This window comes from Pseudarthrobacter polychromogenes, from assembly GCF_014644495.1.
In the GTDB taxonomy this organism is placed as follows: domain Bacteria; phylum Actinomycetota; class Actinomycetes; order Actinomycetales; family Micrococcaceae; genus Arthrobacter; species Arthrobacter polychromogenes.
On record NZ_BMKU01000008.1, the window covers coordinates 1 to 57,671 of the forward strand.

General features: G+C 66.6%; 44 protein-coding genes and 2 tRNA genes (1 of these 46 running past the window's edge). 31 read left to right on the forward strand and 15 right to left on the reverse strand.

The features are described 5' to 3' along the window. On the reverse strand, positions 1 to 147 hold a 147-nt coding region (locus IEX43_RS13160), incomplete at its 3' end, for an IS110 family transposase (protein WP_188811694.1). A 336-nt stretch (positions 148 to 483) separates the two neighbouring features. Continuing rightward, positions 484 to 1,800: a glutamyl-tRNA reductase gene (locus tag IEX43_RS13165; protein ID WP_188727658.1), complete on the reverse strand. Its 1,317-nt coding sequence runs from the start codon at positions 1,798 to 1,800 to the stop codon at positions 484 to 486. A 158-nt stretch (positions 1,801 to 1,958) separates the two neighbouring features. On the opposite strand from IEX43_RS13165, the gene hemE reads away from it, so the two are divergent. From hemE to hemL, 9 genes are all read left to right on the forward strand, one after another. After that, positions 1,959 to 3,053 carry a uroporphyrinogen decarboxylase gene (gene hemE / locus IEX43_RS13170; RefSeq protein WP_188727661.1) on the forward strand — a complete coding sequence of 365 codons (1,095 nt, stop codon included), beginning with the start codon at positions 1,959 to 1,961 and terminating at the stop codon, positions 3,051 to 3,053. Positions 3,054 to 3,057: 4 nt separating this feature from the next. Then, the gene (hemG, locus tag IEX43_RS13175; RefSeq protein ID WP_188811696.1) at positions 3,058 to 4,518 is read left to right on the forward strand and encodes a protoporphyrinogen oxidase; all 1,461 of its coding nucleotides are present in this window, start codon (positions 3,058 to 3,060) and stop codon (positions 4,516 to 4,518) included. A 141-nt stretch (positions 4,519 to 4,659) separates the two neighbouring features. After that, a complete protein-coding gene (gene hemQ / locus IEX43_RS13180; protein WP_188811698.1) occupies positions 4,660 to 5,361 on the forward strand; it encodes a hydrogen peroxide-dependent heme synthase in 702 nt (233 codons plus the stop codon). Further along, entirely contained in the window at positions 5,358 to 6,632 is a 1,275-nt protein-coding gene (locus IEX43_RS13185; protein ID WP_188811700.1) for a ferrochelatase, read from the forward strand. Before hemQ ends, IEX43_RS13185 begins: the two co-directional genes overlap by 4 nt. Then, on the forward strand, positions 6,629 to 7,627 hold the full coding sequence (gene hemC / locus IEX43_RS13190) for a hydroxymethylbilane synthase (protein ID WP_188811702.1): 999 nt from the start codon (positions 6,629 to 6,631) through the stop codon (positions 7,625 to 7,627). Before IEX43_RS13185 ends, hemC begins: the two co-directional genes overlap by 4 nt. A gap of 61 nt (positions 7,628 to 7,688) precedes the next feature. Beyond that, positions 7,689 to 8,576 (forward strand): uroporphyrinogen-III synthase, encoded by an 888-nt coding sequence (locus IEX43_RS13195; RefSeq protein WP_188811704.1) that lies wholly within the window; start codon positions 7,689 to 7,691, stop codon positions 8,574 to 8,576. A 62-nt stretch (positions 8,577 to 8,638) separates the two neighbouring features. After that, positions 8,639 to 9,619, forward strand: coding sequence for a porphobilinogen synthase (hemB, locus tag IEX43_RS13200; protein WP_188811706.1), 981 nt, complete (start codon positions 8,639 to 8,641; stop codon positions 9,617 to 9,619). Continuing rightward, entirely contained in the window at positions 9,619 to 10,728 is a 1,110-nt protein-coding gene (locus tag IEX43_RS13205) for an LLM class flavin-dependent oxidoreductase (protein WP_188811708.1), read from the forward strand. The genes hemB and IEX43_RS13205 overlap by 1 nt, the downstream gene beginning before the upstream one ends. 17 nt (positions 10,729 to 10,745) lie before the next feature. Then, complete coding sequence (hemL, locus tag IEX43_RS13210) at positions 10,746 to 12,077, forward strand: glutamate-1-semialdehyde 2,1-aminomutase (protein ID WP_188811710.1); 1,332 nt, start codon at positions 10,746 to 10,748, stop codon at positions 12,075 to 12,077. A 113-nt stretch (positions 12,078 to 12,190) separates the two neighbouring features. Here hemL and IEX43_RS13215 read toward each other — a convergent pair whose 3' ends face one another. The 4 genes from IEX43_RS13215 to IEX43_RS13230 all read right to left on the reverse strand — a co-directional run bounded on the left by IEX43_RS13215 (position 12,191) and on the right by IEX43_RS13230 (position 15,678). Beyond that, the gene (locus IEX43_RS13215; RefSeq protein WP_104185032.1) at positions 12,191 to 12,928 is read right to left on the reverse strand and encodes an amino acid ABC transporter ATP-binding protein; all 738 of its coding nucleotides are present in this window, start codon (positions 12,926 to 12,928) and stop codon (positions 12,191 to 12,193) included. Then, entirely contained in the window at positions 12,925 to 13,689 is a 765-nt protein-coding gene (locus IEX43_RS13220) for an amino acid ABC transporter permease (RefSeq protein WP_066277429.1), read from the reverse strand. Before IEX43_RS13220 ends, IEX43_RS13215 begins: the two co-directional genes overlap by 4 nt. A gap of 16 nt (positions 13,690 to 13,705) precedes the next feature. Continuing rightward, positions 13,706 to 14,641, reverse strand: a complete 936-nt coding sequence (locus tag IEX43_RS13225; RefSeq protein WP_104185175.1) for an ABC transporter substrate-binding protein — start codon at positions 14,639 to 14,641, stop codon at positions 13,706 to 13,708. A 326-nt stretch (positions 14,642 to 14,967) separates the two neighbouring features. Continuing rightward, a complete protein-coding gene (locus IEX43_RS13230) occupies positions 14,968 to 15,678 on the reverse strand; it encodes a 3'-5' exonuclease (RefSeq protein WP_104185031.1) in 711 nt (236 codons plus the stop codon). 63 nt (positions 15,679 to 15,741) lie between these two features. Between IEX43_RS13230 and IEX43_RS13235 the strand changes: the two genes are divergently transcribed. From IEX43_RS13235 to IEX43_RS13245, 3 genes are all read left to right on the forward strand, one after another. Then, the gene (locus IEX43_RS13235; RefSeq protein WP_188811712.1) at positions 15,742 to 16,158 is read left to right on the forward strand and encodes an MGMT family protein; all 417 of its coding nucleotides are present in this window, start codon (positions 15,742 to 15,744) and stop codon (positions 16,156 to 16,158) included. A gap of 140 nt (positions 16,159 to 16,298) precedes the next feature. After that, complete coding sequence (locus IEX43_RS13240; RefSeq protein WP_229666465.1) at positions 16,299 to 19,508, forward strand: ATP-dependent helicase; 3,210 nt, start codon at positions 16,299 to 16,301, stop codon at positions 19,506 to 19,508. Further along, positions 19,508 to 23,173 carry an ATP-dependent helicase gene (locus tag IEX43_RS13245; RefSeq protein ID WP_188811924.1) on the forward strand — a complete coding sequence of 1,222 codons (3,666 nt, stop codon included), beginning with the start codon at positions 19,508 to 19,510 and terminating at the stop codon, positions 23,171 to 23,173. Before IEX43_RS13240 ends, IEX43_RS13245 begins: the two co-directional genes overlap by 1 nt. 42 nt (positions 23,174 to 23,215) lie before the next feature. Here the strand turns inward: IEX43_RS13245 and IEX43_RS13250 are convergent, their stop codons facing one another. Then, positions 23,216 to 24,502, reverse strand: coding sequence for a macrolide 2'-phosphotransferase (locus IEX43_RS13250; RefSeq protein ID WP_188811716.1), 1,287 nt, complete (start codon positions 24,500 to 24,502; stop codon positions 23,216 to 23,218). 145 nt (positions 24,503 to 24,647) lie between these two features. Between IEX43_RS13250 and nudC the strand changes: the two genes are divergently transcribed. From nudC to IEX43_RS13265, 3 genes are read left to right on the forward strand one after another with little or no spacing between them, the layout of a single operon-like run. Continuing rightward, complete coding sequence (gene nudC / locus IEX43_RS13255; RefSeq protein ID WP_188811717.1) at positions 24,648 to 25,670, forward strand: NAD(+) diphosphatase; 1,023 nt, start codon at positions 24,648 to 24,650, stop codon at positions 25,668 to 25,670. Positions 25,671 to 25,727: 57 nt separating this feature from the next. Continuing rightward, a complete protein-coding gene (locus IEX43_RS13260) occupies positions 25,728 to 27,863 on the forward strand; it encodes an ATP-dependent DNA helicase UvrD2 (protein WP_188811719.1) in 2,136 nt (711 codons plus the stop codon). After that, positions 27,863 to 28,462: a M48 metallopeptidase family protein gene (locus IEX43_RS13265; protein ID WP_188811721.1), complete on the forward strand. Its 600-nt coding sequence runs from the start codon at positions 27,863 to 27,865 to the stop codon at positions 28,460 to 28,462. The genes IEX43_RS13260 and IEX43_RS13265 overlap by 1 nt, the downstream gene beginning before the upstream one ends. A gap of 36 nt (positions 28,463 to 28,498) precedes the next feature. Here the strand turns inward: IEX43_RS13265 and IEX43_RS13270 are convergent, their stop codons facing one another. Next, positions 28,499 to 29,980 carry a zinc-dependent metalloprotease gene (locus IEX43_RS13270; RefSeq protein ID WP_188811723.1) on the reverse strand — a complete coding sequence of 494 codons (1,482 nt, stop codon included), beginning with the start codon at positions 29,978 to 29,980 and terminating at the stop codon, positions 28,499 to 28,501. Between the two features lie 321 nt (positions 29,981 to 30,301). Here IEX43_RS13270 and IEX43_RS13275 point away from each other — a divergent pair, with 321 nt between their 5' ends. The 5 genes from IEX43_RS13275 to IEX43_RS13295 all read left to right on the forward strand — a co-directional run bounded on the left by IEX43_RS13275 (position 30,302) and on the right by IEX43_RS13295 (position 35,961). Beyond that, a complete protein-coding gene (locus tag IEX43_RS13275) occupies positions 30,302 to 31,330 on the forward strand; it encodes a YlbL family protein (protein WP_188811925.1) in 1,029 nt (342 codons plus the stop codon). Positions 31,331 to 31,497: 167 nt separating this feature from the next. Continuing rightward, the gene (locus IEX43_RS13280) at positions 31,498 to 34,482 is read left to right on the forward strand and encodes a UPF0182 family membrane protein (RefSeq protein ID WP_188811725.1); all 2,985 of its coding nucleotides are present in this window, start codon (positions 31,498 to 31,500) and stop codon (positions 34,480 to 34,482) included. A 123-nt stretch (positions 34,483 to 34,605) separates the two neighbouring features. Next, positions 34,606 to 34,679: transfer RNA gene (locus tag IEX43_RS13285), tRNA-Met, on the forward strand. 133 nt (positions 34,680 to 34,812) lie between these two features. Further along, positions 34,813 to 34,886 (forward strand) — tRNA-Met (locus IEX43_RS13290). Positions 34,887 to 35,028: 142 nt separating this feature from the next. Continuing rightward, on the forward strand, positions 35,029 to 35,961 hold the full coding sequence (locus IEX43_RS13295; RefSeq protein ID WP_188811727.1) for a cytochrome b/b6 domain-containing protein: 933 nt from the start codon (positions 35,029 to 35,031) through the stop codon (positions 35,959 to 35,961). Between the two features lie 36 nt (positions 35,962 to 35,997). Here the strand turns inward: IEX43_RS13295 and IEX43_RS13300 are convergent, their stop codons facing one another. The 3 genes from IEX43_RS13300 to IEX43_RS13310 all read right to left on the reverse strand — a co-directional run bounded on the left by IEX43_RS13300 (position 35,998) and on the right by IEX43_RS13310 (position 40,465). Continuing rightward, positions 35,998 to 37,431 (reverse strand): cryptochrome/photolyase family protein, encoded by a 1,434-nt coding sequence (locus tag IEX43_RS13300; protein ID WP_188811729.1) that lies wholly within the window; start codon positions 37,429 to 37,431, stop codon positions 35,998 to 36,000. A gap of 101 nt (positions 37,432 to 37,532) precedes the next feature. Next, entirely contained in the window at positions 37,533 to 38,324 is a 792-nt protein-coding gene (locus IEX43_RS13305; RefSeq protein WP_066277395.1) for a PspA/IM30 family protein, read from the reverse strand. Between the two features lie 107 nt (positions 38,325 to 38,431). Beyond that, positions 38,432 to 40,465, reverse strand: a complete 2,034-nt coding sequence (locus IEX43_RS13310) for a TPM domain-containing protein (protein WP_188811731.1) — start codon at positions 40,463 to 40,465, stop codon at positions 38,432 to 38,434. Positions 40,466 to 40,751: 286 nt separating this feature from the next. Here IEX43_RS13310 and IEX43_RS13315 point away from each other — a divergent pair, with 286 nt between their 5' ends. The 4 genes from IEX43_RS13315 to IEX43_RS13330 all read left to right on the forward strand — a co-directional run bounded on the left by IEX43_RS13315 (position 40,752) and on the right by IEX43_RS13330 (position 45,212). Beyond that, positions 40,752 to 42,410, forward strand: a complete 1,659-nt coding sequence (locus IEX43_RS13315; protein WP_188811733.1) for a trypsin-like peptidase domain-containing protein — start codon at positions 40,752 to 40,754, stop codon at positions 42,408 to 42,410. A 255-nt stretch (positions 42,411 to 42,665) separates the two neighbouring features. Next, positions 42,666 to 43,466 carry an electron transfer flavoprotein subunit beta/FixA family protein gene (locus IEX43_RS13320; RefSeq protein WP_188811926.1) on the forward strand — a complete coding sequence of 267 codons (801 nt, stop codon included), beginning with the start codon at positions 42,666 to 42,668 and terminating at the stop codon, positions 43,464 to 43,466. Positions 43,467 to 43,480: 14 nt separating this feature from the next. Continuing rightward, positions 43,481 to 44,428, forward strand: coding sequence for an electron transfer flavoprotein subunit alpha/FixB family protein (locus IEX43_RS13325; protein WP_188811735.1), 948 nt, complete (start codon positions 43,481 to 43,483; stop codon positions 44,426 to 44,428). Between the two features lie 4 nt (positions 44,429 to 44,432). Next, a complete protein-coding gene (locus tag IEX43_RS13330) occupies positions 44,433 to 45,212 on the forward strand; it encodes a PIG-L deacetylase family protein (protein WP_188811737.1) in 780 nt (259 codons plus the stop codon). 82 nt (positions 45,213 to 45,294) lie between these two features. Here IEX43_RS13330 and IEX43_RS13335 read toward each other — a convergent pair whose 3' ends face one another. The 4 genes from IEX43_RS13335 to IEX43_RS13350 all read right to left on the reverse strand — a co-directional run bounded on the left by IEX43_RS13335 (position 45,295) and on the right by IEX43_RS13350 (position 48,445). Further along, a complete protein-coding gene (locus IEX43_RS13335; protein ID WP_188811739.1) occupies positions 45,295 to 46,200 on the reverse strand; it encodes an anti-sigma factor in 906 nt (301 codons plus the stop codon). Beyond that, positions 46,201 to 46,809 (reverse strand): sigma-70 family RNA polymerase sigma factor, encoded by a 609-nt coding sequence (locus IEX43_RS13340; RefSeq protein ID WP_066277373.1) that lies wholly within the window; start codon positions 46,807 to 46,809, stop codon positions 46,201 to 46,203. Between the two features lie 195 nt (positions 46,810 to 47,004). Beyond that, positions 47,005 to 47,472, reverse strand: coding sequence for a tRNA (cytidine(34)-2'-O)-methyltransferase (locus IEX43_RS13345; protein WP_104185011.1), 468 nt, complete (start codon positions 47,470 to 47,472; stop codon positions 47,005 to 47,007). Positions 47,473 to 47,494: 22 nt separating this feature from the next. Next, positions 47,495 to 48,445: a J domain-containing protein gene (locus IEX43_RS13350; protein WP_188811741.1), complete on the reverse strand. Its 951-nt coding sequence runs from the start codon at positions 48,443 to 48,445 to the stop codon at positions 47,495 to 47,497. 207 nt (positions 48,446 to 48,652) lie between these two features. On the opposite strand from IEX43_RS13350, the gene IEX43_RS13355 reads away from it, so the two are divergent. The 7 genes from IEX43_RS13355 to IEX43_RS13385 all read left to right on the forward strand — a co-directional run. Next, positions 48,653 to 49,345 carry a hypothetical protein gene (locus IEX43_RS13355; RefSeq protein WP_188811742.1) on the forward strand — a complete coding sequence of 231 codons (693 nt, stop codon included), beginning with the start codon at positions 48,653 to 48,655 and terminating at the stop codon, positions 49,343 to 49,345. Between the two features lie 46 nt (positions 49,346 to 49,391). Next, positions 49,392 to 50,621, forward strand: a complete 1,230-nt coding sequence (locus tag IEX43_RS13360; protein WP_188811744.1) for a cysteine desulfurase family protein — start codon at positions 49,392 to 49,394, stop codon at positions 50,619 to 50,621. Between the two features lie 220 nt (positions 50,622 to 50,841). Beyond that, on the forward strand, positions 50,842 to 51,984 hold the full coding sequence (gene mnmA / locus IEX43_RS13365; protein WP_188811746.1) for a tRNA 2-thiouridine(34) synthase MnmA: 1,143 nt from the start codon (positions 50,842 to 50,844) through the stop codon (positions 51,982 to 51,984). A 227-nt stretch (positions 51,985 to 52,211) separates the two neighbouring features. Beyond that, positions 52,212 to 53,843, forward strand: a complete 1,632-nt coding sequence (locus IEX43_RS13370) for an ABC transporter substrate-binding protein (RefSeq protein WP_188811747.1) — start codon at positions 52,212 to 52,214, stop codon at positions 53,841 to 53,843. A gap of 142 nt (positions 53,844 to 53,985) precedes the next feature. Then, positions 53,986 to 55,077 (forward strand): ABC transporter permease, encoded by a 1,092-nt coding sequence (locus IEX43_RS13375; RefSeq protein WP_188811748.1) that lies wholly within the window; start codon positions 53,986 to 53,988, stop codon positions 55,075 to 55,077. 2 nt (positions 55,078 to 55,079) lie between these two features. After that, the gene (locus IEX43_RS13380) at positions 55,080 to 56,093 is read left to right on the forward strand and encodes an ABC transporter permease (RefSeq protein WP_188811749.1); all 1,014 of its coding nucleotides are present in this window, start codon (positions 55,080 to 55,082) and stop codon (positions 56,091 to 56,093) included. Further along, on the forward strand, positions 56,090 to 57,671 hold the 5' portion of the coding sequence (locus tag IEX43_RS13385) for an ABC transporter ATP-binding protein (RefSeq protein WP_229666455.1). 143 nt of this gene lie beyond the right edge of the window; 1,582 of the gene's 1,725 nt are visible here — the first part of the coding sequence; it begins with the start codon at positions 56,090 to 56,092; its stop codon lies off the right edge, out of view. The genes IEX43_RS13380 and IEX43_RS13385 overlap by 4 nt, the downstream gene beginning before the upstream one ends.

Consider the following 57,671-nt stretch of genomic DNA (forward strand, 5'->3'; position numbering starts at 1 on the left):
CAGGATTTCCCGGATCCTGGCCTCGTCGTTGGGCAGCGCCCGGTCCAGCAGCCTTTTCCCGGCCCGGTCCAAGGCAACGGCGTGATGCTCGCCCTTGCCAACATCCACACCAATGAACACTTCAACGTCGTCGTGGTTTCCGATCACCTGGCACCTCCAGTCGTAGTCCCTAACTCACGTACTGGCCCACCACGGTGTCAGGGCCCGGCACCCACGTTACGCACGACGTTCCAAAACCGTCCTGCCCCTATCAGCGGTTTCCCCGGCACCTACCAGCCCCAGGTGACAACACTCTCAGGATCATCGATCAACAGAGGGTCGCAATCATGCCCGGGACCGGCAGGCCAGCACACCCTCATCCTGCAACAGGAAACGGGCTACGAAAAAGGTAACGAGGGTGGGCGAGGAAAGCGCATCAAGGGAGAGAGCGTTGGCGAAAAGGGCGCAGGATGTGAGAGAGCGTCGCCCTGGGGGAGAGGCGCGTCAGGCGGTTTCGAGGCCCCGGTGGTCCACCGGGCATTCGGCCTGGGGGGCTGCGGCGGCCGGCTGCTCCACGGTGATGCCGTAAAGGGCTTCAAGGGCTGCAACGTAGTCGTCCTGCTGGCCGTTGGCGGCAAGCTCGCGGGCGCGCACCGTAGGTACATGCAGGAGCTGCTTGACCATGCGGCGGAGCGCGAATTCCACTTCCTCTGCGGCAGCCGTGCAGCCGTGCCGGGCCCTGACCTTTTCCATTTCCGCGTCCAGGACACTCATGGTGTGCCGGCGCAGGGCAACGATGGCGGAGTCCACGGACCGGACCTCGCGCTCGTGCTCGAAGGCCTTGGCGGCGCCGCTGACGATGCCGCTGGCCTGGGCCAGCGACTCGGCCTGCTCCTGGGGGGCCGCAAGGCGGACTGACTCCAGGGTGAGGAGCTCCACGCCGTCCAGTTCGCCAACCCCGGGGTCGAAGTCGTGGGTGAGTGCGAGGTCGATGGCAATCAGCGGCTGCGGGGAATCCGCCCGGACGTCAGCCAGTTCATCAGCTTCCACCCTGGTGTCGGAACCGCTGCAGCCGATCATCACGTCCGCCGCCGCCACGGCCGGCCGGAGTGATTCGGCGTCGAGGGCCGTGCCGCCCCGGGTTGCCACAAAACCTTCGGCGCGGCCGGAAGAGGAGAAAACGGAGATGTCGGTGCAGCCGCGTTCGCGCAAGAGGGCCATGGTAGCGCCGGCGTAGGCCCCCGTGCCGAAGACCACCACCTTCTTGCTGGACCAGTCCGGATTCTCGGACAGGTCCGTTGCCAGATCCAACGCGACGGAAACGATGGACAGGCCCCGGGAGCCGAGGGCGGTTTGCGCGCCGACATCCTTGGCCGTCTTGGAGGCCGCTTGGAACAGCCGGACGAGGCCGGAACTTGCCGTGCCTTCATGCTGGGCGGTAATAAGGGCCCGCCTGACCTGCCCGGCGATTTCGCGTTCTCCGACCACGGCGGAGTCCAGGCCTGCGCTGACGGCAAAGAGGTGCTGGCTGACTTCCGGACCGGTCCGGGTGCTGAAGGAGCGTGAGACGAGGGGTTCGCTCAGGCCGCTGACTTCGCTGATCTGGGCCACTAAAGCGGCGCGGGCAGCCTCCACATCGTCCGGATGGGGGGCCTCGCCATAGATTTCGTAGCGGTTGCAGGTGGCAAGGACAATGGCACCCGTCACTGCCGGCGATCCGGAGAGGGCGGATGTGGCGATCCCCGAAGAACCGCTGCTCAACTGAGCAACGGTCTCAAGATCGATGTCGGCGTGTGTAGCCACCAATGAAAAAAGAACCACAGCAGGACAATCATAGCTTTTTCGTTACTCGGTAGAACAACTCCAGGCGCGGACCGTCGCACGCGGAAGCTGTGATTCCTGCCACGGCGCGGCCGGAGCGCCTCGGGATGACACTTTGTCGTTATCTTTTGCAGCCGATTTTCGGCACAATCAGAGGCATGACTTCCAGCCCTGCCATGTCCCCTGCCGGCGCCCTCGCCGCAGACCACCCGCTGCTGGACGGCCGCACCGCAGATTCCCCGCTGATCACGGCCTACCGCGGAGGCAAACCGTCCCGACGCCCCGTCTGGTTCATGCGGCAGGCCGGACGCTCACTGCCCGAGTACCTCAAAGTCCGCGAAGGCGTCGCCATGCTGGACTCCTGCCTGCGCCCGGAGCTGGCTTCCGAGATCACGCTCCAGCCGGTCCGCCGCCACGACGTTGATGCGGGCATCTTCTTCTCCGACATCGTCATTCCCCTAAAGCTTGCCGGCGTAGGCGTGGACATCGTGCCTGGAGTGGGACCTGTCCTGGACACTCCGGTCCGCACTGCCGCAGATGTGGCAGCGTTGCCGCAGCTCACCTGGGAGTCACTGGAACCGATCCGCGAAGCGGTCCGCCTCACCGTGGCTGAACTCGGCAGCACCCCGCTGATCGGCTTCGCCGGCGCACCGTTCACGCTGGCTGCGTACATGGTGGAGGGCAGGCCGTCCCGTGACCATCTGGGCCCGCGCACCATGATGCACGCCGACCCCGAAACCTGGAACGCCTTGGCCAACTGGGCTGCAGACGCCTCCGGCATGTTCCTGCAGGCACAGCTTGAGGCCGGCGCCTCCGCAGCCCAGCTGTTCGACTCCTGGGCCGGTTCCCTGGGCCTGGCGGACTACACCAGGTATGTGGCGCCCGCCTCGGCACGAGCCCTGGACCATGTGCGGCACCTCGGCGCCCCGCTCATCCACTTCGGCACCGGCACGTCGGAGCTCCTGGTGGCTATGCGTGACGTGGGAGTGGACGTGGTGGGCGTTGACTACCGGCTGCCGCTCGATGAGGCCAACCGGCGGCTCGGCGGCACGGTACCGCTGCAGGGAAACATCGACCCCGCCCTGCTGCCGGCCCCGTGGGAAATCCTCGAGGCTCACGTCCGCGACGTCGTAGCCGCAGGCTCGGCGGCCCCCGGGCACGTGGTCAACCTGGGGCACGGCGTCCCGCCGGAGACTGATCCCGCCGTCCTCACGCGGGTGGTTGAACTCATCCACTCCATCTCCCCGGAGTAGTCCCATGGGCAGCATGCCGGCACAGACCCGGACCGCGCTGGTGCTGGGCGGCGGCATTTCGGGACTGCTGTCTGCCCGCGAGCTTACTTCCGCCGGTTATGAGGTCACAGTCCTGGAAGCCGGAACGGAATGGGGCGGTTGCGTGGGCAGCCACACCGTTGCCGGCCTGACCCTGGACAGCGGCGCGGAATCCTTCGCCACCCGTTCCGACGCCGTTGCACGGCTTGCCGGGGAGCTTGGCCTTGCCGGCAGCATTGTGCAGCCCCGGCCCGGGGGAGCCTGGGTCCAGCTTCCGGACGGCCCGCGCGAACTGCCCAAGACGGGCGTCCTGGGCATCCCGGCCAACCCCTGGGACCCGGAAGTCCGGAGGTCGTTGGGCCCCGTGGGAACCCTCCGGGCCACCCTGGACCGGTTCCTGCCGGCGTCGGTGGGGACGGCGGACGACGTCATCAGCGTCTCCGCCCTGGTGAAGGCACGCATGGGGAGCAGGGTCCTGGAGCGCCTGGTTGCCCCGGTTGTTGGCGGCGTGCACTCCGCGGATCCCGGACTGCTCGACGTCGACATGGTGGCTCCGGGGCTCCGCGCCGGAATCAGGCGGCACGGCTCCCTGGCCGCTGCGGTTTCCGCCCAGCGTCGCGCCGGCACAGGGTCACCTGCGAACGACGGCCGGAGCCAAGAGCCTGCGGCTCCGGCAAAGGCGGGCTCTGCCGTTGCCGGCCTTGAACGCGGCATGCACACCCTGGTCACCGCTTTGGTGGACGACCTCCGCGACCGGGGGGTGACGCTCCTGTCCGGCACGCCCGCCTCAGGTGTGGCCCGGACGCCTGAAGGGTGGCGGGTCAGCTCCCACGGAGCAACGTTCGACGCCGGCACGCTGGTTGTGGGGGTGGACGGTCCGGCCGCCGTCGACCTTTTGGAAGCCGCAGTCCCCGCCCTGGCGGGACGACGGCCGCCTGCAGGGCCGGACGTCAAGCTCGTCACACTCGTGGTCAACAAGCCCGAACTGGACCGCCGGCCGCGCGGCACAGGCATCCTGGTGGCGCCCCAGACCCCCGGCATTGAAGCGAAGGCCCTGACCCACGCCACCGGCAAATGGGATTGGCTGGCTGACGCGGCCGGCCCTGGCCGGCACGTGGTCAGGCTCTCGTATGGCCGAGTGGACGGGGCCGGCGGGCAGCCCGGCGGCCCGGACACCGACGAGGAACTCTTTGCCGCGTCCCTGCGGGATGCACAGGCCCTGCTGGGCGTGGCCATCGCCGCGGAGGACGTCGTGGACTGGGATGTGGTCCGGTGGCGGGGGTCCCTGCCCTTCGCCGCCGTGGGGCACCGCGCCCGCGTGGCGGAAATCCGGAAAGCCTGTGCCGCGGTGGGTAACCTGGCCGTCGTCGGCGGCTGGGTGGCCGGCAACGGGCTGGCCGCTGTGGTCTCCGACACGATTGAACAAATCCGGAACCTGGACCGCTAAATCCCCTGGCACTTCTTTCGACGGCCTTCGCCCGCTCCCTCAGCCACGGCATCGACCAGCAGATGTGACGTTGCGCACTTCTACGGCTTGTAGAAGTTGTTGGTTTCGACTTGGCGGGTACGAAGGGGCAAACTTGTAACCATGAGCCACACTTCTGCCGAATCTGTCACTAAAACCGAAGAATCAGCCGAGCAGTTTTTCACCCTCTGGACGGTATTCAAGCGCTCCGAAACCCTGATCCGCAGCGCCGACGCCGCCGCTGACTTCGAGGCCCTCCTGGAACGGCTGGCCCAGGCCGGCGTGACGCACCGCGGCAGCTACGATGTCTCCGCCATGCGGGCAGACGCTGACGTCATGGTGTGGCTCCACGGCCCCAAGCCGGAAGCGCTGCAGCAGGCCATCCGCGACATCCGCCGCAGCACCCTGTTTGCGGGCACCGAGATTGTCTGGTCCGCCATGGGCGTGCACCGTGAGGCAGAGTTCGCCAAGAACCACACGCCCGCATACTCCCGCGGGGTCGCACCGGCGGAATGGCTGTGCGTCTACCCGTTCGTCCGCTCCTACGAGTGGTACATCCTCCCTGAGGAAGAGCGGGGCGCAATGCTTCGGGAACACGGCCTCCTGGGCCGGGAGTTCCCGCAGGTCATCTCCAACACCGTTTCCTCGTTCGCCTTGGGCGACTGGGAATGGATCCTGGGCCTCGAGGCCCCCGAACTGGTGGACCTGGTGGACCTGATGCGCCACCTGCGCGCCACCGAGGCACGCAACCACGTCCGGGAGGAAGTCCCGTTCTACACCGGACGCCGGATTTCCCCGGCAGAAGTAGCGGAGGTGCTCGCATGAGCCAGCTTGACCCCACAAACGCCGGCGCCGTCGTCGCCAACCCTGTCACCGAGGCCGGGCGGATGGCACCCAAGAACTACGACGCCGTCCTCCTCGCCTCCTTCGGCGGGCCGGAAGGCCAGGAGGACGTCATCCCGTTCCTCCGCAACGTCACCCGCGGGCGCGGCATCCCGGATGAGCGGCTGGAGGAGGTCTCCCACCACTACCGCGCCAACGGCGGCATCAGCCCCATCAACCAGCAGAACCGGGAACTCAAGGCCGCCCTTGAGGCCGAACTTGCCGCCCGCGGCATCGAACTTCCGGTCCTCTGGGGCAACCGCAACTGGGCGCCGTACATTCCGCAGACCCTGCAGGACGCGTACGACGCCGGCCACCGCCGCCTCCTGATGATCACCACGAGTGCCTACTCCTGTTACTCCAGCTGCCGCCAGTACCGTGAGGACATCGGCATGGCGCTGACCGAAACCGGGCTGGACGGCCGGCTGGAAGTGGACAAGGTGCGCCAGTACTTCGACCACCCCGGGTTCGTGGAGCCCTTTGTTGAGGGCACCGCCGCCGGCCTCGCGGAAGTCCGGGAAAAGCTCGCAGCCGCAGGCACCCCCGATGCCCCGGTCCAGATCCTGTTCGCCACCCACTCCATCCCCACCCGGGATGCGGAGGCCGCAGGCCGCTCCGAAGGCGAACCCCGCGAATTCGCCGAAGGGTCCGCCTACGTGGCCCAGCACCTCGCCACGGCTGCCGCCGTCATCCAGCGCGTGGAAGAGGAATCAGGCCTGACGGCACCCTGGTCCCTGGTGTACCAGTCCCGGTCCGGGGCACCGCACGTGCCCTGGCTGGAGCCGGACATCAACGACGCCATCGAGGAACTGGCCGGCCAGGATGTCAAGGGAATCGTCATCGTCCCGCTCGGCTTCGTCAGTGACCACATGGAAGTTGTCTGGGACCTGGACACCGAAGCCCTGGAAACCTGCGCCAACCTGGGGCTGACCGCCACGCGCGTCCCCACACCCGGCACGCACCGCAAGTTCGTCAACGGCATGGTGGACCTGATTTCGGAGCGGACGGCGGCCAACAATATCGCTGACCGCCCGGCGCTGACGGACCTCGGCCCCTGGTACGACGTCTGCCGGCCGGGGTGCTGCCAGAACTTCCGGGGCGAAAAGCCCACCATTGCCGGTGCGGACACCACCGTGGGCACCGGGCATGACGCCTATCCCGGCGAAGCCGGCGCCAGCCAGCCAGCGGCGGCCGGGGGAGCGCCGCAGCAGTGACGGTCCGGATCGGCACCCGCGCCAGCAAACTGGCGCTTACCCAGACGCAGCAGACCGCGGACCAGCTGGCCGCCGTCGGAGGCTTTCCGGTGGAGCTCGTCCACATCCGGACCGACGGCGATGTCCTGACCGGCTCGCTCTCCCAGATGGGCGGCACCGGCGTTTTTGTCGCCGCCCTGCGGGATGCGCTGCTGCGCAACGAATGCGACGTGGCCATCCACTCGCTCAAGGACCTGCCCACCGGCGCGGCCGTCGGGCTCAGCCTCGCGGCCACGCCGCGGCGGGTGGATGTCCGCGACGTCCTGTGCGCCCGGGACGGACTGAAACTGGCTGACCTCCCCAACGGCGCACGGGTGGGTACCGGCTCGCCCCGGCGCGCCGCCCAGCTTCGCGCCGCACGGCCGGACCTGGAGATCATCGACATCCGCGGCAACGTGGACACCCGCCTGGGCCGCGTCCCCGGGCTGCCGGGCAACACCATCACCGACGTGGTACCCGGCAAGTCCTGCGACCTGGACGCCGTGGTGCTGGCCGCCGCAGGCCTGGAACGCATCAGCAGGCTGGACACCGTCAGCGAGTTCCTCGAAACCGACGTTATGCTTCCCGCCGCCGGGCAGGGGTCGCTGGCCATCGAATGCCGCACGGCTGACGCTCCGGCCCGCCCCGGCTCTGCCGAAGGCTCCAGGGACGTGCTGGCCCAGGCTCTCAGTGCACTCGACGATCCGGATACACGGCTCGCGGTCACGGCTGAACGCGCCCTGCTGGCACGGCTGGAGGCCGGCTGCGCAGCACCGGTTGGCGCCTACGCCTTCCGTAAGGGCAGCATGCTTTACCTGGAAGCCGTGGTGTGCGCCGTGGACGGCACGGCCTCGGTCCGGGACAAGCGCGCAACCGACGGCCTCACGGAGGTGGGTGCCACGCTGCTCGGCATTGAACTGGCCGAAGTCCTGCTGGCCGCCGGTGCCGCGGACATCGCGGACCTCCAGGCCTCCTGATTCCGGCCATGCGATTGCCTGTCCAATGCATCCGGCAGGGCCGGCCGGGACGCGGGTAAACATGCAGGAGAAGGATCTGCCGCGGGAGCGGCTACTGGCCGGGGCGCGGGTATTGATCACGCGCAGCCCGGAGCGGTCGCTGCCGCTCGTGGACGCGCTGCAGGATGCAGGTGCCAGCGCATTCCTCCTGCCGTTGATCGACTTCGAACGTGCACCGGACCAGCACTCCCTCGATGTGGCCTGCGATGCCCTCGGTGCCGCGGCATTCGACTGGCTGGTGGTCAGCAGCGCCACCACAGTCCATGTACTCACGGCCAAAGCCGCCGAACGTGGACTGGTGCCTGCCCAGTGGATCCCGGCCCGCACCCGCATAGCCGCGGTGGGGGCGGCAACGCGCAGGCTCCTGGAGGACCGGGGGCTTGCCGTGTCACTGACACCAGCGGATGACCAGTCCGCGGCAGGCCTGCTCGCTGTGTGGCCGGGTGGGGACGGCAAGGTTCTGCTGCCGCAGGCGGACATCGCGTCGCCGCGCCTGGCGGAAGGCTTGTCGGCAGCCGGAAGCACCGTGACGGCAGTGACCGCATACCGCACGGTCGACTACCCCGCCGCGGCGGAGCGCAGGCTGGCCATCCCGGCGGAAGGCGGGGGAGCGGACTTGCAGCCGCCGTCGTACGCCCTGCTGACACCTGAAGACGCCGCAGCTGAGCTGGCGGACGGCCGCCTCGACGCCGTCATTGCAGCTTCCCCCAGCGCCGCCCGGCGCATCCATGCGCTGTCCCCGCTGCTCGGGTGCCGGTTCGTGGCCATCGGGCGTTCGACGGCGGACCAGGCCGCCGCGCTTGGCATGCCGGTGGCTGCCATCGCGGCTGAGCCGTCGCCGGCAGGGCTTGTAGCTGCCGTCGCGGCAGCACTCCTCACGACGGAGGATGCCGGCGGAGAACCACCCTGACGCGCGGGACGCCCGCCAGCGGCCACCCACTCACCGCCCGAACCAACGCCAAGGACAGGACCATGACTTTTCCCAGCCACCGCCCCCGCCGCCTGCGCACCACGCCCGCCATGCGCCGGCTGACCGCCGAAACCCGCCTGGCGCCGGCGGAACTCATCCTTCCCGCCTTCATCCGTGAAGGCCTCACGGAACCCAACCCCATCACCTCCATGCCGGGCGTTGTCCAGCACACCACGGAAACCCTGAAGCGTGCTGCTGCTGAAGCGGTGGAACTCGGGCTGGGCGGCATCATGCTGTTCGGCATCCCGGAAAACCGGGACGCCCAGGGAACGGCGTCCCTTGACCCGGATGGCGTCCTGAACAAGGCCATCAGGGACGTGCGCGCCGAGGTGGGAGACGACCTGGTGGTCATGAGCGATGTGTGCCTGGATGAGTTCACGGACCACGGCCACTGCGGCGTGCTCGACGCCGACGGGTACGTGGACAACGACCGCACCGTGGAGATCTACGCACGCATGGCCGTGGCCCAGGCTGACGCCGGCGCCCACATGCTGGGCCCCTCCGGCATGATGGACGGCCAAATCGCCGCCATCCGTGCCGCCCTGGACGGTGCGGGCCACACCAGCACGTCCGTCATCGCGTACTCCGCCAAGTACGCCTCCGCCTTCTACGGCCCGTTCCGCGAAGCTGTCGACTCCCAGTTGAAGGGCGACCGGCGGACCTACCAGATGGACGCCGGCAACCGCACCGAAGCCCTTCGCGAGGTGGAGCTGGACCTCGCAGAAGGGGCCGACATCGTGATGGTCAAACCCGCCATGAGCTACCTGGACATCGTGGCCGACGTCGCCGCCATGAGCCCGGTCCCCGTGGCCGCCTACCAGATCTCCGGCGAGTACGCCATGATCGAGGCCGCTGCCGCCAACGGCTGGATCGACCGGCGCTCCGCCATCACCGAGTCCGTGCTGGGCATCCGGCGCGCCGGCGCCCACATGGTGCTGACCTACTGGGCCGCAGAACTGGCCGGCTGGCTGAAGGAGTCCTGATGGCCAACACACCGGCTGCCCGACCCGCAGCGGTTCCCGAGAGTCCCACCGCCCCGGTTGGACCTGGCCGGATCCTCCTGGGCCTGAACACGTTTGGCGATGTTGGTGAGAACCCGGACGGAAGCCCGCAGCCGCATGCCCGGGTGCTGCGCCAGCTGCTCGAAGAGGCCCAACTGGCGGACGCCGTCGGACTCCATGCCTTTGGCGTCGGCGAGCACCACCGCAAGGACTACGCGGTGTCCGCGCCGGAAGTCTTCCTCGCCGCCGCTGCGGCCCGCACCACCCGGATCCGGCTGGGCTCGGCTGTCACCGTCCTGAGCTCCGATGATCCCATCAGGGTGTTCCAGCGGTTCGCCACCGTGGACGCCATCTCCAGCGGCCGTGCCGAAGTCATGCTGGGCCGCGGCTCCTTCATCGAATCGTTTCCGCTGTTCGGTCTGGACCTGGCCGACTATGAGGTCCTGTTCGAGGAAAAACTCGAGCTGTTCGACAAGGTCCGGGCGCAGAAGCCGGTGCACTGGGAAGGCCGCACCAGGCCGGCCGTGTCCGGGCTGAGCGTGTACCCGCCGCTGGAGCGCCACCTGCTGCCCACCTGGATCGGAGTGGGCGGCACACCGGAATCCGTGCTGCGCTGCGCCCAGTACGGCTATCCCATCATCTTCGCCATCATCGGCGGGCAACCCCGCGCCTTCCGCCCGCTCGTTGACCTGTACCGGGAAGCCATGGCCAAGTACGGCCACCCCATGCAGCAGGTGGCCACCCATTCACCCGGACACGTGGCTGACACCGACGAGCAGGCCCGCGAGGAGCTCTTCCCCCACTGGCTGAAGCTGCGGAACAAGCTTGGCGCCGAGCGGGGCTGGGGACCGGCGGGGAGGGGCGAGTTCGACGCCCTGTGCGCACCCGAGGGCGCCCTCTACGTCGGCTCGCCCGAAACTGTGGCCCGGAAGATCGTCCTGCTCAAGCAAAACCTGGGCGTCGACCGGTTCGACCTGAAATACAGCAACGGGCCGCTGCCGCACTCCGCCATGATGCGCTCCATTGAGCTGATGGGCACGGCGGTGGCACCCCGCGTGGCAGAACTGCTGGCCGATTCACCGGCCCGCTAACTGAGAGAATAGGAACCATGACTTCCAGCAACCCTCGCAACGAGGAACTTTTCGACCGCGCCCGCCAGCTCATGCCGGGCGGGGTCAACTCCCCGGTCCGTGCCTTCGGGTCCGTGGGAGGTACTCCGCGCTTCATGGTCTCCGCCAAGGGGCCGTACCTGACCGACGCCGACGGCAAGGAATATGTGGACCTGGTGTGCTCATGGGGTCCGGCGCTGCTGGGCCACGCGCACCCCGCTGTGCTGGATGCGGTGCACGCAGCCGTGGACCGCGGCCTGTCCTTCGGCGCCTCCACCCCGGATGAGGCGAACCTGGCCGAGATCGTCAAGGAACGCGTTCCCGCCGTCGAACGCCTCCGGATGGTGTCCACCGGCACCGAGGCCACCATGACCGCCGTCCGCCTGGCGCGCGGCTTCACGGGACGCAACCTCATCATCAAGTTCGCCGGCTGTTACCACGGCCACCTGGACGGCCTCCTTGCCGCCGCAGGTTCCGGCGTCGCCACCCTCGCCCTGCCCGGCTCCGCAGGTGTCACGGAGGCCACCGCCGCCGAAACCCTGGTGCTGCCGTACAACGACCTCACTGCCGTCAAGGAAGCCTTCGCCGCGCACGGGCAGAACATCGCGGCCGTGATCACCGAAGCCGCCCCCGCCAACATGGGCGTGGTGACCCCGGGGGAGGGCTTCAACCTCGGCCTGTCCCGCATCACCCGTGAACACGGGGCACTGCTCATCGTGGATGAGGTGCTCACCGGTTTCCGTACCGGCTACTCAGGCTACTGGGGGCTTACCGGCGGAGCGCCGGACGCCGCCGAGCCGTGGACCCCGGACCTGCTCACCTTCGGCAAGGTCATCGGCGGAGGAATGCCGACGGCGGCCCTCGGCGGACGTGCCGACGTCATGGACTACCTGGCACCCACGGGTCCCGTCTACCAGGCCGGAACGCTCTCCGGAAACCCGGTGGCGATGGCGGCCGGTGTGGCCACCCTGACCCATGCCACCCGGGACGTTTACTCCTTTATCGATGTCCGCTCGCTGGAACTTTCCTCGGCACTGTCCAGCGCCCTGGACTCCGCCGGGGTGGACCACTCCATCCAGTTCGCCGGCAACCTCTTCTCGGTGGCCTTCGGCACCTCGGCCAACGGGGTCCACAACTACGCCGACGCCCAGGCGCAGGAAAGCTTCCGCTACGCGCCGTTCTTCCACTCGATGCTGGAGGCCGGGGTATACCTGCCGCCGTCGGTGTTCGAAGCCTGGTTCCTCTCCGCCGCACACGATGACACCGCGATGAACCGGATCTTCGACGCACTGCCGGCTGCAGCGAAGGCCGCCGCCGCGGCGCAAGTCTAGCTCCGGCGTCGTTTTTTCAACAAGGAAATCCCCGCCTTCCGGACAAATCCCCCTGGCGTGCAAGGGGGAAAAGTCCAGGAGGCGGGGATTTCTGGCTGTGCCTGCCTGTGAACCTAGAGGACGTCCGAGAGGAAGCCCTTCAGCCGGTCCGTCCGGGGCGCGGTGAAGATCTGCTCCGGCGGGCCGGATTCCACCACAACGCCGGCATCCATGAAGGTCACGGTGTCCGACACGTTGCGGGAGAATCCCATCTCGTGGGTTACGACCACCATGGTCATGCCGCCCTTCGCCAGGTCCGCCATCAGCGCCAGGACGCCTTTGACGAGCTCCGGGTCAAGGGCAGAGGTCGCCTCATCGAAGAACATGACCTCAGGCTTCATGGCCAGGGCCCGGGCAATGGCCACACGCTGCTGCTGGCCGCCGGAAAGGTTGGCCGGGCGGGAGTCGGCCTTGTGCTTCAGGCCCACCAGGTCCAGCTGTTCCAGGGCTTCGGCGCGGGCCTGCTCCTTGGACAGCTTCCGCAGCTTCCGCAGCGCCAAGGACACATTGTCCACCACCGTTTTGTGCGGGAACAGGTTGAACTGCTGGAACACCATGCCGATCCGCTGGCGGAGTTCGTCAGGGTTGTCCTTCAGTACCGAACGGCCGTCCAGGAGGATGTCGCCCTGGTCGGGTTCGATCAGCCGGTTCATCACGCGCAACAGCGTGGACTTGCCGGATCCTGACGGGCCGATCACAGAGGCCGTGGTGCCCTTCTCCACATGCAGGTCAATGCCGCGGAGAACATGGTTGTGGCCGAAGGAAAGGTGCAGGTTCTTGCCGGTCAGGGTTCCGGAAGCGAATTCCGTCATGCCTGTGCCCCCTTGCCGATAGGCGCTGCCAGCTCGTCCGGTTCCTTCTTTTCCGGCTTGCCGGTGCGCAGCCGGTTGTCGATGAAGTTCACGAAGTGCGTCAGCGGGACGGTCAGGATCAGGTACAGCACCCCGGCGGCCACCAGCGGAGACAGGTTTCCGGTATTGGCCATGGCGTCATTTCCGATCCGGAAAATTTCCCGGTCGGAAGCCGCGAGTCCGAGCATGAACACCAGCGACGAATCCTTCAGCAGCGAGATGAACTGGTTGACCAGTGCGGGCAGGACCCGCCGGATTCCCTGCGGCACCACCACCAGGCGCATGGAACTGCCGTAGCTGAATCCCAGCGCCCGGGATGCCTCAAGCTGGCCCTTCTCAACGCTCTGGATACCCGAACGGAAAATTTCACCGATGTAGGCAGCCGCGATCAGGGTCAGGGCGAGGATGCCCAGGGGGTACGGGTTCCGGGACCCGGTGATTTCCCTGGCGATGGGGCTGAGCCCGATGCCGATGACCAGGATCACCAGGATGGCGGGCAGGCCACGGAAGATGTCGGTATAGATACGTGCCACCCACCGGGCTCCCGCGTTGCGGGAAATGCCCATCATGGCCAGCGCGAGTCCCAGCAGGGAACCGAAGATGCCGGAAGCCACAGCCAGTATCAGCGTGTTGGGCAGGCCCACCATGAGCAGGGCGGGAATGACTTTGGCCATTTCCTCCCAGTTGAAGAAAGTGTCAGCCAGTTGGTCCAAGAGATCCATAAACGTCCCGGCTCAATCAGTTCTGCGGAACCGTGGCGGCCTTGCTGCCCGGCTTCCAGTCGGCCGGCATCTCGCGGTCCGGGTACCACTCCTTGGTCAGCTTGGACCAGGTTCCGTCGGCGATTACGGCGTCAAGGCCGGAGTTCAGCGCATCGATCAGCGGCTGGTTGTCCTTGGCCACGGCGTAGGCAGTGAAGTTCTGCGTGTTGACGACGGATTCGGCAATGACGGTGCCGTCGCCTTCCTTGACCTGGCCGGTCGCCTGCTGGGACGGCGCCACCCAGGCGTCCACCTGGCCGTTGCGCACGTTGGCGTACACGGTGGCGTAGTCCGGGAAGCGGATCGGCTCGAGCTTAAGGGTGTTGGTGACGTAATCGTCCTGGACGGTGCCCTGGACCACGCCGATGCGAAGGTCGCCGGTGAGGTCGTCGAAGCCCTTGACGTCGCTGTCGGTCTTGGCAACCACGGCCATGAAGCCAAAGTCGTAACCGTTGGTGAAGCCGACGTTCTGGCGGCGGGCGTCCGTGGTGGAGATGGAGGAGGATCCGACGTCGAACTGTTTGGTCTGCACCTGGGACAGGAGCGCCGAGAAATCTGTGGCCACGAATTCGACCTCAAGGCCGAGTTCGCCGGCGATCGCGCGCAGCAGTTCGTTGTCGTAGCCCGTGAACTTGCCCGAGGGGTCGATGAAGATGTTCGGCGGGGCGTCGGACAGGGTGCCCACCTCAAGCTTGCCTTCGGTGTTCAGGCCCAGCTTGGTCGTGTCGATCTGGTCGACCGGGGTGACGTCGGCGGTGGTGTACTTGTCCAGCGTCTGCTGGTCGCTGCCGGCGAGGGCGTCCGTGGGCGTCCCTGTAGGCTCGGCGGAGCCTGAGCCGCACGCGGCGAGGGAGGCAGCCAGGGCGAGCGCCACGGGAGCCGTGGTGAGCCACTTCATCGCTTTGATTTTCATCAAGTTTTCGCTTTCATCTGAGTCATTAGTCAACCGGGCCGCGAGGCTGCGCTGGTGGCGCCTGGCACCTGCCCGGCGCTGTTCAAGCACTGCAAGGCAGGGGTGACCGCAAAACTTTATTCTCTCACCTGCGGTTTTTCGGCTGTGATTCAAACAAAAGCAGCCCTGATCCGGTCAGGAGCAAATGTTATTCAATAGTTCGGCAATAATGCGCTCCGATAGAACGGTCTGGGCAAGGGTATGCCGAATGCGGGAGGCGGTTTTCTGCCCGGTTATATGAAGCCCTGTTACTGTGACATGCCTCGCACCGGCCCGGCAGCACTATGTCAGAAGCCGCCGAGGCTCGCGTCCTGAGGGGGGAGTACCGGCCAGTCGCCCTCGATGACGGCAGCCGGCTTGGTTTTCCGGAGGTAGCCCTGGAAGTCTGCCGCCTGGCTGGTGGCCCAGTCCACCTGCAGCTGGTGGAGCTGGGTCGCGGGCATCATCAGCTTTGGGAATTTCCCGGCCATGGCGTCCAGGACCCGCAGCGTTGCCAGGGCATCGGCCGCAGACGTGTGGGCGTTGTCCAGGACCACCCCATACTCTTCACACAGCGCCGTCAGGGTGCGCTTGCCCTTCCGGTAGCGGTCCACCTGCTTGTTCATGATGTAGGGGTCCAGGACCGGGAAGCGGCTCAGCTGGGGCACGCCGTAGCGCGCCGATTCCGCGGCCAGGACAGTGAAATCGTAGCTTGCGTTGAAAGCGATGACGGGGATGTTCGTGTCAAAAAGGTCCTGTAGGACGGCGGCAAGTTCCTGCGTTACTTCGTGTGCGGGCCTGCCCTCCCGCCGGGCCTTTTCGGTGGTGACACCGTGTACGTCGCTGGCTTCCGTGGGAATCTCCACCCCGGGATCGGCCAGCCACTCATGTTCCCTGATGACGTCGCCGTTGTGGTCCACCACCGTTACGGAGGCCGTGACGATGCGTGCAGCCCGCGAGTTGCGGCCCGTGGTTTCCAGGTCGAAAGCTGCGCGGGGGAGGGTGTTCCAGGTGCTCATATGTCAACGCTAAAGGGCACCACTGACAATTCCGTGGAGCGCCACTGCCGCTAGATTGGATCAATGCGGATTGAGTACGTGGAGGCGGTGCTGGCCATCGTGGAACTGGTGCCCGCCGCATCCGCCATGGCGTACGGGGACGTTGCCGAGCTGCTGGGCGCCGGCGGCCCCAGGCAGGTGGGCGCCGTCATGAGCCACTACGGTAGCGGCGTGCCCTGGTGGCGGATCCTCAAGGCGAGCGGCCACGCACCTGCCGGGCACGAGGCTGAGGCCCTCCGCCACTACCTTGCCGAGGGCACGCCCCTCCTGGGCGCCTATCTCGAATACCAGCGGACCCGGGAAGGACGCTGGCGTGTGGATCTTCAGGCCGCCCGGTGGGCGCCCGCCGAAGACGAACTGGACGTGATTGATACTGTTGCCGAGCAGCTGGAGCGGCGGCTGCATGGATTGTCGGTGGCTGATGATGGAATGTCTGTGTGACAGTAACAACGCCCTTCACCGGCCCACGCGACGAGTACCGGGACGACTCCCCGGAAGGTCCTGCACCCGATGCGGATGCAACGGCAGGGACTGCAACAGGCAGCACGGACCGCAATCAGGGAAGCCCGGCCGCGACAGGCCTGAGGCTGCTGCCGCCCCGCCACGTCCATGCGGCAGAGCCCCTGCTGTCGGAGGACCAGGAGGCCGCGGTTGATGTCCCCCACGGCGCCGGGCCGGTACTGATGCCCGGCGCTCCGGGAACCGGCAAGACCACCACCCTCGTCGAGGCCGCCGTCCGCAGGGCGTTCCGGGACGGCGTGGATCCAGAGCGCATGCTGATCCTGGCACCCAGCCGCCTCGCGGCAGACACCCTTCGTGACCGCTTCACCGCACGGTTGGACAGGAGCCTGAGCACAACGCCGGCGCGTACCTGGGCGTCCTACGCTTTCGATGTCATCAGGCGCGCGAAAGCTGAAGGGCTCCTTTCCTTGTCCAGGCCGCCGAGGCTCCTCTCCGGGCCCGAACAGGACCTCATCATCAAGGAACTCCTTGAAGGACACCGGCTCCCGGGCCTGGAACTGCCGTGGCCTGCCGATATGGAGGGGGCGCTGGAAACGCGCGGCTTCCGGCAGGAAGTCCGGCAGTTGTTTGACCGGATCATCGAATCAGGGCGCACCCCGGAGGACCTGGTGCGGCTCGGACATGACTGCGGCCGGCCGGACTGGGCCGCCGCTGCCGCGCTGTACGCGGAGTACCGGGACATCCTGGACCTGCGGATGCCTGAGGCTTTCGACCCCGCCGGGATCATCACGGCCGCCCGGCAGGTCTTCCAGGATTTTCCTGAGTTCCTGGCCGCGGAACGGGACCGGCTGCAGGTCATCCTCGTGGACGACATCCAGGAGGCCAACCCCGCGGTCTTTGAGCTGCTGGCCGATATAGCGGGCGGCAAGGACTCCTTCGTCACCTTCTGCCCGGACACCGTCGTCCAGGGCTTCCGTGGGGCAAGGCCGGACCTCGTCGCGGAACTGCCGCACCTGCTGTCGCCGGGGGCACCTGTGGTGGAGCGTCCGCTGCGGCATGCCCACCGGCAAGCTACCGCGGTTGCCGACGCCTGGCTAAATGTTGCCGGACGGATCTCCCAGCGTGCGGGCGGCCAGCTGGCCAGGCGCCTCGATCAGCCTGGCGGCGACAAGCCGGAAGGGGCAGTGGAAGCACACCTTGTTCCGTCCGCCGTTCACGAACTGCGGTACGTGGCCCAGCGGATCCTGGACCAGCACATCAACCACGGCCGTGACCTGGCCGACGTCGCGGTCATTGTGCGCAACGGCGCCCAGGTCAGCGAGTTCCAGCGTTATCTGTCCGGACAGGGCATCGCCGTGCGTGTTCCCGTGGCAGAGTCCGCTGTCCGGGACGAGGTGGCCGTCCGTCCGCTGCTTGATGCCTTCGCCATCGCGCTGGACCCGGCAGTGCTCACCCCCGAGGCCGCAGTATCGCTGCTCACCTCGCGGATCGGCGGGGCAACGTCCATCGAGCTCCGCCGGCTGCGGCAATCGCTGAGAAGGGAAGAAATCCTGGGAGGCGGAGGCCGGACCAGCGACGCACTGCTGGTCGAAGCGTTGCTGGAGCCTAACGCGCTGTCAACTCTTGGCATCGAGGGCCGCGCCGCACGCCGGGCGGCACGCATGATCCAGGCAGGCAGCAGGGCGGCTGCTGAACCCGGGGCCAACGCTGAATCAGTCCTCTGGGCCCTCTGGGACTCCACCGGGCTCGCCGGCGCCTGGACCGAAACGGCGCTCTCCGGCGGACCCCACGGGGCGCGTGCGGACCGTGACCTGGACGCCATGATGGCGCTCTTCCACACCGCGGAGCGGTACGTGGACCAGATGCCCGGGGCAGGCCCCGAGCAGTTCCTCGAATATCTCCTGAACCAGGAGCTCCCCATGGACACCCTTGCCGCACGCGCACAGGTGGATGACGCCGTCGAGCTGATGACGCCTGCCAGTGCAGCCGGACGTGAATGGCCGGTGGTGATTGTTGCCGGCCTCCAGGAGGGCGTCTGGCCCAACACCCGGCTCCGCGGCGAGCTCCTTGGAAGCACTCTGTACAGCGATGCGGTGGAGCACGGCGCAGGCTACGCCCTGCAACGGGATCCCCTAAGCCGGCTTCGCGATATCCGGTATGACGAGCTCCGGAGCTTCTCCACAGCAGTGTCCCGTGCCCGCGAACTGCTGGTATGCACCGCCGTATCCTCCGAAGACGACCAGCCGTCCTCCTTCCTCGACTATGTGGCGCCCTTGGCTCCTGGCCAGGAAACCCGCGGCTTCACTGCAGTAGAGCGCCCCATGACGCTCCGGGCGCTCGTCGCCGAGCTGCGGCAGCACGCCCAGCTGGATGGAACGGACGCTCCGCAGGCGGAGGAAGCGGCCAGGGTGCTTGCGCGCCTGGCCAGGGCGGAGCCGCCCGTCCCGGGCGCGCATCCGCAGAGCTGGTGGGGCCTTCCCCCGCTGAGCTCCGACGCGGCGGTGGTTCCACCCGGCGGGACGGTTTTCGTGTCACCGTCAAAAGTGGAGACAGTCCAGAAATCACCGCTCGACTGGTTCGTCCAGGCCGCAGGAGGGGAGCCTGCCACCGACTTCGCCCGAAGCCTGGGCACCCTGGTCCACGCGATTGCCCAGGAACTGCCGGATGCCTCCGGCTCCGAGTACATCGCGGAACTCGTCCGGCGCTGGCCTGCGCTGGGCATGAAGGACACTTGGGAAGGCAGGCTTGATTTCCAGCGTGCCGAGTCCATGGTGCGAAAGCTGGCCCAGTATGTGCTGCTGATGCGGAGCGAGGGCAGGAGCCTCGTTGGCGTTGAGCAGGACTTCGAGGTGGCGCTTGGAACGGTCCCCGTTGATGATGCCCCGGACCGGGACGCGGTCCTGCGCGGCCAGGTGGACCGGCTGGAGATCGATGCCGAGGGCCGTCTGGTGATTGTGGACCTGAAGACGGGAAAACGTCAGCCCGGCAAGGGGGAGCTGGCACGGCATCCGCAGCTGGGTGCATACCAGGCAGCGGTGCTTGCCGGCGGGTTCGACGACGGTCCGGGCAGCCAGGCGGGTCCGGTACCCGGCGGGGCGGTACTGGCCCAGCTGGGAACCGGAGCGAAAAATCCGGCCATCCAGCAGCAGGACCCGATCGATCAGCAGGACAACTGGGCCCTGGATATGGTGAAGGATGCAGCTTCGGTAATGGGCGGCAGTGCCTTCGAGGCACGGCACGATCCGTCCAAAGGCAGCCACGGCGGCCACGGCTGCCGGCTCCCCGAGGTCTGTCCGTTGTGCGTGCGTGGAAGGCAAGTGACTGAATGATGCAGGACGTGCAAGAGCAGGAGGCTACCCTTGCCGCCGGGCCTTCAGGTGGCAGGGCCGTGGCTGCCCGGGAGGAAGCCGCTGCCGCCACACCGCCCCGGCCGCGGTTCAGCCCGGAAGAACTTTCCGTGCTCCTGGGTGAAAAAAACGTGCCGACTCCGGAACAGTCGGCGATCATTGCGTCTCCGCTGACCCCTCGGCTGGTCATTGCGGGGGCAGGATCGGGGAAGACAGCCACCATGGCGGACCGCGTGGTGTGGCTCGTGGCCAACGGGTGGGTCAGGCCGGAAGAAGTTCTGGGTGTGACCTTTACCCGGAAGGCTGCCGGTGAGCTGGCATCGCGCATCCGTGCGAAGCTGGCTGCCCTCCAGCGGCTGGTTGCCCAGGACAGGATGGCCCAGGACAAGGCTGGCAGGGATAACGGTCACGGGGTTTTCCCGGAGGGACTGCTCAGCAGCGACGCCCTGGAACCCAAAGTTTCCACCTACCACTCGTTCGCCAGTGGCATTGTCTCCGACTACGGGCTCCGGCTGGGGGTGGAGCGTGATGTGGTCCTGCTGGGCGGTGCGCAGGCCTGGCAGCTGGCCAGTGAGGTCGTGGAGGCCTATGACGGCGAGTATGGGCATTTCCGGGCTGCCAAGTCCACGCTGGTGAAGGCAGTTATCCAGCTGGCCGGTGAATGCGCCGAGCACCTCCAGGAGCCCGAGGACGTCGAAGCCTGGCTGATGGCGCGGTTGTCCGACTTCGAGTCACTCCCTTACCTTGCCGACAAAAAGAAGAACCCCCCGCAGGCAGTGGCCGATCTCGCCGGGATGCTGCGGACCAGGGCATCCGTGGCCGACATGGTCGGACGATATGCAGCGGCCAAGCGGGCCCGTGGTGCACTGGACTTCGGCGACCTGGTGGCTCTCGCTGCCCGAGTGGCACGCGAAGTCCCGCTGGCTGCCCAGATGGAGCGGCAGCGCTACAAAGTGGTGCTGCTGGACGAGTTCCAGGACACGTCCCACGCCCAGCTCGTGCTGTTTTCGCGGCTCTTCGGCGGCGGGCATGCGGTGACGGCCGTGGGTGATCCCAACCAGTCGATTTACGGATTCCGCGGAGCTTCGGCCGGGCAGCTCTTCCATTTTGTCAGGGAGTTTCCGGTGAGGACGGGGACCACCCGTCAGGCGGCAGCGGACGAAGGTGCCGCGGGGGAGCGGGCCGCGGAGGACACCGGGACCTGGGCTCCTGCGCCGACGTCCTACCTGACGACGGCCTGGCGGAACGGCCGCTCGATCCTGACCGCGGCCAACGTCATGTCCGAATCCCTGGGCCGGGCGGCCGCGCAGCGCGGCCCCGCCGGCGGGGGAGGGGCCGTGGCCCCCGAAGTCCCGCCGCTGCAGCCCAGTCCGCACGCGGCGGCAGGATCCGTGGTGCTGGGCCGGTTTGCCAGCGACGTGGACGAAGCTGCCGCGCTCGCTGAAGACATCCTGAAATACCGTGTGACGGACTTTGAGCTCAAGCCTGACGGTTCCCCGGTTCCGCCCGCCATCGCCGTGCTGTGCCGGCGTCGTGCGCAAATGGAACCCATCCGGCGCCAGTTGGAGGCCCGCGGCATCGCCTATGAGATCGTCGGTCTCGGCGGCCTCCTCGCTACCCCGGAAATCGTGGATCTGGTGGCCACCTTGCGCGTCCTCGCCGACCCCGGCCGCTCCGACGCGCTGATGCGCCTGCTCGCGGGGGCCCGCTGGCGGATAGGCCCAGCAGATTTGATGGCGTTGAGGGACTGGTCCAGCCAGCTCGCCCGGCGACGCGGCCAGGCCGGAGCGGCCGATGACACCGTGCCGGATGCCGAACCGGCCGTCCTGGAAGGCGACCTGACAGACGCCGCCAGCCTCGTTGAAGCCCTGGACTGGCTGCCGCGCGAGGGGTGGACCTCAGCGAACGGCAGGTCCCTCACCCCGGCCGCACGCGGACGGATGCTCCGGCTTTCGGCGGAGCTGCGCCAGCTCCGGGGCTACCTGGGAGACGACCTCACCACCCTGCTGGGGGAAGTGGAAAGGGCCATGCTCCTTGATATCGAGGTCGCCGCACGGCCGGGCATCAGCATCCACCAGGCCCGCCGGAACCTTGACGCCTTCCAGGATGCAGCCGCCGGCTTCCTGCGCACCTCCCAGCGCGTGGACATCCTCGCCTTCCTGTCCTGGCTGGAAGCGGCATCAGCTGAAGAAAACGGCCTGGAAGCACCGCCGAGCGATGTCAACCGCGAGGCCGTCCAGCTGCTCACCGTGCATGCCTCCAAGGGGCTGGAATGGGATGTTGTCTTTGTTCCGGGGCTGAATGCCAAGGACTTTCCCAGTGACCGTGACTCACGCTGGAGCAGCGGATCCGCGGCCCTGCCCTGGCCGCTGCGCGGCGACCGGGCGGACCTGCCCCAGTGGGACCTGGACCAGCCGGACCAAAAAGGATGGCTGGACGCGGAAAAGGACTTCAAGGCAGCCGTCCAGGCGCACGGGGAGTCGGAGGAACGCCGCCTGGCCTACGTGGCTTACACCCGGGCCAAGCACGTCCTCTGGGCGTCCAGCGCAGCCTGGGTGGGGTCGAGGTCCGGGCGGGCTGACATGTCACCGTTCCTGGCAGAGCTGGAGCCATTGGCCGCACCGGCCCGCGAAGGTCTTCCGGTGCAGGCAGGCATCCACCCATGGTCGGTGGAGGAGGCTGCTTTGCCGGAGGCCAGCCCACTGACCCTCGATGTGGAAGTGGCCCGCTGGCCCTACGATCCCTTGGAGGGGCCGGTGGATCCCCGGACGGGTGGGCGCCTCCGCCTTGCCAGGGGCCGCAGGGATGTCATGGAACGGGCGTCCGCCCGGGTGGCGGCTGCCCTGGAGGCCATGCACCATGAACGGGCCCTGCCCCATGGGCGGGCCCTGCCCCTGCTGGACGCCGGAGCGCCTGCGAATGCTTTGTCCGGCCAGGACACCCTGATGGTCCCGGATCCGCAGCTCAGCGGCCCGGCTGCCGGCTGGGCGAGGGAAGCAGCACTGCTGCTGGAACGCCGGGCAAGGAAGTCGTCCGCCCAGGAGGTCCACCTTCCCACCCATATTTCCGCATCCACACTTGTGGACCTCAACGAAGACCCGGAGGCGGTGCTCTGGCGGCTCCGCAGGCCGGTGCCGCGGGAACCGGGCATGTCGGCACGGAAGGGAACAGCTTTCCACGCCTGGGTGGAAGAGTACTTCGGGAGTGCAGGCATGCTCGACCTCGGCGAGGCACCGGGCTCCGATGACCACATCGATGCGGCCTACGATCTGGACGCCATGGTGGCCACCTTCAGGTCCTCCCCGTGGGCCCACCGTTCCCCGGCCTTTGTTGAGGTCCCGGTGGAGACCCGAGTGGGGGAGGTTGTGGTCCGTGGGCGGATCGACGCCGTCTTCCAGGATGCGGACGGCCGCTGGGACCTGGTGGACTGGAAGACCGGACGGCGGCCGTCCGGAACCCAGTTGCGCACCCGGGCGGTGCAGCTGGCCGTGTACCGGCTGGCGTGGTCGCGGCTGAAAAGCGTGCCCCTGGAGGATGTCCGGGCGGCGTTCTTCTACGTTGCGGACAACGAGATTGTGCGGCCGCATGACCTCGGATCCGCTGACCAGCTGGAGGAGATGGTGGCGGCTGCCTTCACTTCTGCCTGAAAGGCGCGTCGTGGACGTCAGGTAGCTGACACGCGCCCGCGGCTAGTTCTTGTTGGCGTCAACAATGGTGAGGGCAGCCGTCGACGTGTCATCCGGACCGCCTGGTGCGTCAGGGGCGCCGGTTTTGGTGCCGGTGGCCGTGCCGGTGCTGCTTCCGCCGTCGGCGCCGCCTTCAGTGCGGGCAGGGGGAGTTGCAGGTGCCGGATCGGGAATCGGCGTTACGTGCACAGCGGGCTGGACCGCCGGAACCGGAACGACGGTGACCGGAGGCGCCGTGGTGGGCGCCCCGCCGTCCGCAGCCCGCATGCCAGGGCCGGCTCCGGCCCCCGCGGCAGGTTCCACGGAAGGCGCAGCCGCGCCGGGGACCGTGGCAGGCGATACGGACGGAAGGGGCTCAACGCTGATGGGCTGCCCGCCGTGCTCTGCAATGTCGCTGGCCAGGGTGGCCAGCATCTCCTCCGCCTCCGCCACCATGGTGGCGTCCCCGGCCGCGATGCCCTTGACCAGGTACTGGGCCAGGGCGAATTCGGCCGACAGCGCTGCCCGCCGAAGCAGGTGCTTGTCGGGTTTGTCGCGGCGGCCGGTGGTGTAAGCGTCCAGTACGGCGTCCACGAAGTCCTGCTCGTTGGACGCCACCAGCCAGGCAAAGTCGTCCGCGGGGTCGCCGATGCGGAGGTCCGTCCAGCCGGTCACGGCGGTGACCCGGGAGCCCTCCACGAGCAGGTTGTCCTCATGCAGGTCCCCGTGCACCACGGATGGATTGAAGCGCCACAAGGACACGTCCTCAAGTGCGTGCTCCCAGCGCAGCAACAGGGACGGGGGGATCTTTCCAGTGGTGGCGGCCTGGTCCAGCTCGTTCAGCCTGCGCTGGCGGAATTCGTTGGGGGTGTAGCTGGGCAGGTCGGCGTTGCTGACGATCGCGCGGGGCAGATCGTGGATGGCTGCCAGCGCCACGCCGATTTCCTGGGCCAGGGCATCCGGCCCGGCCGTCAGTTCCTCAACGCTGCGGGTGCTGCCGCCCAGATGCGAGTAGACGAACGTACTCAGGCTTCCCAGGCGCACGCTGCCGGCGACTGTGGGCATCAGGAAGGGCAGTTCGGCGCGGATGGCCGGGGCGAAGGCACGAAGCACCAGGAATTCTGTTTCGAGCCGGGCGCTGGCCTCGGCGTGGCGCGGCGACCTGACCCGCCAGCGCTTCCCTTCCGAGTCGAGGAGCAGCGCTGAGTCGAAGTCCGCGGGGTCGTCCGGGGCAGAGCTAACGGCCGTCGGGGTCAGCCCGGGGACTGCCGCGGTTGCAACGGCTGCCAGTTCAATCGCTTTTCTTCTCACCTTTCAACGGTAGATTGCCTGCGGGCCGGGAGACCGGTCCGGCGGCGGCGAGTCTTGAGATACCTGCAAATAGGGGGGGGTGCTGCGGGCACCGTGGGCCAGGCTGGAAATGTCAATTGTCAGCCCCAGTCAGTACGGTGGATATATGAGCCATGCGGAGTCTGTCACACCGGTCTACCAGGGGCAGCCGGCAACGCTGCCTGCCAACCACCTCATGGACACCCTCCTTCCCGTCAGGCCGGCGCTGGTGGACCGCGGGTCGGCCGTCCGGACAGCTCCGGGGATCGTGGACGAACAATTGGCCAGTCCCGAAACGCTGGCTATTGTGCTGTCCGGGCGGCAGGGCCTGGTGCAGGGAGGCGGCCTGTGTGTAGCCGCCGCACTGCCGTTGCTCCAGGAGCTCACTGCAGCCGGGTCGGCGCCTGAACTGGTCGTTTTCCTGGGCTACGCGCTTCCGGATTCGGATCTGCCAGCTGGAACCGGGCTCCTGCTTTATGTCCTCCCGGAGCAGGTTCCTCCAGGTACAGCCGGGATCCCGTCCGATGCCCGCTGGGCCGGCTTCCGCGAGGTCGCAGCGGGACTGGGCGCCACGCACACTGCCCTCTTTGTGGAGGCCAGTGCCATCACTAACTGGCACGCCGGGCACACGCACTGCCCGCGCTGCGGTACCCCTACCGACGTCGAGGCCGGCGGCTGGGTCCGCCGGTGTCCTGCGGACTCGTCGGAGCACTACCCGCGGACAGACCCGGCCATCATTGTCACCGTGGTGGGCCCTGACGGGCGGCTGCTGCTGGGCGGCGGCGGACCGCCGGACGCCAGGAACTACTCCACGCTAGCCGGCTTCGTGGAGCCCGGGGAGTCACTCGAACAGGCCGTGGTCCGCGAGATCTACGAGGAGGTGGGAGTCCGGGTGACCGCATGCCAGTACCTCGGATCGCAGTCGTGGCCGTTCCCCGCCTCCCTTATGCTTGGATTTACCGCCGTCACCGAAGACGCCGAGGCAAGGCCCGACGGCGTTGAGGTCACCAGGGCGCGCTGGTTCAGCCGGGAGGAACTCCAGGAGGCTGTGCTCGCCGGCGATATCACCATTTCCAGCCGGCTTTCCATTGCCCGCTCGCTGATAGAGCACTGGTATGGCGGACGCATCCAGGACCGGGCCGAGGCCTGACCCACCACGAATCCACCAGACTCCAGCACGCGGTAGTCGAGACAAAGAGCAGCAGAAGTGACTACAGAACATTTTGACGGGGCAGCGTCCCTTGAGGACCGCATCCTGGGAGGCCTGGACGCGGAACAGCGGGAGGTGGCCAGCACCCTGAACGGCCCGCTGTGCGTCCTGGCCGGGGCAGGGACGGGCAAGACCCGTGCCATCACCCACCGCATCGCCTACGGCGTCCATTCCGGCGTCTACTCGCCGCAGCGGCTGCTGGCCGTCACCTTCACGGCCCGCGCTGCTGCCGAGATGCGCAGCCGGCTGCGTGACCTTGGCGCAGGCAACGTTCAGGCGCGCACCTTCCACGCCGCGGCACTGCGCCAGCTACAGTTTTTCTGGCCGCAGGCTGTTGGCGGCACCCTGCCCAACCTCCTGGACCACAAAGCACAGATGCTGGCCGAGGCCGCGCGGCGGCTCCGGCTCAGCACCGACAGGGCCTCCATCCGCGACCTCGCCTCGGAGATCGAATGGGCCAAGGTGTCCATGCTCACGCCCGCAAACTACCTGGAAAACGCGCAGGACAGGGGAGCCCCGGGCGGCTTCGACCTCACCGCCGTGGCCAGGGTCTTCCAGTCCTACGAGGACGTCAAGACCGACCGCAACGTCATTGACTTCGAGGACGTCCTGCTGATCACAGTGGGAATTCTCCAGGAGGACGAGAAGGTCGCTGCCACCGTCCGTGAGCAGTACCGCCACTTCGTGGTGGACGAGTACCAGGACGTTTCCCCTTTGCAGCAGCGGCTCCTGGAACTGTGGCTGGGCGGCCGTGACGAGCTCTGCGTTGTCGGTGACGCAAGCCAGACCATCTATTCATTCACCGGAGCGTCCCCCAAGCACCTGCTGGAGTTCAAAGCCCGCTATCCGCAGGCCAACGTGGTCAAACTCATCCGGGACTACCGCTCCACGCCGCAGGTGGTGAAGCTCGCGAACGACCTGTTGGCGGGCAGGCGCAGCGGCGGTCCCGTGGCCGACGCCGCCTGGGCCTCGCCCCTGCAGCTTGTGGCCCAGCGGCCGGCAGGCCCGGCGCCGCAGTTTACGGAATGTGCGGATGACGAGGCTGAGGCGGCTACGGTTGCCCAAAAGATCAAGGCACTGCTCGACGCCGGCACACCCGCCAGCGAGGTTGCTGTCCTGTTCCGCACCAATGGCCAGTCCGAGGCATACGAACAGGCCCTGGCCGCTGCCGGGATTGGCTACCAGTTGCGCGGCGGTGAACGGTTCTTTGCCCGCAAGGAGGTGCGCGACGCCATCCTGCAGCTGCGCGCAGCCACGCGGGCTGTCGCCGAAACGGACTCCCCGCAACCGCTCGGGCAACTGGTCCGGGACATCGTCTCCTCGCTCGGCTACACGGATTCGGCCCCGCACAGCGGCGGCGCCCTCCGGGAGCGCTGGGAATCTCTGGCCGCGCTGGTTGCCCTTGCAGATGAACTGGTCGAGGTACGGGGCACACAGTTCAGCCTGGCCGACTTCGTCAACGAACTCCAGGAACGTTCCCTGGCCCAGCACGCTCCCACCGTCCAGGGGGTAACCCTTGCCTCCCTCCACGCCGCCAAGGGCCTGGAATGGGACGCTGTATTCCTGGTGGGCCTCAGTGAAGGGCTGATGCCCATTTCCTTTGCCGACTCCCCGGAATCGGTGGACGAGGAACGCCGGCTCCTGTATGTGGGAATCACCCGCGCCCGCGAACACCTCTCGCTGTCATGGTCCACTGCCCGGACCCCGGGCGGCCGCGCCAACCGCAAACCCTCAAGGTTCCTTGATGGATTGCGTCCCGACTCCGTGGCCAGTTCCAACACCCGGGGGAAGGTGACCGTGACCCGCAGGAAAGCCGCCGCTCCCGCCATGTGCAGGGTCTGCGGAAGCATGCTCGGTACGGGCGCGGAACGCAAAGTGGGCCGGTGCAACTCCTGTCCGCCCGGCTACGAGGAACAAACCTTCGACGCCCTCCGGAACTGGCGCCGGGAGGTTGCCCTCTCCGCCGACGTGCCCGCATTCGTGGTGTTCACTGACGCAACCCTGACGGCCATTGCCGAAGCACGCCCCGCGTCGCTCGAGGAGCTCGCCCGGCTGGCAGGAGTGGGACCTGCAAAGCTGGAACGGTATGGGGAGGACGTCCTGCGTGTCCTGACGGAAAGCACCTCGCTGTAATGGCTGGCCACTCCGCGAGGCATCAGGTGGCGGCTGCTTCGTCCACAACCACGGAGGACGGTGCGCCTGTAGTGGTACGGCGTTCGTCCCGGCGCACCCGCACCGTAGCCGCTTTCTGGGAGAACGGAACTGCGGTGGTCGCGATACCCGCCCGGTTCACTGCTGCCCAGGAGGCCGAATGGGTGCACAAGATGGTGGCCAAACTCCAGCGCCAGGGGGAGCGGCGGGCAGCAGTGGGTAAGAGGCGGCCGGCCACGGACGCTGCCCTCGCAGAACAAGCGGCCCAATTGTCTGCCAAGTACCTGGGCGGACGCGCCGTACCCACGTCGGTTCGCTGGGTCAGCAACCAGAACTCGCGATGGGGTTCCGCCACTCCGGCAGAGGGAACCATCAGGCTCTCGGACAAACTGCGTCCCATGCCCCAATGGGTGATCGACTACGTCCTGCTCCATGAACTCGCCCACCTGCTGGTGGCTGCGCACAACGCCGCTTTCTGGCAGCTGCTCGAGGCGTATCCGGAAACGCAGCGGGCCAAGGCATTCCTTGAGGGTGTTTCCTTTGCCACCGGACGCGGCATGGCCGACCCCGACGCCGACTGAATCCGTCCTGCCAACAGCCAACGCCGGGGCGGGGTCCTAGCCTTTCGGCTGGCCCTCCTGGCCCTCCTGGCCGTCCTTGCCCTGGGCGTCGGGACGCCCGCCGTCGTCCTTTGCAGTCTCGGCGGTGCCATCTCCTACGCCAGGCTCAGTGCCTTCTTCTGCCTCCGGCGCGGAGTCGAAGCCGCCACTGAGGAGCTTCTGCAGGGCGTCATCCACTTCGCTGTCGCTTGCTTCTGCCAGCTTGCGGCGCCCGCTGAAGCCCTTGGGATCGTCCAGGTCCTCGGCAGTGGGCAGCAGGTCCGGGTGGTGCCAGATGGCGTCCCGGCCCTCGATGCCGCGCTCTTCCTTGAGGGTGGCCCACAACGTGGCGGCGTCGCGCAGCCGGCGGGGCCGCAGCTCCAGGCCCACCAGGGAGGCAAATGCGTGCTCGGCCGGACCGCCGGTTGCCCGGCGGCGCCGCACGGTCTCCCGCAGCGCACCCGCGGACGGCAGCAGCTTCTCGGTGGCCGAGGCCGTGAGCTCGTCCACCCAACCCTCCACCAGTGCGAGGGCGGTCTCAAGCTTCTCAAGGGCCTGGTCCTGCGCCGGCGTCCGCTGCGGCATGAAGACACCCTGCGACAGGGCCTCCTGGATGCCTTCCGGGTTGCTGGGGTCAAGGTCCCGTGCAAGTTCCTCGATACGTGAGGTGTCGATGTGGATGCCGCGGGCGTACGCCTCGATGGCACCCAGCAGGTGTCCGCGGAGCCAGGGAACCTGGACAAACAGCCGCGCGTGGGCGGCTTCCCGCACTGCGAGGAAGAGCCGGATGTCGTTCTCGGGCAGGGACAGGCCCTCCCCGAACGCCGCGACGTTGGCGGGCAGCAGTGCCATCTCCAGGTCCGCGAGGGGGACCCCGATGTCGGTGGAACTGACCACATCAGCGGAGAGGGCACCGATGGCCTGGCCCAGCTGCATGCCGAAGATGGCACCGCCCATGTTCTGGAGCATCGAGGACGCCCCGCCCATCATGGACTTCATTTCCTCGGGCATCTGCTCCGTCATGGCCGAGGAGAGGGCATTCGCGATGCTGTTGGCCACGGGCTCGGTCAGCCGCTTCCAGGTGCCCAGCGTGGCCTCTACCCATTCCGCCCGGGACCACGCCCGGCCGATCAGGCCGGTGGCGGGAAGGTCCGTGACGGGGTCCAGCCACAGTTCCGCCAGGCGCAGGGCCTCATCAACCTCGCGCGACTGCTGGGACGTTACCGAAGGGTCGCTGCCGCTCGCGGCAACACGGCGGGCGTTGTCGTGGGCAAGCTGCCAGTTAACGGGCCCCTCCGAAGGGGCGCTCATCATGGCCTGCACCTGGGAGAACATCTGCGCCAGGAGGTTGGGGTCGTTCGGAAGCCCCGCAGCCTTGGCCAGTTCGGCGGGGTCGAAATTCTCCATCCCCTTGCCGCCCATCAGGTTCTGCAGCATCTCGGTCAACGGATCCTTGGGAGTGTCGTCGCCGTTGGACGGATTGAGTGGATTGGAGGTCATGATCCCGCCGATCGTCGGTGTGGCTGTCAACCTTCACGGTACCCCGGCCATGGTCGGCTGTCTGCCGGACGGCGGCGTCGTTCGCTCTAGGCAAAGAGCTGGCATCCACCGGCACCGCGTAGTCTTGGTTGGGTGACTACAACCCGTGGCGGCCACCCCTCAGAGGACCACGCTCCTGAGCTCTTCACCCGCGGCCTGCCTGCGGAAACAGGTGAAACACGCGTGCCGGGCACGTCCGCCGATGGAGAAGGGGCCGACGACGGCACCACGGGCGGTGCGCTGGCCCCGGAACGCGCTCCCCGGGACAGGAAAGTGTCGGCGATGCTGCTCGCGGGACTGTCGGCGCTGGGCCTGGGAATCGCCGTGGGCACCCTTCCCGTTCCTTACGTCGTGGAGTCGCCCGGCCCGACGTACAACACCCTGGGTGAAAGCCAGGGGAGCCCGGTCATCAGCATCAGTGGCCGGGAAACGTATCCAGCCAAGGGAAACCTTGACCTGACCACGGTCTACGTGGACGGCGGCCCCAACGGGCCGGTCAGCATCCTCGACGCATTTTCCGCGTGGGTTGACCCGTCCAAAGCCGTGCACCCCGTGGAACTGCTCTACCCCACGGGCACCACCAGGGAAGAGGCCGAGGAACAGAGTTCCGTGGCAATGACCACGTCACAGGAGAACGCCGTAGCTTCTGCCCTCAAAGAGCTGGATATTCCCTTCGGGCAGCGACTGCAGGCAGCCGGTCTCTCCGAAAATTCAGCCTCGGACGGGAAGATCCAGCCCGGCGACATCCTGGAGACCATTAACGGCAAGGACATCACCTCGCTGGCCGTCGTCCAGGAGGAACTGGCCGCGGGAAACGGCGCGCCGGTCTCCGTGGTGGTGGAGCGTGACGGGCAGTCCGTCACCGAGACCATCACCCCGAAGGACAACGGCGAGGGCCGCTTCATCCTCGGAGTCATGCTCAAATACCTGTTCACCTTCCCCTTCGACGTCGAGATTTCGCTTGAGAAAGTCGGCGGCCCCAGTGCGGGGCTGATGTTCTCCCTGGGGATCATCGACACGGTTACACCGGGAGACCTGACGGGTGGCAAACACATCGCGGGGACCGGCACCATCTCCCCGGACGGCCTCGTGGGCCCCATCGGTGGCATCCAACAAAAACTGCAGGGGGCACGGGCCGGGGGAGCAACGTTGTTCCTCGCGCCCGCCGCAAACTGCGGGGAAGTAGCAGGGCACATCCCCGTTGGGCTGCAGGTAGTGAGGGTGGAGACCCTGGCTGAGGCGCGCGACGCCGTCGAACGTGCGGGTAACGGTCAGGACACGTCCGGCCTTCCGGCGTGCCCGGGCAACTAGACTGGGCGCAACTAGACTCAACAGGAACTAAGCTCCACCGCCACTCGTGGCAAATATGACGGACGAAACCGGCCGTTTGACCGGTCCCGGACGTCGCCCGCACGCACGCTCTGATTTATCTGACGACCAGCTATGAGGTACCCAGTTTGTCCCGTCCCGCCAGCACCATGTCCACAGGCAGACCCCCTTCACGACGCGGGGCGTTGACGCCCACGCTGATCGTTGTTGCCCTGGTGGTAGTGGGCTTCATCTTCTTTGCCAACGTCTGGACCGACGTCCTCTGGTACCGGCAGTTGGGGTTCATCGAGGTCTTCGTCACCGAGAACCTGGTCCGGATCGGTATCTTTGCCGCCGGTTTCGCCATCATGTTCCTGGCGGTGTTCTTCGCGATCCGCATCGCGTACAACGCCCGGCCGGTCTACGCGCCCGACTCTGAAATCAGGGACAACCTGAACCGGTACCAGGCTCAGCTGGAACCTGTCCGCCGCGTTGTCATGATCGGGCTCCCCGTCCTCTTTGGACTCTTCGCCGGCAGCGCCGCCGCCAGCCAGTGGCAGAAGGTCCTCCTGTTCTTCAACCAGGAGCCCTTCGGGAAAGAAGACCCTGAATTTGGTATGGACATCAGTTTCTACCTGATGTCGCTCCCGTTTTTCGGTTTCGTGACCGGCTTCCTGATCAGCGTTGTGGTGATTGCCGGGATCGCGGGCATCCTGACGCACTATCTCTATGGCAGCATCCGTTTGATGGAACGCGGCGTCTTCACCAGCCGGGCTGCACAGATCCATATCGCCGTCACCGGCGCCTCCTTCCTGGTGCTCCTTGGGCTCAACTTCTGGCTGGACCGCTTCACCGCGGTGCAGAGCAACAGCGGACGCTGGGCCGGCGCCCTCTACACGGATGTCAACGCCGTCATTCCCACGAAGGCCATCCTCGCCGTGGCGGCGGTGCTCGTTGCCATCCTGTTCGTTGTCGCTGCCATTATCGGCAAATGGCGGCTGCCGGTCATCGGAACCGCCATGCTGGTCATCACGTCCATCCTGGCCGGAGGTGTCTACCCCTGGGTGATCCAGCAGTTCCAGGTTCGTCCCTCGGAGGAGACGCTGGAAAAGGAATACATCCAGCGCAATATCAACAACACGCGTGAGGCCTACGGCCTGGACAAGATTCAGGTGGACCGCTACAACGCCACCAACACGGCCAGCACCGGGGCCCTGGCCCCGGATGCGCAGACCACGGCAAACATCCGGTTGCTGGACCCGAACCTGATTTCGGATGCGTTCTCCCAGCTTGAGCAGTACCGCCCGTACTACCAGTTCCCGGAAGCCCTCAATGTGGACCGGTATGAGGTGGACGGCAAGATCCAGGACACCGTGATCGCAGTCCGCGAACTCAACCCCGCAAACGTGGCAACCAACCAGCAGGGCTGGCTCAACCAGCACGTTGTGTACACCCATGGCTACGGTGTAGTGGCTGCAAAGGGCAACAAGTTCACTGTGGACGGCAAGCCGGAATTCCTGCAGTCGGGTATCCCGTCAACGGGTGTCCTGGGTGACGATTCAACCTATGAGCCCCGGATCTACTTCGGTGAATCCTCGCCCGACTACTCGATCGTTGGCGCGCCGGACGGCGCCCCTGCCCGCGAGCAGGACCGGCCGTCGGGCAGGGAAGGCGAGGGGGACAACCAGTACACCTTTGAAGGCAACGGCGGTCCCAACGTGGGAACGTTCTTCAACCGCGTGCTGTACTCCATCAAGTTCCAGTCCTCGGACCTGCTGCTTTCGGACGGCGTCAACCCCGAGTCGCAGATCCTGTACGACCGCAGTCCCCGTGAGCGCGTGGAAAAGGTTGCCCCGTACCTGACCGTGGATGGGAATGCCTACCCGGCGGTGGTTGACGGCCGCGTCAAATGGATTGTGGATGGCTACACTACGAGCCAGTTCTACCCGTACTCCCAGCAGGAGCGGCTTTCCGATGCCACGGCGGACACCCAGACCACGTCCGGCCGCGCGGTTGCCTTGCCCAACAGCACCGTCAATTACATCCGGAACTCCGTGAAAGCCACGGTTGATGCGTATGACGGTTCGGTCACCCTGTACGCCTGGGACGACCAGGACCCGCTGCTGAAGTCCTGGCAGAAGGTGTTCCCCGCCTCACTCAAGCCCTTCTCGGAGATGTCCGGCGATGTCATGAGCCACGTCCGGTACCCGGAGGACCTGTTCAAGGTCCAGCGCCAGCTCCTGGGGGAGTACCACGTGACCGATCCGTCCACGTTCTACCAGACCAAGGACGTCTGGAGCGTGCCGGCGGATCCCACCGTTGAATCCAACAGCGGCGTCAAGCAGCCGCCGTTCTACATGTCCCTCCAAATGCCGGACCAGGACAAGCCCGCCTTCCAGCTGACGTCGTCGTTCATTCCGCAGATTGTCAACGGGAACGCACGCAACGTGCTCTATGGCTTCCTGGCCGCTGACTCGGATGCCGGGAACGAGGCGGGTGTGAAGGCGGAGAGCTACGGCAAGTTGCGGCTGCTCCAGATCCCGCCGGAGATCCAGGTGCCGGGTCCCGGCCAGGCGCAAAACAAATTCAACTCCGATCCCACGGTTTCGCAGGCCCTCAACCTGCTGCGCCAGGGAGCGTCTGAAGTGCTCAACGGCAACCTGCTGACGCTTCCGGTAGGCGGCGGCATCCTGTACGTCCAGCCTGTCTACCTCAAGTCGACCGGCGAAACGTCGTACCCCACACTGCAGCGCGTCCTGGTGGCCTTCGGCGACAAGGTGGGCTTCGCTCCCACCCTGGATGAGGCACTGAAGCAGCTCTTCGGAGGAGACTCCGGGGCTGCCGCGGGCGATTCGGACAACAACGGCCAAACCCCGGTAGATCCGGCCGCGCCGGGAACGCCCGCGGGAGCTGACGGCAAGGCAGAGCTGAAGGCCGCACTGGATGAAGCGAATGCGGCGATCCAGGAGGGCCAGTCGGCTCTTGCCGCAGGGGACTTCGCAGCCTATGGCGAGGCGCAGAGGAAGATCGCGGCTGCCCTCCAGAAGGCCGTGGCTGCGGAAGCCAAGATCCCGGTTGCCGCACCCGAGGCCACGCCCGCGCCGGCAGCCACCGATGCACCTGAAGCGAGCCCGTCACCCTCAGCCACCAGCTGATCACGACGGCGGCAAACGGCACCTGTTCCCTGTGGGGCCAGGTGCCGTTTCCGTAGGCGAGACGGAGATCACGCGCCCGCGATTTGGCCTGGTGTTCACGTACCGGTAAAGTAGTTCTTGCGACGCGGGGTGGAGCAGTTCGGTAGCTCGCTGGGCTCATAACCCAGAGGTCACAGGTTCAAATCCTGTCCCCGCAACTGATGAAAACATCCGGACACTGGAAACAGTGTTCGGATGTTTTGTTTAAGCTCCGGGGATTTCCTGCCGACCCAAGGGAAAACCCCGAGTGGAAAACGAAGCCGGAAAACTAGGGTAGTGTTGTTTCAGCGACGCGGGGTGGAGCAGTTCGGTAGCTCGCTGGGCTCATAACCCAGAGGTCACAGGTTCAAATCCTGTCCCCGCAACTATGTGAAGACCCCGACCGGCCTACCAGCCGGCCGGGGTCTTCTTTTTTCCGTGGATACGTGCAGTTCCTAGTATTCTCTTTCGCAGAGCCTCACACGTAGTGAGCACTTGGCCAGTCATTCTCGAGAGGAATGTTGTTCGATGTCCACACCCACGAAGAAGCCCCGTACCGCGGCGGGTCAGCGGTCGCGACTCTACTGGGCGGTGCCCGCCGTCCTCGGAGGGCTGGTCCTGGTGGTGCTGGTGGCCAGGTGGCTGATGGGGCTGCCTGCCGTGGCTTCCTTCGTGGCGGACTATCCGGGCCACTCAGAGCTTCCGGACAACGCTCCTGTGGGCTTTCCTGCCTGGCTTGCATGGCAGCACTTCCTGAACGCGTTCTTCCTGCTGCTGATTATCCGCACGGGGTGGCAGGTGCGGACCACCACCCGCCCCAGCGGGCACTGGACACGGAACAACAAGGGCCTGATCAAGACGAAGAACCCGCCCACCAAGATCAGCCTCGAGCTGTGGTTCCACCTGACGCTGGATGTCCTGTGGATCCTGAACGGCCTGATCTTCGCGGTATTGCTTTTTGCCACTGGACAGTGGATGCGGATTGTTCCCACCAGCTGGGACGTCTTCCCCAACGCGCTCTCCGCGGCACTGCAGTACGCATCCCTGGACTGGCCCACGGAAAACGGCTGGGTCAACTACAACGCGCTGCAGCTGCTCTCGTACTTCGCCACAGTCTTCATTGCCGCTCCGCTGGCCTTCATCACGGGCCTGCGGATGTCCGGTGCCTGGCCCAGGAAGGCTGCCGGCCTCAACAAGGCGTTCCCCATCGAGTGGGCGCGCGCCGTCCACTTCCCGGTGATGATCTACTTCGTGGCCTTCATCGCGGTGCACGTCTTCCTGGTGCTCGCCACGGGAGCCCTGCGCAACCTTAACCACATGTACGGCGTGCGCGACGACGACGGGTGGTTTGGTTTCTGGGTGTTCCTCGCCTCGGTTGTGGTGATGGTGGCCGCCTGGTTCCTGGCCCGCCCGCTGTTCCTGCGGCCCGTCGCCTCCCTGATGGGCAAGGTCAGCCGCTGACGGGCGCGGGGCGGCTGCGGTTGCCCGTGGAGCGGGTCAGCTGTCCCTGAGCTTCTGATAGGCCTCGAGGGCCCGCTCCCTGGACTCGGGCAGGTCCACCAGCGGCCGCGGATACTCCGCCAGTTCCACGCCCGACTTCCAGGGCTCGTGGATAGCCTTTCCGTCCAAGTCCGCCAGCTCGGGGATGAAATGGCGCAGGTAGGTGCCGGCGGCGTCGAATTTCTTGCTTTGGGTGACGGGGTTGAAAATCCGGTAGTACGGTGAGGCATCTGCCCCTGAGCCGGCAACCCACTGCCAATTGGCGGGATTACTGGCCGCGTCCGCGTCCACGAGGGTGTCCCAGAACCAGGTTTCCCCGACGCGCCAGTCCGTCAGGAGATTCTTGACCAGGAAAGAGGCCGCGGCCATCCTCACCCGGTTGTGCATCCAGCCGGTTTGCCACAGCTGGCGCATGCCTGCATCGACAAACGGATACCCGGTCCGCCCCTGCTGCCAGGCTTCCAGTTCATCCTTGCCGGGCTTCTCCCATTCGAACCGGTCAAAGTCCGGACGGTAGTTGCGGGTGGCAAGATCCGGGTTGGTGTACAGAAGGTGCCAGCAGAATTCCCGCCAGCCAAGCTCCGAACGGAAGATGCCGACGTCGGCAGGCACCTTGTTCGGATAGCGACGGCGGATCTGCCGCCACACGCGGAAGGGACTGACCTCGCCGAACCGCAGGTGGGGTGAGAGCCGGCTGGTACCTTCCACGCCGGGGATGTTCCGGCCCGTCCCGTATTCCTCCGCCGGCCCGTCCAGGAAATCTTCGAGCCGGCGCCGGGCGCCGTCCTCGCCCGGGTCCCACACAGCAGCGAGTCCGCCGCTCCAGTCGGGGGCGGAGGGCAGGAGTTCCCAGCCATCAAGTGTGTCGCCCGCCTGCACGGTGCCGGTTCGCTTCGGAGGCGCCGGCAGCGTTCCCGGAACCTGGAGGGGGTCGCGTATATCAGCGCCGGCAAGGCAGGCCCGCCAAAACGGCGTGAACACCTTATACGGCCCGCCGGCGCCTGTCCGGACAGTCCAGGGCTCAAACAGGAGGTTTGCCTGGTAGCTCGAGGCCTGTAAACCACTCTCAGTGGCCCACGCCTTGACAGCGGCGTCCACAGTGCGCTCCGGCTGGCCGTAGCGGCGGTTCCAGAACAGGTGCCGGGCGTTGGTTTCGGCGGCGAGTTCCCTGATGATCTCCTCGGCTGGCCCGCGGCGAAGGAGCAGGCTGGAGCCTTTGGCTTCCAGCGCACCCGCGAGTGAGGCGAGGGAGTGGTGCAGCCACCACTTCGTGGCTCCTCCAAGCGGCCGGACGCCTTCGGAATCCTCGTCCAGGATGTAGACGACCGTCAGGGGCATTCCGAGCGCCGCTGCTTCGGACAGCGCGGGGTTGTCATCAAGCCGAAGGTCGTCGCGGAGCCAGACGATGGAAGTCTCAGTGGAAGAAGCCATGCAACCACGCTACACACCGGCAGGGACAGGTAGGGCCGGGGCCATCGATGGCCCCGGCCTTACCTGTTGCTTCTTTGGCAGGTGGTACGTCCCGCCCCCGGTCAGAGCTTGTCGAAGTCTGCTTCATCCACCGTTGAGGCTGTTGCTGCCGAACCTGCCGCGCCGAGGGCCGGCTTTGACGAGTTGCCGGACTTCAGCGCCGCCAGGCGGGCCTCGATCTCAACCTGCTCACCGAGGTCCTCCAGCTGGTTGAACTGCGCGTCCAGGCTGGAAGCTGCGAGTTCCTGCTGGCCAAGGACCTTGGCCTCCTCGCGGCGGATCTTTTCCTCGAAGCGGCCCACTTCGCTGGTGGGATCCATGAAATCGATGCTCTTGATGGCGTCGTGGACCTGGGACTGGGCTGCAGCGGTCTTGGACCGGGCCACCAGCTCGTTCCGCTTGCTGGTCAGCTCGTTGAGCTTGCCCTTCATCTGGTCCAGGCCGGACTTGAGCTTGTCCACCACTTCGCGCTGGGAGGCGATGCTGGGTTCTGCCCCCTTGGCCTCATTCTCGGCGGACATCTGGCGCTGCAGGGCCACCTTGGCAAGGTTGTCGAACTTTTCGGCATCAACAGTGTCGCCGCTGGCCCGGTACTCGTCCGCCTTCCGTGAGGCCGCAAGGGCTTTGTTGCCCCAGTCCTGTGCGTTCTTGACGTCCTCGCGGTAGTCGTCCTCGAGCATCCGCAGGTTGCCGATGGTCTGCGCCACGGCGGACTCAGCCTCAGCAATGTTGTTCGTGTAGTCCCGGACCATCTGGTCCAGCATCTTCTGGGGATCCTCAGCGTTGTCCAGCAAAGTATTGATGTTTGCCTTAGCCAGCTGCGCGATACGGCCAAAGATGGACTGCTTAACCATGTTGCTACCTTTCGTCCTGCTCTGTGGTGACCACTGAAATCAGTGAACAGTTGTGTTGCGGCTTGTGAGGGGGCGCCGGGTTTCGGGCCGGTGCTAGCCTGCGGCGATCAGAAACTTCCGGAGTCGCCTCCGCCAAAGTCTCCTCCGCCGAAATCTCCGCCGCCCCAGCCGCCGCCGTCGCTGTGGCCACCGCCCCAGCCCGCGCCGCCGCCTCCATTCAGGATGGAGTTGATCAGGATGCCGCCCAGAATGGCGCCGCCGAGGCCTCCGCCGCCGCCTCCGCCAAACATCCCGCCGCGGCCGTAGCCTTGGTTGGCGTAGCCGCCAAAGTGGTCAACATCGGCCTGGGCCAGCTGGGCTGCCTGCGCGGCCAGGGCGTGCGCCTGCTGGGCGTAGGTCAGGGCGGTCACAGGATCGGTGCGTGCAATGGACAGTGCGTAATCCAGGTTCCGCTGCGACTCCGCCAGGCGTGTGCGTGCCTCTGTCCCCACACCGCCGCGGCGGGCGGTGATGTAGTCCGAGGTTGCGCTGATCTGGGCCTGGGCAGACATGATGGTCTGCTGGAGCGAGGCCTGCGCCCGGCGGGATTGTTCCTGCTGGTCCCTAATGCCGCTGAGCGCCTGGTCCAGCGACTGGTGGGCAGTCTCAACCCGCTGCAGCGTGGCAATGGGGTCGATCTTGCCGCCCTGGATCTCCGCCTTCACCTGCGCGAGGGCGTTTTCAACTCCGGCCACCGGACCGGCGAGCTCGGGGTGGGCGCCCGATTGGATCATGGCCCGTGCCTGAGCGAGGTCCTGGGAGGTGTCAACTACTGCACTCTCGAGGCTGTTCCGGGCTTCATCCAGGTTGGAGGAAACCTTGGCGATGGCGTCCAGGAGGACGTTCGTCTGGTGCAGGCTCTCTTCGGCTGCGCGGACTGCTACAGCGGCAAGACTGGCCTCGCCCTCAGCCAGCTTCTGCTGCGCGGTGGCGGTGGCGTTCTGGACAAATGCCAGGCGTTCCTTGGCCTGCAGGATGTTGTCAGAAACCTGGGTCAGGGCACTTTCGGCATATTTGGCGCGAAGGGAGGTGAGGGACCCTTCTGCGCTGGAGATCTTCGCGTCTGCCTCGCGGGCTCCCGCGTTGACAGCTGCCAGGGCCTGCGGTGCATTCTTCTCAAGTTCACGCAGGGAGTCGAAGTCCGCCTTTTGCTCCTGGAGGGATGACAGTGCGGCCTCTGACCGGCGGATGATCTCGCCGAGCCACGTCCGCTGCTGCTCTTCAGTGTCCGGGATGTGATCGTCCAGCTGCTGCTGCAGCTTGAAGGATTCGCTCAGGTGGGCCTTGGCCTCGTGCAGCGCTTTGGTGAAATTGCCGACGGCGGAATCACCATACTGTGCCTGGGCGAACATGAGTTCCTGCTCGCTGGACTTGATGGCATCGTCCGCCTCGATCAGGAGGGAGCCTCCCTTGCGGCGAAGTTCCTCGATGCTCAACGACGCCAGCGGATCGAGCTCAGCCCCCTGCGGACCGTAGCTGGCGTTGGCTGCCTGGCCGGCGGCCTTCTTGCGCTTGTTGCGGAAGTAGAGGTACGCACCGGCGCCACCGGCAGCTACTACGCCCGTTCCTACGAGGACAGCCGCGCCAGCACCTTCATCAGAGGGGACGTTGCCGCTGCCCCCACTGGCGGCATCTCCGATCGCCGCTGCTGTATCAATTGCTGCCTGGGCGAAATCGGGATTTCCACCGGCCAGGTTGGCCGTGACCGCGTTCTGGCTTATAGCCCCCTGCTTGGACTTAATGGGGCTCGCAGAGTTCAGGACAAAGCTGAATTTGCCGTCGTCTTTGGCTATTGCGAGGATGGCGTCGGACCTGCCCATGCCTTTCTGCGTGGCAACGGCTGCGGCCCAGTCTGCCGGCACAGTTGGGTTGGTGAACCTGTCCACGGTGATGACATAGAGGTTGTATTTGTCGTCCTTTAGCAGCTTCTGGATTGCTTCCTGGACTTCGCCCTCGCGGCTTCCGAGTACATTCGCGTTGTCCACGATGTTCTGGCCGGAGGGAATGGTGACCGGATCCTCGGCCCAGGCCGCGGAGGCGGGCAACGCCAGGAAGGCGGTAAGGCCGATCACGGCGAATAAACGTTTGAACTTTGACCGCATGTGCAACCCTTCAGCACGCCTGACACCGATTCGGGACGAATCAGTCGTCTCAGAATCCAGCAGCGCCCCCACGCTTGGTGTGAAGCCGCAGGTCGCTGTGGCAATTCATCTTGATTCTATGGTGCACCCCACAACCAGTCCATCGGCCCGAATATGCCAGCAGCGAAACGGCGGGCCACACCTCAGCGGGTCAGCGACGGGCCCTCAGGAAGCTCTCAGCAAACATCCGAGCTTGTTCCAGCCAGGGAGTCCATAGTTAATGCAGACGAGGATGAAAGGAAGTCCCATGACTGAGAACCAGACGCCGGGTCCGGCTTCGCGGAACAGCGGCCAGGACCGGCAGGATCCCTGGGGGCAACACGCCGGACAGGCAGGGGAGCCCGCTGCGGGGGAGCAACCGGCAGGTGATCCCGGGGCGAATGGGTCCGGGCCCCGCCAGTACCCCACAGAGCGGATTGAGCAGCAGGGCAACAACCCCACCCAGGAACTCCCCGGAGCCCAGCGTCCCGTCTATCCCCAGCGGCAGCCCTTCTACGGCGGGCAGCACGCGGCCGGGCAGGACCCGGCCGCCCCGCAGGCGCCCGGCCAGTACCAGGCGCCCCACCCCGGTTACGGCTACGCCAGCCAAAACCGTCAGGAAAGCCAGTACTCCGGCCAGGACCACGGCGCAACCGACCTCGGCGCCGGCAGCGTCCACAGCGGGACTGCCTTCGCGCCCAACCCCAAGGACGCGCCGCGCCGGAAAGCGACATTCGGCGTGGGCACCCTCGTGGCCAGCATCCTTGCGGCCGGGCTCGTGGGAGGGGGAGTGGCCACCGTCGGTTCCGCGGAACTGTTCGGCAACGCCGGTTCGGGTGCCGCAGTGAGCAGCAACAGCCAGCCCGGGACAGTCATCGTCAATAACAAGGACAATGTGAACGCTATTACGGCAGCCGCCGTGAAGGCGTCGCCCAGCGTGGTGACCATCAGTGCCTCAAGCGGCGGCTCCGGCGGCACGGGCTCCGGAATCATCCTGGACGACCAGGGGCACATCCTGACCAACACCCACGTCGTTACCCTGGATGGCCAGACGGCCGACGCTGCCCTCGAAGTGCGGACAAGTGACGGCAAGGTCCTCACCGCCAAGCTCGTTGGCACAGACCCGTTGTCTGACCTGGCCGTGATCAAGGTGGATAACGCCAACGGCCTGACCCCCGCCACCCTGGGCGATTCCGGGAAACTGAACGTGGGCGACACCGCCATTGCCATCGGCTCGCCGCTGGGCCTCACCGGTACCGTAACCGACGGCATCGTTTCAACGCTCAACCGGACCATCAGCGTTGCCTCCGCGGCCGCCCCAGAGGAGGGGGACAACGCCGAGGGCGATGACGAGGGCGGATTCCAGTTCGCGCCTCCGGGCGGCGGACAGAGCCAGCAGACGGCGGACCAGGGCGAAATCTCCATCAACGTCATCCAGACCGACGCCGCCATTAACCCCGGAAATTCCGGCGGTGCCCTGGTGAACAGCAGTGGCGAGGTGATTGGCGTCAACGTGGCCATTGCGTCCGCGGGATCGAGCGCATCCTCGACCAGCGGAAACATCGGCGTCGGCTTCAGCATCCCCATCAACCACGCCAAGCGGGTGGCGCAGGAAATCATTGACACCGGCAAGGCCTCGCACGGCCAGCTGGGCGTCAGCGTCAAGAAGAAGACGGCCTCAAGCGCCGCTTCCGGGTTCTCGGTGGGCGCGGACGTTGCCACTGTGGAGGCGGACTCTGCGGCGGGCAAGGCAGGGATCAAGGTGGGCGACGTGATCACCAAGTTCAACGACCTCGCCATCGGGGAACCGGAGCAGCTGACCGCGGCGGTCCGGGAACAGCCCGCCGGGTCCAGCGTCAGGATCACTGTCATGCGGAACGGCAAGGAACAAACGTTCGACGTCACACTGGGCGCCGCCGCCAGCTAGCACGGCGCCAACAGCACACCCCGGCCGAACACACGACGGCGGCGTCCCCACCTGGCGGGCGCCGCCGTCGTGATGCATCCGCAGCGGACAGCGGCCGGGGGAGCGCTGACACAGGCGTTAACGGAAGAGGGCGCCGGGGCGCGCCTATATGGTTAGCTAGGAGCTACCCGCATGCCGGGCATTCCGCGGCCATGACCTCACCCGGCTGGCTGTCCACAAGCATGGAAGGCTGCTGTAAACACAGTGGAAGATACATTGAAGATCATCGTCCTGGTCAAGCATGTACCGGACGCCCAGTTTGACCGCCACCTCACCGGTGAGGGCTACACAACTGACCGGGACGAGAGCATCCTGTCCGAGCTTGACGAATACGCCCTGGAGGCGGCGCTGCAGCTGGCCGAAGCCCGTGGCGGATCCAAGGCGGGAAACCAGGTCATCGCGCTGAGCATGGGCCCCTCGGGAGCCGTCAACGCCATCAAAAAGGCGCTGCAGATCGGTGCAACCGAGGGTGTGCACCTCACCGATGGCGCCCTGGCAGGTTCAGACGCCGCGGCCACGTCGCTGGCGCTCGCCGCCGCCATCCGGCACCTGGGCAGCGACGCGCCCGTGGACCTGGTCCTCACCGGAATGGCGTCAACCGACGGGGAAACCTCACTGGTCCCCGCGCAGCTTGCGGAGCGCCTGGATATGCCGCAGGTCACCTTCGCGTCGTCGCTGGAGGTCGACGGCGGCCGGCTCACCGCACGCCGGGACGCCGACACGTCCTCCGAGACAGTGGAGGCACCGCTGCCGGCTGTGGTCTCGGTGACAGACCAGATTAACGAGCCGCGCTACCCCAACTTCAAGGGCATCATCGCTGCCAAGCGCAAGAGCATCACCACCCTCTCCCTGGCTGACATCGGGGTGGACCCGGCGCAGGTTGGACACGCGGGGTCCTGGACCAGCGTGCTCAGCGCCGAGGAACGTCCGCCCCGGACCGCCGGCACCATCATCACCGACGAAGGCGACGCGGGTATCAAGCTCGTTGACTTCCTGGCCGCCCAGAAGCTGCTCTAAGAGGGACCACAGACATGGCAAAAGTACTTGTATTCATTGACAACCCCGGCACGTCGCTCAAGAAGAGCAGCCTCGAGCTGCTCACCCTGGGCCGCGCCCTCGGGGAAACAGCGGTTGCCCTCAACGGAAAGCTGCACGACGACGTTGCGGCCGCCTTTGCGGAGTACGGCATCGGCACGGTGCTGCTTCCCTCGGCCGAGGACCTTGATGATTTCCTGGTGGCACCCAAAGCGGCCTACCTGGCCGCTGCCGCTGGGCAGGCCGGTGCCAATATTGTCCTGCTCGACAACTCGCCCGAGGGCAAGGAAATTGCTGCACGGGCAGGAATCCGCCTCAACGCGGGCGTCATTACGGACGTCGTGGCCGTAGATGCCGACGGCACCGCGCACAAGTCTGTCCTGGCCGGCTCCTACAACACCGCCTGCAAGGCCGGGACTCCGGTGAGCGTCCTGACCGTGAAGGCGAACAATGTGGTCCCCGTACCCGCTGCCGCCCCGGCTGCACTGGAGACGGTCACCGTTGACGTTCCTGCTGTCAGCGCCGCGGCCCGGATCACCGCCCGGGAACAGAAGGTTGCCAGCGGGCGCCCGGACCTCACGGACGCACGGATCGTGGTAGCCGGCGGACGCGGCCTGGACGGGGACTTCGGCCCGGTGGAGGAACTGGCCGATGCCCTCGGAGCAGCAGTAGGCGCCTCCCGTGCGGCCACCGACGCCGGCTGGATCAGCCACGACGCGCAGGTGGGGCAGACCGGAAAGACCGTGTCCCCGCAACTTTATATTTCGGCGGGCATCTCCGGTGCCATCCAGCAAAAGGCCGGAATGCAGACGGCCAAGGTCATCGTTGCCGTGAACAAGGATGCCGAATCCCCGGTGTTCGAGATCGCGGACTTCGGCATCGTCGGTGACCTGTTCGACGTCCTCCCGCAGGCCACGGCAGAGATCAAGAAACGCAAAGGCTGATTCTTTGACTGTCTTTCCCCAGCAGGCACAGAGCCCGTTCAACCCGGACGAACACCGGGTTGGGCGGGTGCTCTGTTTTGCGGCGCACCCCGACGACATCGATTTTGGTGCTGCCGGCACCATCGCTGCCTGGACGGCGGCGGGCGTCCAGGTCAGCTACTGCATCATGACCGACGGCGACGCGGGCGGCTTTGATCCCGTGCACCGAGCCGACATCATCGCCCTTCGCGACGCCGAACAGCGCCGTGCCGCCGAACTGGTGGGGGTTACCGACATCCATTACCTCCACCAGCGGGACGGCTACCTTGAACCGTCTCACGAGGTGATGAAGGGCGTGGTGAGGCTGATCCGGGAACTCCGTCCCGACGTCGTGCTGTCCATGCACCCGGAACGGAACTGGAAGCGCATCCAGAAGAGCCACCCGGACCACCTCGCGGTGGGTGAGGCCGTTACCCGCGCCGTGTACCCTGCCGTGGAAAACCCGTTCGCCTACCCGGAACTCGCCGAGGCCGGCCTGGACGCCTACAAACTCCCGTGGCTGTGGCTTTACGCCGGGCCCGAGGAGCGGGAAAACCACTTCGTGGATGTCACGGAGCACGTGGAGTCCAAGCTCGGGGCGATCCACGTCCACGTCAGCCAGCACCCCGACGTGGACGCCATGGAAGCAACGGTCCGGCAGGGCATGCAGGCCAACGCTGCCCGTGCAGGCCTTGCGGACGGCAGGAGCGCTGAGGCCTTCCACGTGGTGGCGGTCAACGGGCCCGGAACCATCGCCGGCTTCTGAGCACGCTGCACACGAAAGCGCCCCGCTCCTTCCCTTGACGGAATGGAACGGGGCGCTCTTTGCGTCTTGCCCGGCTTCTGCGTTATGCCCCCAGCGGGGCAGCGGCAACGGTGGGCAGGGTGGGGGACTGGGAGCCGCCTGCCGGCTCAACAGTGATCCCGAGCGCTGCGGCAGAGGAGATCCCCTCCACCACGGCGGGCTTGGACAGGGCTTCCTCATCCATCAGGCCCTGGGACACCGGTGCCGAGCCGTCCTTGGGGATCAGCCACATCTGGTAAACCTTCCCCGCCGGCGGGGCGGGAACGCCGTTCATCTTGACGACGGCGGCATCCTCCGATGAGGAGATCAGGAGGGTCGCTGTACCGCCTCCCGCTACGTCCACCGATGCTTCCCGCAGGTCACCGGCCCGGACCACCTGGTTCAGGGGATCATTCTGGTCTGCCAGGTAGGACCCCACGCCTACACCGCCCAAAGCTATGGCGGCGGCAGCCGCGACTCCGGCGAGCCAGCGCCGGGCGCCTCCGGGCCGGCGCCGTTCCTCGCGGCGCTGCCGGGCCTGGGCGAGCTCGTCTCCGCCGGCAGGCTGCGCACCGGCTGGCTGCCCGGATGCCGGCTGCCGCGGCGCGAACTGTCCTCCTGCAATCTGTCCTGAGGCAGGTGGGGCCGAGGTATTTGAGTCCGGCCCGCTGCCCTGGACAGGCAGTTGGGCGACGATACGGTCGAAAAGGTCAGCCGGAGGCTGCTCCTCGACGCGGAAGGTCCTTACGAGGGTTTCCCTTGCCTGGCGCACCCGGTCGAAGAACTCGGTCCGTTCCGCTTCCGGCGCGGCCGACATGTACTGTTCGATCGCCCGGCGTTCCTCTTCAGTTACCGCATCCAGGGCATAAAGTTCGGCCAGGTCCACCGCCCGGCCGGAAGCCAGGTCCATGGCAACGGTGTCGCCAAACGAGCCGGAACGGCCATTGCGGCCGCTGTTGGTTTCAGTCATCTAACTCACCCCCAGACAGGTCTTCAGTCGGATCAATCCATCGCGGATACGGGATTTAATGGTGGGAACTGCGGCGTTCAGGCGTTCGGCAACTTCCCGGTAGGTGAGGCCCCCGTAGTACGCCAGGCGCACAGACTCCTGTTGCGTTTCGGTCAGTGTCTCCAAACACCGCACCACGGCCTCCGCCTCCAGCCTGCTTCCCACCTGGTCCGCCACGGAGTCGTGGTCGATGTCCTGGGTGCTGGCGCCGTACTTGGCCTCGCGGTCAGTGGAGGACTGCGAGGAACGGACCCTGTCCACGGCCCGCCGGTGCGAAATGGTCATCAGCCAGGAGAGCGGGCTCCCTGCTTTGGGGTCGAACTTGGATGCGTTCTGCCACACCTGGAGGAAGACCTCCTGTGTGGTGTCCTCGCTGAGTTCGGGATCGATCAGGACCCTGCGGGCCATGCCGAAAACGCGGCGGGACGTCAGCTGGTAAAACTCGGCAAAGGCCGCCTGGTCACCCCGGCCTATGCTTTCCAGCAGGACTGAAAGCCGGTGGCTGAGGTCGGCCGGAGGGTCTGACACCGCGGCCTGGGCCTCGGAGTGTGGCGCGTTGGGGGTTTCCATCACTACCAAGCATAAGTCTCCCGGCCGTGAATCCTCAGCAGTACCGCCGTGGCTGCTGCGGGAGGTCCTGGATCTTGACTCCAGCAATGTCACCTGCAGCTCCTCCAACGCCTGGGAATGTTGTCGGAAGTGATTCGGAACAGCTGCCCGGATGGATTGGCCGGGTGTGCAGAGAAGTTGCCGGCTTCTGCGGGGTCAGATTTTGGCGCCGGCAAAGCCCTGCTGGCGCCAGGCCTCGTACACGGCGATGGACGCGGCGTTGGCCAGGTTCAGAGAACGCAGGGCCGGCAGCATGGGCAGCCGCACCGTGGCCGTCACATGGGGATCGGCCTTCAGTTCCGGCGGCAGCCCCACGGATTCACGGCCGAACATTAGGACGTCGCCCGGCTGGTAGGAAATATCGGTGTAGCTGGCGGTTCCGTCAGAAGTGAAGGCGTAGACCCGCTCCGGTTGCAGGTGCTTCCACGCATCCTCGATGCTGGGGTGCACGGTGACGACGGCAAGATCGTGGTAATCCAGCCCGGCACGGCGGAGCTTCGCGTCTGAGAAATCGAACCCCAGCGGTTCCACGAGGTGCAGTTCGGCGCCGGTAATGGCTGCGAGCCGGATGGCGTTGCCGGTATTGCCGGGGATTTCGGGGGCGTGGAAAAGGATGCGGAACACCGTCCCATCCTAGCCACCGTTGTCAGTGCATGCCGCGCAGCAGCCTGGCCAGCACCGGAACATTCACCGAGTTGGGCGCGGGCCCGGACGCAAGGAATTCCTTCAGCCCGCGCACCATCCCTGCCGCGTTAACCACCTGCACGGCCTCGAGGGCACCGGCTGAACGGCTGTGGTTGTCTATCACCGGCTCGTGGAGGTTGCCGCCAGGGTTGAGCACCACGGTCCAGCCCGTGACGTTCAGTTCCGGGAAGATGTCCTGCATGGCCCGAACAACGTGCGCGAGCTGCGGCGGGGCAATGGAGCGGCCCCCGTGGTTCAGTGTATGCCCGTCCCAGGCATAGGCGCCCTTGGGCAGCAGCATGGAGCCGACCAGCGCCAGCCGGTAGCCGGACAGGACGGCGTGGTCGATGTGGCTGTTGTCGGCAGGGGACTGGAGGCCGTTGATCAGGCGTGCGGCCGGGATGGCCGGCAGGATTTGCCGGGTCAGGAGCTGGACCGTGCGCATCTCCCGCTGGATGCGTGCCTCGGCCCCGAAAATACCGCGTTTGCGTGGCATGCCGTGCACCTGCTGGCGGGCGACTGCCAGGGGAATCAGCGGAACCTCGCCGGAAGGGGCATCCTCATACTGCGGGACGTACACAGGGGGGTCGCCGGCGGTGTTGCGGACGTTGCCTTGCCGGTGCACTGTGGCCGACGCGCGACTGCCCGCCGGTGGCGCGTCGAAATGCGCCTCCGTGTCCGCGTCCTCGTTGCGCAGCGTGCCGGCGGCGTAGGAGCGGTCGTAGGCTTTCCTGCGGGTGGGGTCGATAAGGGTTTCGTAGGCACGCGTCACCTGCCGGAACGCGGCGGCATCACCGCCGTGATCAGGATGGGCCGTCCGGGCAGCCCGGCGGTAGGCCACCTTGATCTCCTTCTCCGTGGCCGTTACGGCCACGCGAAGTACCTGGTAATAGGAGCTGCTGCTCTCGGTCAAGCCCTCATCCTTCTCTTGGTATGGCCAGTCTTCGCAGGTAGCCCGGTCCGCACAGTTTAACGGCCTGTCCTGAACAACGACGCTCCGGGCCTCCAGGGTTCCCCGAGTCCCCGCGGACCGGGTGCGGGCGCCGCAGGCAAGTGCATTTAGACTCATGCATGCGCGGCCGTCCCGGCTGCGGCTGAACGTATTGGGGCAGGAATGGATATGCCGACGACGGCGGGAACGGCTGACAGGGCCAGGCGGCGGGTGGCGCCGGTGCTGGCAGCCGCAATGGGAGCTCTGCTGGTTGGCGGCTGCAGCGTGGAGGTGCGGGACCCTGCAGCTCCGCAACCTGTCGCCAGCACGCCGGGGTTTGCCACCCCCACCATTACGCCTGGCCACGATGCTGCCGCCGTGGCCGCGCAGGACCTTCCCTTTGCCGCCGGCGGCAGCCTTGCCCCCGGCACGCCCGTAGGCATCGGGGACGGACTGAAGGAAGCCCCGGGATGGAAGGCCGTCGCCGGCAGCGTGGCCGCCGAAGCCCGCTACGAGAAGGAAGACGGCTGCCTGGTGGCAGCCAGGGTGCGCACCAGCCAGGCTGCCCTGGTCCGGGGCGACGACAGGGAATCCACCGTTGCACTTTTTGAGTATCTGGACCCGTCCATCCTGCCCGGCTACCTGAACACGGAGACACTGCGGTGGGGCGCGGACCCGGCAGGGCCCGGCAGGACCGTCGAGGTCCTGGCCCTGGAACAGGCAGCCCAGCCGGCTGGAAGGGCAACTGCGGTGCTCGCCAGGCTGTTCGGCACGGCCGGGTCATCCGTCTACATCTCCCTCGCGTGCCCGGACGCTGCCGCGCTCGCAGGGGCGAGGGCCGACGTCGCACGTTTCCTGCCGGTGATCCCGCCGTCCGCCTAGCTGAGGACGGCGCCTGCCCGGCAGGGTGGGCCGGTAGAATTGCAGGGTGCCCGTTTACCTCGATCATGCAGCAACCACCCCCCTTGCACCTGAGGCGCTGGCCGCGCTGACCCGTGAACTGGCCCGCACCGGAAACCCGTCCTCGCTGCACGGTTCCGGCCGGCGGGCGCGCCGTGCCGTGGAGGACGCCCGGGAGGCTGTTGCTGCCGCCGCGGGAGCGCACCCGTCGGAAGTCATTTTCACCTCGGGCGGTACGGAGGCTGACAACCTTGCCGTGAAGGGGCTGTACTGGTCCCGCGTGGCTGACGTGCCCGCGCGGCGCCGCGTCCTCTGCTCCGCCGTCGAACACCATGCAGTCCTGGACACGGTGGAGTGGCTGGAACGCCACGAAGGCGCCGAGGTGGTCTGGCTGCCGGTGGACAGCGACGGAGTGGTGGACCTCGCCGTCCTTGACGCTGAACTTTCCCGTGACCCGGGCACCATCGCCCTGGTTACCGTGATGTGGGCCAACAACGAGGTGGGCACCATCCAGCCCATCAGCAGGATCGTGGAGCTGGCGCACGCCGCCGGGGTCCCCGTGCACTCGGACGCGGTCCAGGCGTTCGGTTCCCTCCCCCTGGATTTCAAGGCCTCAGGCCTTGACGCCATGTCCATTTCCGGCCACAAGATCGGCGGCCCGGTTGGGGTGGGTGCGCTCCTGTTGGGGCGGTCCGTGAAACTTACCCCCGTCCAGCACGGCGGAGGCCAGGAAAGGGACGTCCGCTCGGGCACCCTGGACACGGCGTCGATCGCAGCCTTCGCCGCTGCCGCTGAGAAGGCCGCAGCCACCCTGGGCGCCGAGTCCACACGCATTGCGGGCCTCCGCGACCGGCTGATTGACGGTGTCCTGGAACGGGTTCCGGAAGCCGTCCTGCGCGGTGCCGCCGGAAACGGCCGGCTCCCCGGCAACGCGCATTTCACTTTTCCCGGCTGCGAGGGGGATTCCCTGCTGTTCCTCCTGGACCTGGCCGGCGTGGAGTCATCCACCGGTTCGGCCTGCACGGCGGGTGTGCCCAGGCCTTCCCACGTTCTGCTGGCCATGGGCCTGGACGAGGAGACGGCGCGGGGCGCGCAGCGGTTCACCCTGGGCCATGCCTCGGTGGAGGGCGACGTCGACGCCCTCCTGGCCGCGCTGCCTGACGCCTATGCCCGGGCGCGGCAGGCGGGGATGGCCGGGCACGAGTCCAGCATCCAGACCGCAGGAACGCTTGCGCGCCGGCCCCTCAACGGCGGCTGACGGAGGCCGGCCTGACGGGGCTCTGTGCTGAGGCCGTAGAATAGATAGGCAAGGATCGTTTCCGGGAGCCTGCCTGCCCTAAGAATCAGCCCCAAGAATCAGCGCCGGAAATTGGCGCCGGGACCCAGCGTCCTTATCCAGCGCCGCCACCCAGCGCAGCCAGCCCGCGTACGTCAGCCAGCACCGGCCCGGAGCCGGGAAAACCCGAGGGAAAGCCACCATGCGAGTTCTAGCAGCCATGAGCGGCGGAGTCGACTCCGCCGTCGCCGCCGCCCGCGCCGTCGAGGCGGGGCATGACGTCGTCGGCGTCCACCTGGCGCTCTCGCGCATGCCCGGCACGCTCCGCACCGGAAGCCGCGGCTGCTGCACCATCGAGGACTCCCGCGATGCGTGGCGCGCCTGCGACGTCCTTGGCATCCCGTACTACGTCTGGGACTTCTCCGAGCGGTTCAAGGAAGACGTTGTCCAGGACTTCATCGATGAGTACGCCGCCGGCCGCACCCCCAACCCCTGCATGCGGTGCAACGCGCGGATCAAGTTCGCCGCGCTCCTGGAAAAAGCCATCGCCCTGGGGTTCGACGCCGTGTGCACCGGACACTACGCCAAGGTCATCGAGGATGCCGACGGTAACCGCGAGCTCCACCGCGCCGCTGACTGGGCCAAGGACCAGAGCTACGTCCTGGGCGTCCTGACGCACGAGCAGCTCAAACACTCCATGTTCCCGCTGGCCGAGACACCTTCCAAAGCTGAAGTCCGTGCTGAGGCTGAACGCCGCGGACTCTCGGTGGCCAACAAGCCGGACAGCCATGACATCTGCTTCATCCCTGACGGTGACACCGCGGGATGGCTTGCCGAAAAGATCGACATGTCCACCGGGGACATCGTGGACGAAACCGGCACAAAGGTCGGCGAGCACCCGGGCGCCAACGCCTTCACCGTGGGCCAGCGCCGCGGCCTGAAACTGGGCACGCCCGCCGCCGACGGGAAGCCCCGCTTCGTCCTGGAGATCCGGCCCAAGGAAAACAAGGTGGTAGTAGGCCCGGAGGCCCTGCTGGCCATCGACGAGATCCGCGGCATCAAGGTCTCCTGGGCAGGACTGCCCATCGCCGAAGTGGAGACGGGCGGGGAATTCGACTGCCACGCCCAGGTCCGTGCCCACGGCGACCCCGTGCCCGCGACGGCACGCATGGAAGTGACAGGCCACGGCGGGGACGCCGCCGCCGCCGGCCAGCTGGTCGTCCGGCTCACCACCCCGCTGCGGGGAGTGGCCCCGGGCCAGACGATTGTCCTTTACCAGGGCAGCCGGGTGCTGGGCCAGGCAACCATCGACGCCGCCCGCTCGCTTCAGCGCGCCGAGCTCTAAACCAGCATGTCCCCAGCACCGCCCCGGTTCCGCCGGGGCGGTGTTGTTGGTTGTACCGTGGCTGCGGGGGCAATCAGGTAAATTTTGTGTCTCAACTCACAAAATGGTCCGGGATGAGTGTTGACTCTCTGATTGAATCTAGGCATCAGCACCGCGCGCTTCCCGCCTGAGCAAATGCACCCATCAGCGGTCGGCGGGCGCGCACTCATCGAACAGAAAGTTCTTAGATGACGAAGAGCAACAAAGCACTGCACGGCGCAATCGCGCTGGCAGGCATTTCCGCCCTCGCACTGACTGCCTGCACGGGCCCCTCAGGCGGCGGCGGAACCTCGACCGGCGATACCGGGGGTGGCGCCATCACATACGGCACCACGGACAAAGTGGTCACCCTGGATCCGGCCGGATCCTATGACGGCGGATCCTTCATGGTCATGAACCAGATCTACCCGTTCCTGCTCAATTACAAACCCGGCACTGCCGATGCCACCCCGGACATCGCCGAGTCGGCCTCCTTCACCAGCCCCACCGAATACACCGTGAAGCTCAAGCCCGGCCTGAAGTTCGCCAACGGCAACACGCTGGATTCCTCCGACGTCGTGTTTTCCTTCAACCGCGTCAAGACGATCGACGACCCCAACGGGCCGGCGTCACTGCTCGCCAACATGGAAAAGATCGAGGCGACGGACGCCAACACCGTGGTGTTCACCCTTGCAGCCGGAAACGACCAGGTGTTCCCGGGCGTGCTTGCCTCCAACCCCGGTCCGATCGTGGACGAGGAAGTCTTCCCGGCGGACAAGATCATGGACGACGACGCCATCATTGCGGCCAAGCCGTTCGCCGGCCAGTACACGATTGAAAGCTACAAGAAGAACGAACTGGTCAGCTTCAAGCCCAACCCGGACTATCAGGGGCTGCTGGGCGCTGCATCCAACGACGGCGCCACCCTCAAGCACTACGCGGACCCGAACAACCTGAAGCTCGATGTCCAGCAGGGCAACATCGACGTCGCCGGGCGCATCCTTACCGCCACCGACGTCGCAGACCTTGAAGGCGACGACAAGGTGAAGGTCCACAAGGGCCCGGGCGGGGAACTGCGCTACATGGTCTTCAACTTCGACACCATGCCGTTCGGCGCGAAGACCCCGGAAGCCGATCCTGCCAAGGCCCTTGCCGTCCGCCAGGCCATCGCCCACCTCGTTGACCGCGACGTTATCGCCTCCCAGGTCTTCAAGGACACCTACACCCCGGTCTACTCCTACGTGCCCAAGGAATTCGAAGGCGCAACCGAGCCGCTGAAGAGCCTCTACGGTGACGGGAGCGGCAAGCCGAGCCTGGACAAGGCAAAGCAGGTCCTGGCCGATGCCGGCATCACCTCGGTGGTTGACGTGAAGCTGCAGTACACGGACCGCTACGGCACCTCCGCGGCCGACGAGTACGCGCTGGTCAAGGAACAGCTCGAAAAGTCAGGGCTCTTCACCGTCGACCTCAAGTCCACAGAGTGGACCACCTACACCAAGGAACGCCGGGCCGACGCCTACCCCGTGTACCAGCTGGGCTGGTTCCCGGACTATTCGGACGCGGACAACTACCTGACGCCGTTCTTCATCCCGGGCAACTTCCTCGGCAACCACTACGAGAACCCGGCCGTGACGGACATCGTGAAGCAGCAGCTGGTCACCACGGACAAGGCTGAGCGGAGCGAACTCCTGGGCGAGGCCCAGGAAGCCATCGCCAAGGACCTCTCCACGCTGCCGCTGCTGCAGGGCGCCCAGGTCATGGTGGCCGGAACGGATGTCCAGGGAGTCGAAAAGACCCTCGATGCCTCGTTCAAGACCCGTCTTGGCGTGATGTCCAAGTAAGTCGACCGAACCATCCGGCTCTGACCGCACACGGGGCGGGACACGGTGCGCCTGTTGCCAGGCGCCCGTGTCCCGCCCCGCGGGCTGGACGGGATGCGGTGCCGGCCCGCCGCGGGCACCGCAAAGACAACCTGAGGTACCCATGACGACATTGATTGACGCGCCACCAACTGACGCGGACGGACTGCTCCCGGCCGCCAAAAAATCATCCGGCGGTGGATTGGGACAGTACATCCTGGTCCGGTTCCTGCTGATCTTCCCCACCATCTTCATCCTGGTAACCATGGTCTTCTTCCTGATGAGGATCACCGGCGACCCCATCACCGCAGCCATGGGAGGACGCCTGCCGGCGGACCAGCTCCAGGAGCGGATCCAGGCGGCCGGCTACGACCGGCCCATCCTGGTCCAGTACTTCGAGTACCTCGGCCAGCTGGCCACCGGCAACTTCGGCCGGACGCTCACGGACAACCGCGCCGTCTCCGAAATGCTGACAACCTACGGCTCGGCCACCCTGGAGCTGAGCATCAACGCACTGCTCGTCGCCCTCGTGGTTGGCATTCCGCTGGGCATGGTGGCGGCCCACCGCCGGGACAAGGCGCCGGACGCCGTCCTGCGGGTCTTCGCCATTCTTTGCTACGCGACCCCCGTGTTTTTCGCCGGCATGCTGCTGAAGCTGACCTTCTCGGTTTGGCTCGGCTGGCTGCCGGTGGCAGGGCGGGCCAGGACGTCCAGCGAACTGGCCTTGACGTCACTGGAGGCACCCACCGGAATCTACTGGCTGGACGCGCTTCGAAGCGGCAACATGGCCGCCCTGGGAGATGTCATGGCCCACGCCGTCCTGCCCGCGGTGGCGCTGGGGCTGCTGACAGCCGGCATCTTCCTCCGCCTTGTCAGGACCAACGTCATCGGCACCCTGGGCAGGGACTACATTGAGGCCGGCCGGTCCAGGGGCGTCAGCGAATACCGCCTGGTCACCAAGCATGCCTACAAGCCCGCACTGATACCCATCATCACGGTGATGGGCCTGCAAATAGCAGTGATGCTCGGCGGGGCGGTGCTGACCGAGAAGACATTCGAATGGAAAGGCCTGGGATTCCAGCTCGCCAACTACCTCACGGCCCGTGACTTCGTGGCCGTGCAAGGCATCGTGGTGCTGCTCGCCATCATCGTGGCCATGACCAACTTCATCGTGGACATCATCGCCGCGCTGATCGATCCCCGCGTGAGGTACTGACCATGAGCATCCCGGCCGTTCCCGTTCCGATGGAAAGTCCACGGGCTCCCTGGTACCGCCGCCTGCCGGTGGTCTCACACTTCAACAAAAGCGTTGGCCTCCAGCGCGGCATGCTGGTCGCGGGGCTGGTCCTCACCGGCCTGTTCGTCCTGACGGCGCTTTTCGCACCGTTGCTGGCACCCTACGGTTTCTCCCAGCTTTCCGACGCCGACGGCAACTTCCCCACGCAGCAGGCCCCAGGCGGCAAGCACCTTTTGGGGACGACCGTGGGCGGTTACGACGTCCTCTCGCGGGTCATCTGGGGCGCACAGACGGCGATCATGGTGATCGTCGTCGCCGTGTCCATGTCCATCGTCGTCGGCGTTGTCCTGGGCCTGGTCAGCGGTTACCTCGGCGGGTGGCTCGACCGGATCCTGGTGGTCATTGCCGACGCCGTGTACGCCTTCCCGTCACTGCTGGTGGCCATTGTCATGGCCATCGTCATCAGCGGCGGACAGTCCAGCCTCATCGGCGGCATCTTCGCTGCCGGCACGGCCATCACGCTGGTCTTCATTCCGCAGTATTTCCGGGTCATCAGGGCCGAGACCGTCAGGCTGAAGGCTGAGCCCTTCGTGGAGTCCGCCAAAGTGGTGGGAGCATCCAACATCCGCATCATGACCCGCCATATCTACCGCAACGCCACCCGGACCCTGCCGCTGATCTTCACCCTGAACGCCTCCGAAGCCATCCTCACCCTGGCCGGCCTTGGCTTTCTGGGCTTCGGCATTGAGCCCAGTTCGGCCGCGGAGTGGGGCTTCGACCTCAACAAGGCGCTCGCCGACACCACGTCCGGCATCTGGTGGACCGGCCTGTTCCCCGGCCTTGCCATCGTGCTGACCGTGGTGGGCCTGACCCTGGTGGGCGAGAGCATCAACGACCTGAACGATCCACGCCTCCGCGGCCGCAAGAGCACGGGCAGCAGTTCCCCGGCGCCGGTGGACAACGCCGCCATCGCAACCGAAGTGAGGGCATCATGACCGTCAACATCGATCCATTGTCCGGGCGGAGCCCCAACGGGGAGCCCGACGACGGCCGCCCCGTTCTCGACATCGACCACCTCCAGGTCACGTTCGCCACGGACGGCGGTCCGGTGCAGGCAGTCAAGGACGTCAGCCTGGAGGTCAGGAAGGGGGAGGTGCTGGCGATCGTGGGGGAGTCCGGATCCGGCAAGACGGTCACCGCCAAGACCATCCTGGGCCTGCTCCCGGAAACGGCCAGCAGTTCCGGGGCGGTGCTGATCAACGGGGCCGACGTCATCAGCGTCAGCGCCGCCCGGCTCCGCCAGATCCGCGGCCGGGACGTTGCCATGGTGTTCCAGGAACCGTCCACCGCACTGAACCCGGTGTTCACCGTGGGCTGGCAGATCGCCGAAGGCATCCGGGCGCACACCGGAAGCGACGGGAAGCGGGTTTCAGCCAAGGAGGCCAAATCCCGGGCCATTGAAGCGCTGCGCAAGGTGGGCATCCCCGATCCGGAACACCGGGTCAACTATTACCCCCACCAGTTCTCGGGCGGGCAGAAGCAGCGGGTGGTCATCGCCGCGGCACTGGCCCTGAATCCCGGGCTTATTGTCGCCGATGAGCCCACCACGGCCCTGGACGTCACAGTGCAGGCGGAAATCCTGGAACTGCTCAGGGACCTGCGGGACAAGTACGGCACGTCCATTGTGCTCATCACGCACAACATGGGGGTGGTGGCGGACCTGGCCGACCGGGTGGTGGTGATGTACCAGGGCGACGTGGTGGAGGAGGCTCCGGCCCGCACCCTGTTCGCAGAACCGCGGCAGGACTACACCCGCAGCCTCCTCGCCGCGGTGCCGCACCTCGGACGGAACTCCGCCTCCGCAGGACTGGCCAGCCGGGCCCACCAGGAGGAGGAAGTCCTCGTGGAGGCCAACAACCTGTCCATCGAGTATCCGGGGAGGCTGGGAACACCGGCTTTCAAGGCAGTGGACAGGGTCAGCTTTACGCTGTCCAGGGGCGAAGTGTTCGGCCTGGTGGGGGAGTCCGGCTCCGGGAAGACCACCATCGGGCGGGCCATCGCCGGCCTCAACAGGACCACCGGCGGAAGCCTGAAGGTGCTGGGATACGAGATGCTGAACCTCAAGGAACGGACCTTCAAGCCGCTCCGCAAGGACATAGGGTTTGTGTTCCAGGACCCGGCGGCGTCCTTCAACCCGCAGCTGACCATCGGGGACTGCATCGCCGAACCCATGGTCATCCACACGAAGCCAAGCCCGGCGCAGACTCGCAAACGCGTCGGCGAGCTGCTTGAATCAGTCCAGCTCCCGGCGTCGTACTCGGCACGGTACCCGCATGAACTGTCCGGCGGCCAGCGTCAGCGGGCTTCGCTGGCTCGGGCACTCAGCCTGAATCCCCGGTTGCTGATCGCCGATGAGCCGACGTCCGCACTGGATGTTTCGGTGCAGGCCAAGGTCCTGGAACTGTTCAGGGACATCCAGCAGGAGTTTGGCTTCGCCTGCCTGTTCATCAGCCATGACCTCGCGGTGGTGGACACGCTCTCCTCCTGGGTGGGCGTCCTCTATAAGGGCAGGC

Excerpts from the sequence above, each read along its gene's own strand:
- nudC (WP_188811717.1), top strand. The coding sequence starts at position 24,648 with ATGAGCCATGCGGAGTCTGTCACACCGGTCTACCAGGGGCAGCCGGCA.
- IEX43_RS13340 (WP_066277373.1), bottom strand. The coding sequence starts at position 46,809 with ATGGAAACCCCCAACGCGCCACACTCCGAGGCCCAGGCCGCGGTGTCA.
- IEX43_RS13370 (WP_188811747.1), top strand. The coding sequence starts at position 52,212 with ATGACGAAGAGCAACAAAGCACTGCACGGCGCAATCGCGCTGGCAGGC.
- IEX43_RS13295 (WP_188811727.1), top strand. The coding sequence starts at position 35,029 with ATGTCCACACCCACGAAGAAGCCCCGTACCGCGGCGGGTCAGCGGTCG.
- IEX43_RS13280 (WP_188811725.1), top strand. The coding sequence starts at position 31,498 with ATGTCCACAGGCAGACCCCCTTCACGACGCGGGGCGTTGACGCCCACG.
- IEX43_RS13225 (WP_104185175.1), bottom strand. The coding sequence starts at position 14,641 with ATGAAAATCAAAGCGATGAAGTGGCTCACCACGGCTCCCGTGGCGCTC.
- IEX43_RS13375 (WP_188811748.1), top strand. The coding sequence starts at position 53,986 with ATGACGACATTGATTGACGCGCCACCAACTGACGCGGACGGACTGCTC.
- hemE (WP_188727661.1), top strand. The coding sequence starts at position 1,959 with ATGACTTCCAGCCCTGCCATGTCCCCTGCCGGCGCCCTCGCCGCAGAC.
- hemL (WP_188811710.1), top strand. The coding sequence starts at position 10,746 with ATGACTTCCAGCAACCCTCGCAACGAGGAACTTTTCGACCGCGCCCGC.
- IEX43_RS13300 (WP_188811729.1), bottom strand. The coding sequence starts at position 37,431 with ATGGCTTCTTCCACTGAGACTTCCATCGTCTGGCTCCGCGACGACCTT.
- IEX43_RS13215 (WP_104185032.1), bottom strand. The coding sequence starts at position 12,928 with ATGACGGAATTCGCTTCCGGAACCCTGACCGGCAAGAACCTGCACCTT.
- hemB (WP_188811706.1), top strand. The coding sequence starts at position 8,639 with ATGACTTTTCCCAGCCACCGCCCCCGCCGCCTGCGCACCACGCCCGCC.
- IEX43_RS13265 (WP_188811721.1), top strand. The coding sequence starts at position 27,863 with ATGGCTGGCCACTCCGCGAGGCATCAGGTGGCGGCTGCTTCGTCCACA.
- IEX43_RS13220 (WP_066277429.1), bottom strand. The coding sequence starts at position 13,689 with ATGGATCTCTTGGACCAACTGGCTGACACTTTCTTCAACTGGGAGGAA.
- IEX43_RS13355 (WP_188811742.1), top strand. The coding sequence starts at position 48,653 with ATGCCGACGACGGCGGGAACGGCTGACAGGGCCAGGCGGCGGGTGGCG.
- IEX43_RS13235 (WP_188811712.1), top strand. The coding sequence starts at position 15,742 with ATGCGGATTGAGTACGTGGAGGCGGTGCTGGCCATCGTGGAACTGGTG.
- IEX43_RS13195 (WP_188811704.1), top strand. The coding sequence starts at position 7,689 with ATGCAGGAGAAGGATCTGCCGCGGGAGCGGCTACTGGCCGGGGCGCGG.
- IEX43_RS13380 (WP_188811749.1), top strand. The coding sequence starts at position 55,080 with ATGAGCATCCCGGCCGTTCCCGTTCCGATGGAAAGTCCACGGGCTCCC.
- IEX43_RS13185 (WP_188811700.1), top strand. The coding sequence starts at position 5,358 with ATGAGCCAGCTTGACCCCACAAACGCCGGCGCCGTCGTCGCCAACCCT.
- IEX43_RS13315 (WP_188811733.1), top strand. The coding sequence starts at position 40,752 with ATGACTGAGAACCAGACGCCGGGTCCGGCTTCGCGGAACAGCGGCCAG.
- hemQ (WP_188811698.1), top strand. The coding sequence starts at position 4,660 with ATGAGCCACACTTCTGCCGAATCTGTCACTAAAACCGAAGAATCAGCC.
- IEX43_RS13305 (WP_066277395.1), bottom strand. The coding sequence starts at position 38,324 with ATGGTTAAGCAGTCCATCTTTGGCCGTATCGCGCAGCTGGCTAAGGCA.
- IEX43_RS13335 (WP_188811739.1), bottom strand. The coding sequence starts at position 46,200 with ATGACTGAAACCAACAGCGGCCGCAATGGCCGTTCCGGCTCGTTTGGC.
- IEX43_RS13230 (WP_104185031.1), bottom strand. The coding sequence starts at position 15,678 with ATGAGCACCTGGAACACCCTCCCCCGCGCAGCTTTCGACCTGGAAACC.
- IEX43_RS13270 (WP_188811723.1), bottom strand. The coding sequence starts at position 29,980 with ATGACCTCCAATCCACTCAATCCGTCCAACGGCGACGACACTCCCAAG.
- IEX43_RS13275 (WP_188811925.1), top strand. The coding sequence starts at position 30,302 with ATGCTGCTCGCGGGACTGTCGGCGCTGGGCCTGGGAATCGCCGTGGGC.
- IEX43_RS13245 (WP_188811924.1), top strand. The coding sequence starts at position 19,508 with ATGCAGGACGTGCAAGAGCAGGAGGCTACCCTTGCCGCCGGGCCTTCA.
- mnmA (WP_188811746.1), top strand. The coding sequence starts at position 50,842 with ATGCGAGTTCTAGCAGCCATGAGCGGCGGAGTCGACTCCGCCGTCGCC.
- IEX43_RS13205 (WP_188811708.1), top strand. The coding sequence starts at position 9,619 with ATGGCCAACACACCGGCTGCCCGACCCGCAGCGGTTCCCGAGAGTCCC.
- IEX43_RS13325 (WP_188811735.1), top strand. The coding sequence starts at position 43,481 with ATGGCAAAAGTACTTGTATTCATTGACAACCCCGGCACGTCGCTCAAG.
- hemG (WP_188811696.1), top strand. The coding sequence starts at position 3,058 with ATGGGCAGCATGCCGGCACAGACCCGGACCGCGCTGGTGCTGGGCGGC.
- IEX43_RS13310 (WP_188811731.1), bottom strand. The coding sequence starts at position 40,465 with ATGCGGTCAAAGTTCAAACGTTTATTCGCCGTGATCGGCCTTACCGCC.